This is a genomic window from Burkholderia sp. 567, assembly GCF_040545115.1.
GTDB lineage: Bacteria > Pseudomonadota > Gammaproteobacteria > Burkholderiales > Burkholderiaceae > Burkholderia > Burkholderia ambifaria.
Genome location: NZ_JBEPLG010000005.1, coordinates 459,042 through 516,539 on the forward strand (window position 1 = coordinate 459,042; position 57,498 = coordinate 516,539).

Below are 57,498 nucleotides of genomic sequence, written 5' to 3' on the forward strand. Positions count from 1 at the left end.
ACGGCGTCGCGCTGCGCGTCGATGATCCGCGACAGCTCCGCGAGCTGCGCCGGCGTGATCTTCTGCGCGAGCTCGACGTGGTTCGCGCATTCGAGCGTGCTGCGCGCGAAGCGCCCTTCCTCGAGGATCGACACCGGAATCGGCGCGACCAGCGTGCCGACCTTGCGGATGATCTGCACGAGCCGCTCGTCGGCGAGCTGCGCGAACGCTTCACGCACCGGCGTGCGGCTGACCTTGATCGTCGTGGAGATCACCGCCTCCGACAGCGCGGTGCGCGGCGGCAGCGCGCCGCGCACGATCGCGTGGCGCAGGAGCGCATGCACCTGCTCCGTATATGACCGGCTCTCGTCCAGCGAGAACCCCTGCAACGCCGTGACGACGACGTCACCTTCTTCCAGTACTGCCGTTTCGCTCATGGTGCGATTGATCCGCCTCGATATCGATAACTACCATGGTACAGACCCAGCCGAATTCCGGCGATCTAGCGTTTACACCGATAACTTCACAAGGAAACTCGAAATAACCTGCACGCATTCGACCATCTACCATGGTACGCGCCACACCTGATCCCCATGTCATCCACCCCCGATTTCCTGCGCACCGCGCCGCCCGGCACCCGCCGCCCCCGTTATGACCGCCGGGCGGTCCGCACCGGCATCGTCCATCTCGGCCTCGGCGCATTCCATCGCGCGCACCAGGCGCTGCATACGGAAACGGTGCTGGAACAGGGCGATCTGCGCTGGGGGATCGTCGGCGTCGAGCTGCGCCGGCGCCATACCGTCGACCTGCTCGCCGCGCAGGATCATCTGTACACGGTGACCGAACGCGACGGCCACGGCGCACGCACGCGCATCGTCGGCGCGGTGCACGGCGCGCTCTTCGCGCCCGAATCGCTGCCCGCGCTGCTGGCGCTGATCGCCGACCCGGCGGTGGCGATCGTCAGCCTGACCGTGACCGAGAAAGGCTATTGCCGCCGCCCCGGCGGCGGTCTCGATGCCGACGATCCCGCGATTCGCCAGGATCTCGCGACGCCCGACGCGCCGCGCACCGCGCTCGGCGTGATCGCGGCCGGCCTGCGCCGGCGGCCGGCGCATGCGCCGCTGACCGTCGTGTGCTGCGACAACATGACGTCGAACGGCGACACGCTGCGCGCGCTGCTGATCGACTATGCGGAACGCATCGACGGCGCGCTCGCGCGGCGCATCCGCGACGACGTCGCGTTCCCGAACAGCATGGTCGACCGGATCGTGCCGGCCGCGACGCCCGAATCGCTCGACTGGGCGCACGCGCATCTCGGCGCGCGTGACGTAGCCGCGATCGTCTGCGAGCCGTTCTCGCAATGGGTAATCGAGGATCGCTTCGCCGGCCCGCGCCCGCGCTGGGAAGACGCGGGCGCGCACCTCGTCGGCGACGTGCGGCCCTACGAAACGATGAAGCTGCGGTTGCTGAACGGCTCGCATTCGGCGATCGCGTATGCGGGGCAGTTGCGCGGCCGCGCGACCGTGTCCGACGCGATGGCCGATCCGGCGATCGCGGCGCTCGTCGACGGCGTGATGACGCGCGACCTGCTCGCAACCGTCGACGTGCCGTCCGGTTACGACGCGCATGGCTATTGCGCGACGCTCGTGCAGCGCTTTCGCAATCCGACGCTCGCGCATCGCACCGAACAGATCGCGATGGACGGCACGCAGAAGGTGCCGCTGCGCTGGCTGCCGGCGCTCGCCGAAAGCGCGGCGGCCGGGGTCGAGCGTCCGTATCTGGAACGCGCGCTCGCGCTGTGGCTGCACTACGTCGCCACCGCGCGCGACGAGTCGGGGCAGCCGCTCGCGATCAACGATCCGGGCGCGGCAGCGCTCGGCGCGACGCTCGCGGCGGCCGGCGATGCAACCGGCGCGATTCGCGCAGCGCTCGGCAGCAGCGCGCTCACCGCTTCGACTGTGTGGCCCGATGCGTTGATCGCGCGTGTCGGCGCGCATCTGTCGACGCTGCGCACGCACGGCACCGACGCGCTGCTCGCGCCGTTGCACGCACGCTGAACGAACGCTCATCACGGTTCGCCGCAACCGCAGCGAACCTCGCAACACCCGTGCCCGCTGACGGCGATACCGGCGCGGCGAACGATCGACACGACATGACGGCCGGCCCACCGGCACGAAGGAGACAGACAATGAAGCAGAAGTCGCAGGCGTGGTTCACGGTGTTCCTGCTGTTCCTGGTGTACGGGATCAACTATCTCGACCGCGTCGCGCTATCGATCGTCGCGCCGATCGTGCAGACCGATCTCGGCATCGATGCCGCGCAGATGGGCCTCGTGTTCAGCACGTTCTTCATCGGCTACGCGCTGTTCAATTTCATCGGCGGGCTCGCGTCCGACCGGCTCGGGCCGAAGCTCGTGTACGTGCTGTCGGTCGGACTGTGGTCGGTGTTCTGCGGGATGACCGCGCTCACCGTCGGCTTCGTGAGCCTGCTGATCGTGCGGCTGCTGTTCGGCATGGCCGAAGGGCCGCTGTGCTCGGCCGCGAACAAGATGGTCAACAACTGGCTGCCGCGCGACGGCGCCGCGACCGCGATGGGCCTGCTCAGCGCCGGCTCGCCGCTCGGCGGCGCGATCGCCGGGCCGATCGTCGGCCTGCTGGCCGCGCAGTTCGGCTGGCGTCCGGCCTTCTGGATCGTGTGCGCGATCGGGCTCGCGTGGGTCGTCGTGTGGATGATGTCGACGTCGGACCGTCCGGCCACGCCGGTCGGCGACGCATCGGACGCGCGTGCTGCGACGCGTGCGGCATCGCCCGCCCATGCGCCCGCGGCGGCCGCCGCAACGCCGACGCACACGCTGTCGCACTACGTGCGCCAGCCGCGCATCATCGCGACGGCCGCCGCATTCTTCAGCTACAACTACGTGCTGTTCTTCTTCCTGAGCTGGTTCCCGAGCTACCTCATGCGTGCGCACCATCTGAACATCAAGGAGATGAGCGTCGCCACCGTCGTGCCCTGGCTCGTCGGCACGGTCGGCCTCGCGTGCGGCGGCGCGATCTCGGATGCGCTGTACCGGCTCACCGGCAACCTGCTGCTGTCGGGCCGGATCGTGCTCGTCACCTGCCTGCTCGGCGCGGGCGCGTGCGTGGCCGTCGCGGGCGCCGTGCAGTCGACGCAGGGCGCGGTCGCGCTGATGTCGGTGTCGCTGTTCTTCCTGTATGTGACGGGCGCGATCTACTGGGCGATCGTGCAGGACGTCGTGCATCCGGCTCGCGTGGGCGGCGTCAGCGGCTTCCTGCATTGCATGGGCAGCCTGTCGGGCGTGATCGGGCCGGCCGTGACCGGCTTCATCGTCGAGCGCAGCGGCTCGTTCGCGTCCGCGTTCGTGCTGGCCGGCGCGATCGCCCTCGCGGGCGCGGTGCTGGCCGGCGTATTCGTGCGCAACGCGCGACCGTCGAACGTGCTGCGCGAACGCACCGTGCACTGACTTTCCACGGCTGACGAAGGCCGCGCGGCGCCGCATGAACCGGCGCCGCGCGGCCTTGTCGTTTGCGTCAATCATCGCCCCCTCGAATATCTCCCATCCGATATCGCGATTTCCGGTATCGATCGCGCGCCCCTAGACTGGCTACGCGATGGCGACGCATCGCCGGCAGCACGGCGATGCGGCACGCCCCCCACAACAACGATATGGGAGAGTTCGATGTCCGACCGGCATGCGCGCCGCGGCGCGCTCAAGACACTCGGCCTCGCGGCCGGCACCGCGCTGCTCGGCGCAGCGCGCGTCGCCCAGGCGGCCACACCCGAAACCGGCGCGCTGCTGGCCAGCGGCGCGACGCACCTCGCCGAGCTCAGCCGCCGCCTCGCAGCCACGCCGAGACGGCGCGACTTCAAGACGGTGCCGATGATCGTCGAGCGCCCCGATCAATGGGATCACGCGGCGCTCATGGAAGTGATCGGCTATCGCGGCGGCCCGAAGCAGGTGTGGGACAACACCGAGCTCGGCGGCCCGTGGCTGAACCTGATGCGCAATGCGCTGAACGCGCAGATCTGGGGCTTCGGTCATCCGGACTTCCTCGTCGTGTCGGCCACGCACGGCGCCGCGCATCTCGCACTGTTCGACCAGTTCGCGTGGGACAAATACGGCCTCGCTAAATTCGCGGGCGCCGCGTTTGCGACCAACACGCTGCTCGCCGCGAAACCCGCGCAGTCGAAAGACGCGCACGACCACGAACTGGCCGACGGCGCATTCTCGTCGCACGACAACAGCATCGCCGCACTCGAGCAGCGCGGTGTCGTGTTCCTGTCGTGCCACAACGCGATCTGGGAACTCGCCGAACGGCTCGACCGCGCGAGCGCGAATCCGGACAAGCTACCGCTCGACGCACTCGCGGCCGACCTGACCAACCATGTGATTCCGTCGGCGATCGTCACGCCGGGCGCGGTCGGCACGCTGCCCGAACTGCAGCACGCCGGTTTCACCTACGCGAAATGAGGCGCGCCATGACATCGATCCGTACGCGCGCTCCGTTGCAACGCCGGTGGCGCACGGCGCTGCCTGCGGCGCTGGCCGCGCTCTGCTGCACGTCGGCGCTGTCGCTCGCCGCACCGGCCGCCCCTTCCACCAGCATCTTTCCGCCGTGGCAGGACGGCCGCAACAACGACGCGACGAACCGCGGCCTCGAATTCACGGTGCCGCAGGTCGACGTGCTCGCCGATTTCCATGGCGACCTCACCGCACCGAAGCTCGTCCTGTACGTCGGCGGCAATTACTTCTTCGCGATGGCGCCGCTCGTCGCGAAGTTCGAGGCCGATCATCCCGAATACCGCGGCCGCATCTACTGGGAAACGATCCCGCCCGGCTTGCTCGTGAAGCAGATTCACGCGGGCGGCACGATCACCGTGGGCAACATGACGTGGACGGTCAAGCCCGACGCGTATTTCGCGGGGCTCGGCAAGATCGACGAGCTGATCGCGGACGGCACGCTCGAAGGCCCGGCCGTGCCGTACGTGACGAACCAGCTGACGATCATGGTGCGCGCCGGCAATCCGAAGCACATCGCGTCGCTGAACGACCTCGCGCGGCCCGACGTGCAGCTCGCGATGCCGAACCCGGCATTCGAAGGCGTCGCGCGGCAGATTCGCGCGTCGCTCGTGAAGGCCGGCGGCGATGCGCTCGCGCGCACCGTCTACGACGACAAGGTGCGCACCGGCACGACCGAACTCACGCACATCCATCATCGGGAAACCGCGCTGTTCCTGATGCAGGGCCGCGCGGACGCCGGCGTGCTGTGGCAGTCGGAAGCGGCGTTCCAGGAACAGGCCGGGCATCCGCTGATGCACATCGACATTCCGCCCGCGCACAATACGACGGCGATCTATGCGGGCGCGATGGTGAAGCACGCGCCGCATCCGGAAGCCGCGCGTGCATGGCTGGCGTTCATCCGGTCGCCGGACGCATTCCGGATTTTCGCGCGCTACGGCTTCGGGCAATACGACGCGACGGCGCCGACGCCACATCTCGCGCCGCCTCTCGCGCCACGGCAAGACCGGCCCGACGCGGGCTAAGTACGCGAACGCACGCGCAACAAGACAGACAACAAGGAGGGGACACGTGAACGATTCGGTCGACCTACCGCGACGCCGGTTCGCGCCGCTGCTGCTCGCCGCGGCCGCGCTGCTGGCCGGCCACGCCCGCGCGGACGACATCGCGCTCGGCAAGACGATCGCCACCCAGGGCACGACGACGGGCGTGACCGCCTGCATCGGCTGCCACGGTGCACACGGCGAAGGCAACGCGGCCGCCGGCTTCCCGCGTCTCGCCGGCACGAACGCCGGCTACCTGTCCGTGCAACTCGCCGCGTTCGCGGACGGCAGCCGTCAGAACCCGGTCATGCAGCCGCTCGCGAAACAGCTGTCGCCGCACGATCGCGATGCGGTGTCCGCGTATTTCGCGAGCCTGCCCGCGCCGCCGGCCATCATGGCGTCCGACGCCACGTCGATCGATCCGGCCAACACCGGCGCATGGCTCGCGACGCGTGGACGCTGGTCGCAGGGCCTGCCGGCGTGCGCGCAATGCCACGGCGCGGGCGGCCTCGGCGTGGGCGCCGCGTTTCCGCCGCTCGCCGGCCAGCCGGCCGCGTATCTCGCGGGCCAGCTGAACGGCTGGAAGCACGGCGCGCGGGCGCCCGGCCCGATGGCGCTGATGCCGATGATCGCCGGCAAGCTGTCCGATGCCGACATCGACGCGGTGGCCGCCTACTATGCGCGCGGCGGCGCCGCCAACGGAGAAAAACAATGATCGACCGCACGAAGCTGATTCGCGCCGCGCTGCTCGGCGCGGCCTGGCTGCCCGCGCTCGCCTGCGCGGCCGCGCCGCAGGACGCACCGGCCGCCGCTTCCGCCACCGCGGTGGCGCCGCTTCCCGTCGCGGCGGCGAAGCCGTTCACGCCACCGCCCGAATCCGCGATCCCTGCCGACGACTTCGGCAAGACCGTGAAGCTCGGCGAGCAGATCTTCCTGCACACGCCCGAGTACGCGGGCAAGTACGTCGGCAACAAGCTGACCTGCGCGAGCTGCCACCTCGACGCGGGCCGCCGGCCCGATGCGGGCCCGATGTGGGCCGCGTACCTGCTGTACCCGGCCTACCGCAGCAAGAACGGCCACGTGAACACGTTCGCCGAACGTCTGCAGGGATGCTTTCGCTACAGCATGAACGGCAAGGCGCCGCCGCCTGGCGACCCGATACTCGTTGCGCTCGAAACCTATTCGTACTGGCTCGCGAAAGGCGCGCCGATCGGCACCCGGCTGCCCGGCCAGGGTTTTCCGAAGCTGCCGCCGCCCGCGCAAAAGCCCGACTACGCGCGCGGTGCCGCCGTCTACACGCAGCACTGCGCGCTGTGTCACGGCGCGGACGGCCAGGGACGATCGAGCGGCGACCGGCCGGTCTTTCCGGCGCTGTGGGGCGCGCGCTCGTTCAACTGGGGGGCGGGGATGGGCGACATCCGCAACGCGGCCGGCTTCGTGAAGGCCAATATGCCGCTCGGGCTCGGCGGCACGCTGACCGATCAGCAAGCGTGGGACGTCGCGACTTTCATGGACAGCCACGAGCGCCCGCAGGACCCGCGCTTCACCGGCTCGGTGCGGGACACGCGCGCGAAATTCCACGACACGCCCGACTCGATGTACGGGCGCGACGTGAACGGCCACGTGCTCGGCGCGCCATGACGTGCGCGCGCCGCGGCCTGCGTGATCACGGACGCCAGCGATACACGACGACGCTCGACCCGTTGTAGTTGTCCTTCGTGATCACGTATTCGCCGGTCGAGCGCCGGTACGCGCGGATGCCGTACATCGAGTCGACGTCGTTGCCGACGTCCATCGCGGACGTGTTCGAGTTCGTCAGCGTCGTGACGAGGCTGCCGGTGTTCAGGTCGAACACGTCGACGTTCGGCACCGTGTGCACGTAGCCGACGAACAGGTAGTGGCCGGCCGCTGCCATCGATTTCGGGTTCGCGCTCGTCAGGTCGATCGCCACGTTCGGCGTGGTCGTGTTGCCGGCCTTCCAGCCGCGATAGACCTCGATGTGCCCGTTCATCGCGGTCCAGTCCCAGCTGCCCGAGAGGCCCTGCGCGAGGATCATCGTGTCGCTGTCGGCCTGGTAGATGATCCGCGTGAGCGGCAGCACGGTGCGCGGAATCTGGATCTGCACCGGCGTGCCCCAGGTCGGCTTGCCGGTGGCGTCGAAGCCCGTCATCGGATAGTGCGAGATGTTGTTGGTGCGATCGAGCCCGGCCCATACGTCGCCGTTGTCGTCGAGCGAGAAACCGGCCGTCACCTGCAGGGTCGTGTTGAACGGCTTGCCGGGGATCGAGCCGTCCGGAATCGCGATATAGCCGCTCGCGCTGTTGAAGTGATAAATGTTGTAGTTGCCCGGGTTCTGCCCGGTCGCGACGAGCATCCGGGTGCCCTTCACCAGCGCGAGCTGGCCGAAATGCTGGCCGCGCTGGTAGTCCTTCATGTCGAGGCGCGGGTCCTTCGGATAGGTGAACGGATCGATCGTGTTCGCGACGAACGTGCCGCCCGCCGTACCGGTATAGACGTTGTTGCCGCTGTAGAAGAACGCGCCGTCGGTCGCCGGGTCGGGCGCGGCGGCGCCCTCGAAGTTCAGCGCCTGCAGCTTCCATTGCAGCATGCCCGTCGGGCTGTACGAATGGAGGTCGGTGCTGCCGTTGCGCCCGAGATCCCAGCCGCCGCCCCATGCGTTGTTCAGCACGTACAGGTTGCCGGCCGCGTCCTTGCCGATGCCCGCGACGCGCGTGAAGCGCTTGTCGCCGACCTGCCCCTTGATGCCCGACGTCGTGTCGAGATAGCCGCCCAGCACGCCGAACGTACCGATCTGCAAGGGCAGGCCCGCGAGCGTGTAGACCTTGATGTTCATGTCGGGCCCTTCGTCGCCCACCAGCATCTGCCCGCTCGGCGCATCGAAATACAGCGACGCGGGCCGCGCGCGCGCCGCCATCTGGATCGTGTTCATCGCCGTGCCGGTCGGGCTGAACTGCGCGACGATGCCCGCGCTCTTGCGCGCGACCCACAGGTTGCCGCCCGCGTCGAGCGCCAGCGCGCCGGGCCCCGATACGCTGATGTCGCGCTGCCACACGCCGTCCGTCGTATACACACGCACGCGGTTGCCGTAGAAGTCGCTCACGTACAGCAGGTTGCCGGTTGTCGCGAGGCCGGTGATCACGTCCGCGTACTGGATGCCCGTCCACGTGCTGACCGGGATGCGCAGGTCGCGCTGGTTCGTGCTGCGGTTGTAGCGGCCGACCGAGCCGCTGCCGAAGGTGCGGTTGTAGCCGAGCGCGACGAACAGCGAGTTCGCGTTGCCGGTGATCGCGCCGCCCTGGAATTCGTCGTGGATGCCGATCGTGCCGAGCGTCTGCCCGTTCTGGTAGATCGCGACGCCGCCGGCATTCTCGTCCCAGCGCGACGCCGTATAAATCACGCCTTCGGGGGCGACCCACAGCGAGCGAGCGCCGTTGCCGACGTGCGCGGCCAGCGTGCCGAACGTGTTTGCGAGCCAGTCCGTCGTATATTGCGCCTGTGCGTGACCGACCGGTGCCAGCACGGCCATGCACAATCCCAGCAATGCCGCGCGAATTTGTTTCGATAACATGAACGATGCTCCCGGACGATCACTACTCGATACTCTAGTTCGGCGCGTATGAAATATTGGTGATTTCTGCAAAAATCCGGTCATTTCCACCACGAATTGCTGATTACGTTTTTTTACCCGGGATCGCCCGCGATTCCCCGCCCGATAGCGCTGTGGCGACTCATCATCACCGGCATTTTGTTCCGAATTTCACGCAACATATGCGTCATTTTTTCTGATACACGCGCATTGAATTTCCATTGCCGGCAAATCGACTCGATGATTACAAATCGAAATTAAAATGAAAGAGAAAAAATATTATTCGGCTGCATGCTGCATTGCCGGGAAAATCGTGAAGAAGTGAAATAAGGCGGGACTCGGCGGACTGCGGTTGCCGATGAAGATGGAGAGAGGGAGACGAAGATGTGCCGCCCGCGCGTGCGAAGCGTGATGCGGGTCGCGGGTCGCGTTGAAGGAGACAGGCCGTACACGGGTTAGGCGCGCAACCGGCGGCCCGCATTGCGCGCGGGCCGCCGGTCCCGCGCGTGGCGTCAGAACTTCTGGCGCAGGCCGAGGCTGACGATCGCCTGCGATCGCGAATCGGACGAGTGGCCGTTCGCCTTGTCCGACGCCGCCGCGGTCGCGGCCACCGGCCGGCCGAGTGCGTCGAGCGTCGTGCCGGACGCACGCTGGTACGCGCCGAGCAGGTACACGCTGGTGCGCTTCGACAGGTCGTAGACCGCGCCGAGCGTGACGTTGTGATACTGCGCGCGGTTGTCGATGCCGTCGACGTCGCTGCCGCGCGTGTAGCTGTAGCCGGCGAACAGTTGCGTCTGCGGCTGCACGTTCCAGCGCGTGAACACGCCCGCGACGTTGAACGTCGCATGACCGCTGAACAGCGACTGCGCGCCGCTGCGATACTGAATGTTGCTGTAGTTCACACCGACGACGGCCGGGCCGAAGTTGTACGTCGCGCCGGTTGCGATCACCTGCTGCGACTGAGCGCTCGCATAGCCTTCGTTGATCGACGAGTTGAACAGCCCGTCGTCGGTGCTCTGCCATTTGCCGGCCGTCGGATCGGTCGCACCCGTCTTGCTGTTGTCCGAGCGCTCGTAGCCGACGCCCACGCGCAGCGGCCCGGCCGCGTATGCGGCGCCGACGCTCCACGTGTTGCGCTGCTTCATGCTGCCCGGCTGGCTGCCGAAGCCGTACAGCGCGCCGAACGTGAAGCCCGCGTAGTTCGCGCTCGTGTACTTGATCGAGCTATCCACGCGCGCGGTCTGGTCGAGATCGTCGATGTCGCCCGGGTGCGCGCCGAACCCGCCGATGAACGACGACGGGGCGACCGGGCTCACGAAGTCGTTGAGCGACGTGTACTGGCGGCCGAGCGTGACCGTGCCGTAGCGGGTGCTGCCGACGCCGACGAACGCCTGGCGGCCGAACTGGCGGCCGCCCTGGCCCGACGTGCCATTGGTCACGTCGAAACCGTTCTCGAGCACGAACAGCGCGCGCATTCCGCCGCCGAGATCCTCGGAACCCTTGATGCCCCAGCGGCTGCCGGACAAATTGCCGGTGGTCAGGCCGACTTCCGAATGCCCGGTGTAGGCGCCCGGCGAGCCGACCCGTTCGTTGCTGCGATAGGTCACGCCCGCGTCGACGATGCCGTACAGCGTGACGGAGCTTTGCGCGGATGCGACGCCCGCGAGCGAGAGCAGCAGCGGTGCTGCGATCAGTTGCTTGTTCATGGTTTTTAGCGTCTCCGGGTGGTCTACCCGTTGTTCTATGCGAGTAACGCGTGCGGCCGGCGAGATACGCCTGCATGCGAGGCCGACGGCGGTCGCACGCGGGAACGCGCGCGTGCGATACGCGCGCGGCACGTCGCGGCGAGCATGCCCGCCGTGGCCGCCATGGTAGTTGGAACCGGTTTCGTTCGATAGCGCAATAATGAAAACAGCTTCTTGCCGAGATCGAGATAATTGGTTGCGCGGGCAACGTCGCTGTACGGCGCGGGGGCGCGCGCCGGATAATCGAGCGCACCGCTGCGATCGGGAGTCTCTGTCATGCGCGCCTACCGGATGGTGCGCGGCGTGCCGGGCGACTTCGCGATGTACGCGCGCATCGCGACCGACTGACGCGCCGGCCGACCGATGGCCGACGCTCGACGCGCGGGTCCGCTCGCGGTCGGCGCGATTGGACGCGCCACGCCGAATTGGCGACAATCGCTGCTCCCCGCATCGACTTCTTCGCCATGAAAATCGCCGCGCTGTCCGACATCCACGGCAACCTCGCCGCGCTCGACGCGGTGCTCGACGACGTGCGCCGCCGCGGCGCCGACCTGATCGTCAACCTCGGCGACATCGTGTCGGGCGCGCTCCATCCGGCCGAAACGGCCGATCGCCTGATCGCGCTCGACCTGCCGACCATCAAGGGCAATCACGAACGGCAACTGCTGAGCGGCGATCGCGAAACGATGGGGCTGTCCGATCGCTGGGCGCACGACACACTGCGCGACGACCATCGCGCGTGGATCGCCGCATTGCCCGCACGCCTGACGCTCGACAACGACGTGCTGATGGTGCACGGCACGCCCGCCAGCGACCTCGTCTATTTCCTCGAAACGGTGACGCCCGACGGCTGCCGCGCGGCGACGCCCGATGAAATCGCGCGGCGCGCGGGCGACGCGCCGGCGTCGCTGATCCTGTGCGGCCACACGCATGTCCCGCGCATCGCGAAGCTCGACGACGGCCGGCTGATCGTCAACCCGGGCAGCGTCGGGCTCCAGGCGTACACGGACAATCACCCGCATCCGCACCGGATCGAAACGGGCTCGCCGCATGCGCGCTACGCGATGGTGTCGCGCACACCGGCCGGCTGGCAGGCCGAATTCCACGCGGTCGCATACGACTGGCACACGGCCGCCGACACCGCGGCAGCGCGCGGCCGCGACGACTGGACCGTCGCGCTGCGCACCGGTCGGTGCTGACGCGTCGTCGCCGTTCCATCCCGCTTCGTTCGCCGGAAAACCGATCCGCCACGCGCGCTGCGTCAGGCAGCACCGCGTTCTGGCCACCGCTCGCGAGCCGTCCCGCGCATCCGGTGGCACGACGGATCGTCGGCTGTCCGGGCTTCGGCGACACGCCGCGCGATCCGGCCGTCGACACGCATTTGCAGCGCGTGTGACGCCGCCCGCCTCAACACGACGCCCGCGACGCTCCAGACGGGCATCGCATCACGCATCACGCAGCATTCGCCAGCGTCAGCCGCGCTTCGAGCCCGCCGCCATCCGTCCGGTTGCGCAACGTGAGCGTGCCGCCCATCGCGAGCGCAAGCTGCCGCGCGATCGCGAGACCAAGCCCCGTGCCGCCCGTCTCGCGATTGCGCGACGTCTCCACGCGCCGGAACGGCTCGAACACCGCGTCGAGCTGATCGTCCGGAATGCCGGGCCCGCGATCGCGCACCGCGATGACCGCGCCGCCGCCTGACGCCGCCTGCACGTCGATCTCGGCCGCGCCCGCGAACTTCAGCGCATTGTCGACGAGGTTGCCGACGATCCGGCGCAGCGCCTTCGGCCGCGTGACGAGCGCGAGCGGGCCGCCGCTGTGCAGCGCGACGTCCTGCCCGGCATCCGTGTAGTCGCACACGATGCTGTCGAGCAGCGCATCGAGATCGATGCGGCGCGCGGCTTCATCCGTGCCGTGCAGCGTGCGCGCATACGCGACGCCCTCCTTCACCAGATGCTCCATCTCGATCAGGTCCTGGCGCAGCTTCGCGCCCTGCGCGTCGTCGTCCATCACGTCGACGCGCAATCGCATGCGCGTGATCGGCGTCTGCAGGTCGTGCGAGATCGACGCGAGGATCTGCATGCGTTCGGCCATGTACTGCGCGATGCGGTCCTGCATCGCGTTGAACGCCCGCGCGGCACGCGCGACCTCGGACGGCCCGCTCTCGTTCAGGCGTTCGCCCTTCAGGTCGGGGCCGAGCGCGTCGGCCGCCCGCGCGAGCTGGTTCAGCGGCCGTGTCGCGAGCCGCACCGCGAGCCAGCAGCACGCGGCCAGCACCGCGAGCTGCAGCGCGAGCACCGCCGGCAGCCAGCCCGACAGCGGCACGGTCGACATCGGGTGGATGTCGATGGTCAGCGGCGAACCGTCGGTCAGGCGCAGATGCACCTGGAGGTGCTCGCGATCGCCGGGAATCGCATTCGCCGTCAGCGGGTAGTCGCCGCCGATGCCGTCCGAGATCGACCGCTCGACGCGCGCCGACAGCCGCGCCTCCGACGGCGTGCCCGTCTCGCCGGGCCCGAGGATGAACGCGTAGCTGCGCCGCGCGAGACGCGGCAGCCACGCGGCGCGCTCGGCGGCCGGCAGGTGGTCGAGCAGCGCGACCGAGCTCGCGACCTCGCGCTCGATGTAGCCCATCATCAGGTTGGTGGTCGCCTGATCGCGCTCCGTCATCGTGAGCCAGAACGACAGCGTCTGCGCGAGCGCGAGGCCCACGCACAGGATCAGCGCGAGCCGCGCGAACAGCGAGCGCGGCCAGTGCCGCAGGGTGCGCGCGCTCATGCGTCGCCTTCGACCGTGGTCACCGCCGACGAGAACACGTAGCCCTCGTTGCGCAGCGTCTTGATGTAGCGCGGCTCGCGCGCGCCGTCGCGCAGCCGCTGGCGCAGCCGGCTCACGAGCAGGTCGATCGACCGGTCGAACGGATCGGACTGGCGGCCCTGCGTGAGGTTGAGCAACTGATCGCGCGTCAGCACGCGCTGCGGATTGTCGAGGAACACGCGCAGCAGCCGGTATTCGGCGCCGCTCAGCGCGACCAGCGTGCCTTCGGCGTCGAGCAGGTGACGCCCCGTCGTGTCGAGCCGCCATTCGCCGAACGCGAGCATCTCGGCCGTCTCAGTCACCTGCATGCCGGGCGGCAGCATGCGCGCGCGGCGCAGCACCGAGCGGATCCGCGCCAGCAGCTCGCGCACCGCGAACGGCTTCGCGAGATAGTCGTCGGCGCCCATCTCGAGGCCGATGATGCGGTCGGTTTCCTCGCCGCGCGCGGTCAGCATCAGCACCGGCACCGTCCGGAACTTGCCGGCGCGCAGATCGCGGCACAGCGTGAGGCCGTCCTCCCCGGGCAGCATCAGATCGAGCACGATCAGGTCGGGCGCGCCGTCTTCGAGCACGTTGCGCATCTCGCGGCCGTTCGCGGCGAGCGACACGCGCATGCCGTTCTTCTCGAGGTAGTCGGCGATCAGTTCGCGGATCGCGCGATCGTCGTCGACGATCAGTACGTGGTCGATCTTGTCCATGAGTCAGGGTCGGGGTCGTGAGGTTGCGGCTGGCGATGTCCGCCTTTATACCGCACCGCGGGCACGCATTTGTATCCCAATGTATCGCGCCGCCGCGACGACACACAACATTGCACGCACGCGGCTCGCCGGACACATCGCAGATACGTCGGCGCGGCCCAATGAGGGCTGTCGAAACCAGTCCGGCCGACGCGATCGCGCGGCGGCCGGCCGAACCGGAGAACCGCCATGCTGCCCAGACTCAAGACTGCCGCCCTCGTGATCGCGCTCGCTGCCACGGCCGGGATCGCCGCGTTCGCCGGCACCCGCGACGACGCGGGCATGACGGCCTCGCTCGCCGGCACGCCGGCGCCCGACTTCACCGGCATCGAGCGCTGGCAGAACAGCGCGCCGCTCAAGCTCGCGCAGCTGCGCGGCAAGGTCGTGCTCGTCGATTTCTGGACCTACTCGTGCATCAACTGCATTCATACGATTCCGTACGTGAACGACTGGTACCGGAAGTATCGCGACCAGGGGCTGGTCGTGGTCGGCGTGCATACGCCCGAGTATCCGTTCGAACGCGATCCGAAGAACGTCGCCGATGCGCTCAAGCGCTTCGACATCCAGTATCCGGTCGCGCAGGACAACCGCTACGACACGTGGCGCGCGTACGGCAACCAGTACTGGCCGGCGCTGTACCTGATCGACGCGAACGGGAAGATCGTCTATACGCGCTATGGCGAGGGCGGGTACGACAAGACCGAGGCGGCGATTCGCGAGGCGCTGGTGCAGGCGCAGGCCCAGGCGGGCGAAGGCACGAAGGGCGCGATGCGTACGCAGTAACGGGCGCGGGCCGGGGCGGCAGGCGCCCCGGGCGATTCGCCGCCGCTCACTTGAGCTTCGCGTCCGCCTCCGCCAGCATCGCCTCCCCGATCGCGAGCTGCCCGTCCGCGATCAGCGCGTCGCCCGCGCCGCGGATATCGTCGACCGCCTTGTTCTGCCCGAGCTTGCGCTTGCCGACGAGCCGCGTGATCTCGATCTGCAGCCCGACGATCGACTGCAGCATCGTGTCGAGATAGTCCTTCGGCGCGTCGGCCATCTTCCACGGCGCCGGCTGCGACGCCTCGTGCGTGCGGGTCAGCCGCGCGACCACGCCGCGCACGAACTTCTCGTCGTCGCGCACCGTGATGCGGCCGTGCGCGTGCACGACCACGTAGTTCCACGTCGGCACCTGCCGGTGCGCGACGTGCTTGCTCGGGTACCAGTTCGGCGAGATGTACGCATCGCCGGCACGGAAGATCACGAGCACCTCGTCGCCGTTCGCGACCGCCTGCCAGACCGGATTCGCGCGCGCGACGTGCGCCTGCAGCTCGCCGAGGCCGCCGTCGCCCGGCAGCAGTTCGAACGGAATGTGGTTCGCGTCGAGCCCGCGCTTGCCATGCGTGACCAGGCTGCCGAACGGATGCTGGACGATCAGCTCGCGCAACGCGTCGGGACGGGATTCGGCGAAATCGGCGGGGACATACATGGCGGCTCCACGGTCGGACGGGGTTCAGGAAGAAACGCACCCGAAACAGGCGCGTCATGCCCCGATTGTGAGCGCTAACTGGTTTATGCTGTAGAGCCGGTTTCGAACAATTTCAGCAGACCAGAATCATGGCCAGAACCGCCCGGATCGTCGAAATCCCGTCGCTCGGCGCGCTCGACCGCGCGGCCGGCGACCTGAGCCGTCAGCTCGCGCAGGCGTTGCGGGACGCGGTGCGCCGCGGCGACGTGCGGCCCGGCGACACGCTGCCTTCGACGCGGCTGCTCGCGGCATCGCTCGAGGTTGCACGCGGCACCGTCGTCGACGCGTATGCGCAGCTCGTCGCCGAAGGCTTCCTGGAGTCGCGCGGCGGCGCCGGCACGCGGGTCGCGAACGCGCTGGCCGAGCCGCCGCCGGCCGGCGAACCAGCGGCCGCGCACCCGCGCGCCGCGCACACCGGCCTGCCCGAGCCGGCCGCGACGTTCGCGCGGATCGCCCGCGAATTCCGGCCGCTGCCGGCCGCACCATTCGCGATCTCGGTGCCGGCCGGGCTCACCGCGCCCGACGACATCTGGCGGCGGCTCGGCAACCGGCTGCGCGCACGCGGTGCCGGTGCGCCGTCCGGCTATGCGGATCCGCAAGGCGCGTTGCCGCTGCGTGAAGCGATCGCCGATTACGTGCGCCGCTCGCGCTCGGTGCGCTGCAGCGCCGATCAGGTCGTGATCACGAGCGGCACGCAACAGGGACTGCACCTCGCGAGCCAGGTGCTGCTCGGCGCGCACGATCGCGCGTGGGTCGAGAATCCCGCCTATCGCGGCATCACCGCGCTGCTCGAGAGCACCGGGCGACGCGATGCGATGGTGCGCGTGCCGGTCGACGCGGACGGCATCGACGTCGAGGCCGGCATCCGCGTCGCACCGGACGCACGCGCGGCCTTCGTCACGCCGTCGCACCAGTACCCGTTGGGGATGCCGATGAGCATGGCGCGGCGCAACGCGCTGCTCGGCTGGGCGCGCACGCATCAAGCCTGGGTGGTCGAGGACGATTACGACAGCGAGCTGCGCTACGAAGGCTATCCGTTTCCGTCGCTGCAGGGGCTCGACCCCGAGCGCGTGGTTTATCTCGGCACCTTCAGCAAGATCCTGTTTCCGTCACTGCGGCTCGGCTACGTAATCGCGCCCGACGATCTCGTGCCGGCCTTCTGCGGTGCACGCGTACTGATGGATCGCCATGCGCCGACCGCCGATCAGCACGTGCTCGCCGCGTTCATCGCGGAAGGCCATCTCGACCGCCACATTCGCCGCGTGCGCGGCGTCTACGCGGAACAGCGCGCGCTGCTGATCGACACGCTCGGCGCGCGGCTGCCGCGCGAGCGCGCGTGGGTGCAGCCGGGCGATCAGGGCATGCACGTCGTGCTGTGGCTCGCGCAAGGGATCGACGATCGCGACGTGGTGGCGCGCGCCGCGCAGGCGGGCGTCGCAGTGCGTGCGGTGTCGCCGATGTTCGCGCCGGGCACCGAGCGTCCGGGCCTCGTGCTCGGTTTCGGCGGGTTCGATCGCGCGCGGATGGAGGCGGCCGCCCAGCGGCTCGCGGATGTGGTGGGCGACGCGGCCGGCGCCGATTCATCGGACGAATCACGACGCCGCACGCGATCAAAGGTTGTGCGCGGGCAACAAACGTAATCGTCTGTAAATCCTGGGAGAAAACCGGCATTTTGGCCACAGCCAACGTTGCGCGGTTTGCTAGGATCGCGCCTTTCCCGACCGCGCTCCTGCCGCCGTGAATCGCTTCGTGCCGTTTCTCCGCAACCTTTGGCTTCGCTGCCGTGACGGCGCCCGCGCGCTGGGCGCCGGCGCGTGGCAACGCCTGCGCCATCCGACGCGCCGCGGCGTCGCGCTGACGCTCGCCGCAATACCTGTGCTCGGCCTGCTGGTCCTGCTCGCGTTCGTGCCGTTCACGCCGAGCATCGGCGACATCCGCAAGGCGCGCATCGACCGCCCCGCGCGCGTGCTGTCGGCCGATGGCCAGCTGATCGCCGAATTCCGGCCCGTCAACCGCGAATGGGTGCCGCTCAAGCAGATCTCGCCGCACATGGTCGACGCGCTGATCGCGACCGAGGACCACCGCTTCTACGCGCATCACGGCATCGACTGGCGCCGCACGCTCGCGGCCGGCCTGCATACGTTCTCGGGCAGCCGCCAGGGCGGCTCGACGATCACCCAACAGCTCGCGCGCAACCTGTACCCGGATGAAGTCGGCCGCGCGCCGACGCTCACGCGCAAGATGAAGGAGCTGATCACCGCGTTCAAGATCGAGACGGTGTATAGCAAGGACGAGATTCTCGAGACCTACCTGAACACCGTGCCGTTCCTGTACAACGCGTTCGGCGTCGAAATGGCCGCGCGCACCTATTTCGGCAAATCGGCGAACCAGCTCGACGTCGTCGAAAGCGCGACGCTCGTCGGGATGCTGAAGGGCAACAGCTACTACAACCCGGTGCTGAACCCGGAGCGGGCCGTCCAGCGCCGCAACATCGTGCTTGCACGGATGGCGGCGATGGGCATGCTGTCGCCGCAGCAGCTCGCGCGATTGCAGCGCCGGCCGCTGCGCGTCGACTTCGAGCCGCAGACGGCACAGCCCGGCCCGGCTCCGCACTTCGCGGTGCAGCTGCGCAAATGGCTGATCGCATGGGCCGACCGGAACAACTACGACCTCTACTCGGACGGCCTCGTCGTGCGCACGACGCTCGATGCACGGCTGCAGGACATGGCGACGCAAGCGCTGACCCGGCAGACCGAACGGCTGCAGGCGGTCGCCGACGGCGCATGGCGCGGCCCGTCCGGCTGCGGGCTGCGCAACGACCTGTTCCGCGGCTTCATCCGGCAGACATCGGACTACCGCGACGCGCGCGATGCAGGGCTCGCCGATGCGGCGGCACTGAAGCAGCTCGCCTCGAATCGCGCGTTCATGCAGGCGTTGTGCGAACGCAAGACGCAGGTGCAGGCCGGCTTCGTCGCGATAGATCCACGCAACGGCGCGATCCGAGCGTGGGTCGGCAGCCCCGATTTCGGCAGCGAGCCGTTCGATCACGTCACGCAGGCGCGGCGCCAGCCGGGCTCGACCTTCAAGCCGTTCGTCTATGGCGCCGCGTTCGCGGACGGGATGCGTCCGGGCGATACGTTCGTCGACCGCCCCGTCGCGATCCCGATCGACGCGCACACGGTGTGGCATCCGACCGATGCAGAGCCGCCGACCGACGCGCCGATGACGCTGCGCGACGCGCTCGCGCTGTCGCGCAATCGCATCACCGCGCAGGTGATGCAGCGCGAAGGCGCGGCCAGGGTCGCGCAGCTCGCGCGCGCGATGGGCGTGCGCGACAGCCCGCTCGACGCGGTGCCGTCGCTCGCGCTCGGCACGAGCCCCGTCACGCTGAAGGAGATGGTGTCCGCGTACGGGACGATCGCGAACCGCGGCGTGTACGTCGCGCCGCAGATGATCACGCGCATCGAGGATCGCGACGGCAAGGTGCTCGCCGCATTCGGCAGCGCGCCGCCCGAACGCGCGCTGCCGGTGGCCGCCGCGCAGACGCTGGTCGACGTGATGCGCGGCGTCGTCGATTACGGGACCGGTGCCGACATTCGCTCGCGCTACGGGATTCGCATCGACGTCGCGGGCAAGACCGGCACGACGCAGGACAACACGGACGGCTGGTTCATCCTGATGCATCCGCAACTGGTGGCCGGCGCATGGGTCGGCTTCGACGACGGCAGCGTGACGCTGCGCAGCGACTACTGGGGTGCGGGCGCGCACAGCGCGTTGCCGATCGTCGGTTCGTTCTACGATGCAGCGCTGCGGGCGCGGGCGATCGACCCGCATGAGCAGTTCTCGCCGGACTTCCGGCCGCGCAGCGCACCGGCGCCGAAGCGGCGCGCGCCGCAGCATTCGGGCCTGTTCGATTGGTTGAGGTTCTTTCGCTGATCGGGATAGCTGCGCGCCGGGCTACCGAGGCGTCGTCGTCGCGTGCCCGTCTGCGTACAGCCACACGGGCACGCCGTCGTCGCGCAATGCGGCGACCGGTTCGTCCATGCTCCAGCGCCGCGCGATCTCAACACGGCGAACGAACCACGGCATCAGCGTCACATGCCCTGCATTGTCGTCGCGATCGTCGTCGAACAGCGCATCGTCGCCGATCCGCGTGTAACGTGCCGGATGCAGCACGGTGCCGTCCGCGCGCAGCACCGTCGCCCGCACGTCGTTGCCGCCCTCGTCCTGCACGCAGGCCAGCCAGCCGTGATCGGCTCCCCAGAACAGGCCGGCCACGTCGTCGTAGCGCCCCTGCGCGACCGTCCCGCCTGTCTCGAGATCGCAGATCGCGAGTTGCCCCGGCTCGCCCGGCAGAACGCCGATCGCGTAACGCGTGAACAGCTCGCCCGGCACGGGTTCGTCGTCGGGCAACCACGTCAGCGCCCCCATGTTGACGAAGTCGAACGGCGTCAGCACGCGGCCCTGCCCGTCGACGATCGCGCAACGCCCGTCGTCGCGCCGCACGATATGGCGGATCGCGCCGAGCGCGTCGAGCATCTCCGCCCGCTCACCGTCGGTCAGCGGAGCGACTTCCGCGTAATGCGGTTCGACAATCACCCGACCTTTCGCATCGACGAGACCGACGCGACCGTCGCGCCGTGCGACGAACGCGCCGCACGCTGACGACCATTCGAGCGCCGTCCACTCGGGCCGTGCGTGCCATTGCCCGTCGCGCCCGATCAGCCCCCACTGCTCGCCTTCGGCTACCGCCGCGACGGCGCCGTTCACGAATTCGTGCGCGTCGTCGAAGCGCGGCGGAATCGCCCACGCGCCACGCGCATCGACGAAGCCCCAGCGGCCATTCAGGCTCGCCGACGCGACGCCGCCGGTGAACTCGCCGAAATCGTCGAGCGACGGCTCGAGCGCCCACGCACCGTCCGTGCGCACGAGCCCGAACCGCTCGCCGACGCGCACGCAGGCGACGTCGCCGCTGAAATCCCACACCGCATCGAACGCCGGTTCGCGCACGATCCTGGCACCGTCGCCCTCACCGTCCCCATCGGCAAGCAGCAGGCCGACCTTGCCGTCGCGTGCGGCCCACAACAACCGGTCGTCACGCGCGCCACTGGCCCACAGGTTCGTCCATTCGGGCGGCACGATCACGTCCCACGCGTCGTCGGTTTCGCGCCGCACGCCCCAGAGGCCGTTGCGTCCGCGAAAGCTGAACGTGTCGTGATCGAGCCAGTTGCCGTGCAGTTCGCCGGCGTCGAACATCTCGGCGAACGTCACGCGGCGCGGCGGATTCTGGCGCCGGAAATAATGATGCGACACGCCGCCGAACCCAAAGCCCCACGCCCAGTCGCGCCAGTCGGCAGGCGTGTCGATCTCGAGTACGTCGCGCACACCGCGCACGTCGCGGAAGTCCATGCAGTTCGCGACGCGCCACCACAGGCGCGTGCAGGCATCGCGTTCCTCGTCGATGTAGTCGTTCGGATCGCCGTCGTCGAACCATGACAGTTCGTCGAGGTTCGCGGATAGTCGCGGCGCGCCGTGCGCATCGCCGAGCGCATCGATCGATTCGCCGAGATGGCGCACGACCGCATCGAACTGGCGCGCAAGCGCCGGATCGTCGCCCGGCAGCGGATACGCGGTGACGAACGCCGCGAGCCGGCTGATGCGTGCAAGCGCGGCGCGTGCATCGCTCACGAGATTCGGCGTGCCCGCGTCGCCGAACACACGCTGATCGGCAATCGCGTCGCCCGCGCCGCCGTCGGCGAGCAGCACGCGCCACAGCAGCGGGAAGTGGTTATTGGATTCCGCGAACTCGATCGTTCGCGCGACGTCGCCGTCACCGGCCTGCAGATACAGCCATGCTCGATTGCCCATCGGAAGGAGTCGCCTCGTTGTTATGTCGTCGTGTGCAGCAACCTGCCGGTCCGTCTCGCCATCAGCGCGCGGCAACCGTCTTCACGGCGCCGGGGGCGAATCGCCGCTGCGCGCGACCGGATGGAGCTCGATGCCGTCGACCTGAAAACCTTGCACCATCAGCAGCAGGACACCCGTGGTCGAATGCTTCGTCGTGAAGTTGCTGCCCGTGATCGACGTGACCTGATAGGGCGAGCCGATCGGCATCTTGATCAGTTCGCCGCCCGGCACGTCGAGCACGCACGCGTCGGCAGGCGGCTTCTCCGGACCGTCCATATCGAGCTCCGCCACGCGCGCCGGGGCCGTTTCGGCGCTCCAGCGGCCGGCATCACGCGCACGCAGCACGAAGCCGTCGCCCGCCTTCTCCACCCGCAGGGTCGCGGGCTTGCCGGCGGCCGGCGCGTAATCGCCCAGCAGCCCATCGCAAGCACTACCGGCTCGCGCGGACAGCGAGACGAACAACATCAGACAGAAGACGGGGATACGCACGGGGAGCCTCTCGGAATCGAATTATTGTCGGAATGCCGGCGCGGGCGCGCGCGGCGGCAGCGACACGCTCGGGCGCTGCCGGACGCCAATATAGCGAATACGATCGAGGTATGCCAGCCTGACACGCATAGCGCGGCGCGGAGAGACGACAGGACGCGTGCGCGGCATCCTGCTCCGCCCGTGCACGGCCCGGGGCCGTCTGGAAGAAGTGCCGACCGGTCGAGCGACCGGCCGGAAAGCATGCCTGGGCGCTCAGTGCGCCGCGAGCGTATCAGCCAGCATGTCGAATTCCGGCGCCCACGCCGCGCGCCATGCGGCCTTCGTGTCATCGTCGACCCACGCGCCGTCGATCCCGTTCAGCATGAACTGCTTCAGGTCGGCGATCGTGAAGCCGAAATGGCTGAACATCAGCTCCCACGCCTCGGACGGATTCACCTTGTGCAGCGTCGGATCGTCGGTGTTCGGATGGATCTTCAGCCCGAGGCCCGGCATCTTGCGCATCGGATGCCGCTCCGCCCATTGGTCCGGCGGCAGCGTGCGCAGGTAGTACGAATTGGTCGGCACGACCGTGAAGACGATCCCGCGTTCCGCATAGCGCGCGCAGAGCTCGGGGTTGTCGACGATCGTATAGCCGTGATCGACGCGATCGACGTGCAGCAGATCGACCGCCGTCTCGACGTTGCGCCACGGCATCCCGAACTCGCCCGCATGCGCGGTCGTGCGAAAGCCCGCCGCACGCGCGTCGCGATACGCCTTCCAGAACAATTCCGGCGGCCGGTCGTTCTCGCGATAGTCGATCCCGAGCCCCGCGACTTCGTCCGCGCGATTCGCCTTCATCCAGTCGACGATCGCGACTGCTTCGTCCGGGTCCTGCTCGCGGTCGATGCTCGGAATCAGGCGCGCGCCGATTCCGAAATCGCGCGCGGCATCGCGCATCCCCGTCACGATCGCGGCCTGTGCATCCGCATACGGAATGCCCGACACGCGCACCGTACCCGTAGGATTCCAGAAGAATTCCGCATGTCGGACGTTGTGCGCGGCCGCATCCTCGAGATACTCGTATGCGATCCGCCGCAGGTCGTCGGGCCGCGTGAGCAGGTATCGGTCGAGCGCGCGCAGCACGTGCAGCACGCCGACCGGCTTCTCGCCCCGCGCATAGAACGCGTCGATCTCCGCGCGCTCGATCGGTGCGCCGCTGCGCTGCGCGAGCGCGACGAACGTGTCGTGCCGCACCGCGCCGAGCAGGTGGCAATGCAGCTCGACCTTCGGCAGCGCGTGGAAGAAGGCCCGATGAGCGGCCGTGATCTCGATGCCCGTGCGCGCGGCCGGGACGTTGCCTGGTGTTCCCTTCATGTGTGTCTCTTTTGCGGTAGTGCCGATGCGTCGTGAAAAGCGTCTCTCAGTGCGGCTTCACGACGGTCCAGAAGTAGTAGCCGAGCGGCAGCGCGAGCACGACGAGCCCCCACGACACGTCGCGCCAGCGGCCGGCCAGCAGCTTGACGAGCACGTAGCACAGCAGCCCGCCCGCGATGCCGGTGCCGAAGCTGTTCGACATCAGCGTGAGCAGCACCATCGACATCACGGGCAGTGCATCGGTGAAGTCGTCGAAGTGGGTATGGCGGATCGTCGCGAACATCGACAGCCCGATCAGGATCAGCGCCGGCGCGGTCGCCTCCTTCGGGATCGCGAGCGCGACCGGCACGAACAGCAGCATCGCGGCGAACAGCACGGCCGCCGCCAGCGACGACAGCCCGCTGCGGCCGCCGGCCTCGACGCCCGCCGCCGATTCGATCAGCGCGGTCAGCGCGGGAATGCCGAACACGGGGCCGAACGTCGCGGCGAGCGAGTCGACCAGGAACGGCCGGTTGATGTTCGGCAGGTTCCCTTGCCCGTCGAGCAGGTTCGCCTTCGCGCCGACCGCGAGCGCGGTGCCGAGCGTCGAGAAGAATTCCGCCGCGAAGAACGCGAACAGGTACGGCGCGGCCGCAAGCGTCAACGCGCCGCGCAGGTCGAGCTTGAACGCGATCGGCGCGATGCTGTGCGGCAGCGACACGAACGACGCGGGCAGATGCGTGACGCCGAGCGGCACGCCGGCCGCGGCCGCGACGAGAATCGCGATCAGGATCGCGCCGGGCACCTTGCGCGCCTGCAGCACGATCGCGACCGCGAGACCGATCAGCGCGACGAGCGCACCCGGCCGCGAGAAGTCGCCGAGCGCGAACGCGTTGGTCTTCGCGTTCGCGACGACCATCCCTGCATTGCGCAGCCCGAGCATCGTCACGAACAGGCCGATCGATGCGCCGAGCCCGAGCTTGATCTGCACCGGAATCAGCCGCATCACGACGCCGCGCGCGCCGAAGATCGTCAGCAGGAAGAACAGCACGCCCGACACGCACGCGATGCCGAGGCCCGTCTGCCAGCCGACGTGTTCCGTCGTCGCGAGCGTCACGCCGATGATCACCGAGCCGCCGATGCCGGGGCCGACGAGGAACGGCAGGTTCGCGTAGAGGCCCATCAGCGTCGTAAACAGCACGAACACGATGATCGTCGCGGTCGTCGCCGCGCCGCGCTCCATCCCGCCCGTCGCGAGCAGCGACGGGATCACGACGAGCAGGTAAGCGGCCGCGAGAAACGACGTGATGCCGGCGAGCGTCTCGGTGCGCACGCTCGTGCCGCGCGCCGCGAGCGCGAAGCGCCGTTCGAGCCAGTTGGCCGGCGTACGCGCCGGCATCGTGTCAGTCGCTGACATGGTGGTTCTCCTGTGATTCCGATTATTGTCCTGTGTCGGTTCGCGCGGCGCGGCCCTATACTGCCGCGTACCGCATCCGACCGTTATTGCCCGATGTCGTCCGACCGCTCGTCGCTGTTACCCGCACTCACGCTGCGGCAGGTCCAGCACTTCGTCGTCCTTGCGCACGCGCGCAGCTTCACGCAGGCCGCGCAGGCGCTGTCGCTCACGCAGCCCGCGCTCACCGCGTCGATCCGCCAGATCGAGTTCCTGCTCGGCGGGCGCCTGTTCGCGCGCACCGCACATCGACTCACGCTCACCTCCGCCGGCGAGGCCGTGCTGCCGCTCGCCGAGCGGCTGCTGAACCAGGCGCGCGGCACCTTCGACGACATGACGCGGCTCATCGGCGAACGCATCCAGACGGTGCGCATCGCATTCATCCCGTCGGTCGCCGGCCGCCTGCTGCCCGCGCTCAACGCACTGCGCGGCACGCATCCGGCGCTGCGCTTCACGCTCACCGATCTGCCGAACAGCGCGCTCGTCGAAGCCGTGCGCGACGGCGTCGCGGATCTCGGCATCGGCGTGCGCGAACCCGACAGCGACGACGGCACGCTGCACTATCGGCAGCTCTTCGAGGACGAGATCGTGATCGTCGTGCGGCACGACGATCCGCTCGCGGGCGCGAAGAGCGTCACGTGGGCGAAGCTCGTCGACCGCGAGCTGGCCGTGTTCGTGCGCGGCAGCGTCAGCGAGTCGCTGCATCGCACCGGCGGCGCCGCGAAGCTGCGCCTGAACGTCGCGTACCGGATGGAATACACGGAGCCGCTGTACGCGCTCGCGCGCAACGGCCTCGCGACCGCGGTGCTGCCGAGCCTCTACACGATGCATCTGCACGATCCCGAGCTCGTCGCGCTGCGTGTGGAAAAACCGCGCGTCACGCGTGCGATCTCGCTGATCTCGCTCGCCGCCGACGATCGCGGCCCGCACGTGCGCACCTGCCGTGAGTGGATTGCGAAGCACATCTGATCCGGTTCGGCGCGGGGCACGTCGCGTTGCGTCACGTCGCCTTCAGGGCAGCTTCGCGATGCGCTCGGCGAGCGTCGCGTAGAAGCGGTCCGCGTCGACCTCGTTGATCCACGTCGCGTTCGGCGCGCGACCGCTGCGCCCGTTCCAGTCGATCACCGTCTCGCCGAGCGTCCACTGCCCGGTCGTCTCGACGACGACGTTCACCTTGCGTCCATTGAACAGCGTCGGATCGACGAGATAGCCGACCGCCGTCGGGTCGTACATCGGCCCGTCGTCGACGCCGCGCCGCTTCTTGTTGTACGCGAGCTCGGCGTCCATGATGTCCGCGACGATCGCGCCGCAGCGATTGCCGAGCGCTCGGAACGGCGCGACGCGCGCCGGCGTGATCGGCGCCTTCACCGCGACGTCGCGCGGCAGCACGACGATCGGCACCCCGCTGCCGAATACGATTTCGGCCGCCTGCGGATCGACGTAGATGTTGAACTCCGCGGCCGGCGTGATGTTGCCGCGCTCGAAAAACGCGCCGCCCATCAGCACGATCTCGCGCAACGCGCCGCGAATCTGCGGCGCTTCGACCAGCGCGGTCGCGATGTTCGTCAGCGGGCCGAGCGCACACAGCGTCACGCTGTTCGGCGCCGCGCGGCTCAGCGTATCGACGAGGTACGACACCGCATGCCCGGCCGCGAGCGGCGCGCGCGGTTCGTGCAGCGCGACACCTTCGAGGCCGGTCTTGCCGTGCACGTTCGCAGCCGTCACAAGTTCGCGCACGAGCGGGCGCGGGCAACCCGCGAAGACCGGCAGCGTCTGCGTGCGGCCGGCCCAGTCGCGGATGATCCGCGCATTGCGTTCGGTCAGCTCGAGCGGCACGTTGCCGGCCACGGCGGTCAGCGCGCGCACGTCGAGGCGGTCCTGCGCGCCCAGCGCGAACAGGATCGCGATGGCATCGTCCTGCCCCGGGTCGGTATCGATGATCACCGTGCGGCGCGCGGCGTCGCCGCCGGCCGCGAACGCGCCCGTTTCGGGCAGCAGCGCGGTGCCGGCCAGCGCGGCGGACAGTTTCAGGAAGGTGCGGCGGGATGCGATCGGATGGGTCATGGTCGGGCTCTCAGAATACGTGCCGCACGCCGAGCGTCGCCATCATCTGGCGCGTGCCGGTCGAGCGTGCGTACGCGAAGATTTGCGCGTGCTGCGCGTCGCCGGCCGCCTGCTGCGCGATCACCGTCAGCGCGACGTCAGTGCGTTTCGACAGGAAGTAGTCGGCCTGCAGGTTCACCTGATGCCATTTCGGCCGCTTGTCGATCACGTCGTACTTGCCGTTCGTGAACGCATACGCGGCACCGAGAAAGAGCTGCGGCGTCATCGTATAGACGACGTTCACGCCGACGTTCTGCAGGTGCAGATGCGAATTGTCGAGGTAATCGTAGCGCACGTCGGTAAACAGCGCCGCGAACTGCGCGCGGCCGATCGTGTAGAAGCCGCCCGTGCCCGCGATGCGCTGCCGGCTCGCGAACACCGCCGGCGACATCGCGCTCTTCGCGAAGATCAGGAGCGGCGAACCATAGTCGTTCGCGATCGCGCCGTCCTGATTCGTGCTGCTGTAGGGATGGTTGTACTGCGCATAGACCACGCTCCAGCGCAGCGGGCCGCGCTCGTAGCCGAGACCGAAGCTGTACGCGCTGTTGTTCGCGAAGCCGGTCGCGTTGCTGAAGCCGTACAGCGCGGTGAATTTCAGGCCGTAGTAGACGGGGCTCACGTACTTCACCGAGTTCTGCACGCGGATGTCGTTGTAGCCGTTGTCGTTGTCGCCGATGTTCACGCCGTTGCTCGCGATGATCACGGGCCCGATGTAGTCGTGGATCGCGTCGTACTGGCGGCCGAACGTCAGCGACCCGTAGGTGCGGTCGGCGAGGCCCACGTAGGCCATGCGCCCGAACTCGCGGCCGTTCTGCGCGGCCGTGCCCGTCATCACGTTGAAGCCGTTCTCGAGCTGGAAGATCGCCGACAGCCCCTGCCCGAGATCCTCCTTGCCCTTCAGCCCCCAGCGCGGGTTCTGGTTCGTGCCGGACAGCGCCTGCCACGCGTTCTTGCCGCCCTGGTTGGTCGCGTACCCGACGCCAGCCGAGATGAGACCGTACAGCGTGATGCTGCTTTGCGCACCGGCATGGGTCGCGAAGGCGCCGAGCATCGCGAGCGGAGCGAGCTTGTAGAGAGTTTTCATGCGGGTCGTATGGTCGGTGAGAGTCCGGGCGCGGCAGGTTTTCCGCGAAACCGGACTCGACTATACGAATCGCGATCGGATAATAAAAGTTTGCTTTTCTTATGTATCCATAAAACGGATTTATTCTTATCCGACCACCTCCCGCAGCGGACCGGCTGCCGTCAGTCCGCCGTGTCGCCGTTCTTCGGCAACTTCGACCACGCGTTGCGCCCCGGCGCCGGCGACCATGCCGGACGCGTCTTGCGCGCGCTGTCGATCACGACCAAGTAGCGGCCGGCGATCGGCGTGATGTCGCGATCATGACGCAGCACCCACAGCGACTTGCCGGCTTCGACGCGCGCCTGATAGTCGTCGTCGAGAATGCCGTGCCGGTCGAGGAACGTGTTCAGCGACGCGGGAATCCGCACACAGCCTTTCGAGTGGCGGATGCCCAGCAGCGCCTCGAGGCGGTCGGGGTCGGTCGCGTGCATCTGGAAACGCATCGGCGACTTGCCGCCCTTGCCCCAGCCGCGCTCGCCGTCCACCCAGCCGAAGTCGTAGATGCGCATGTCGCGATGGCCGTAGCCGCGAATGCCGTTGTCGTTCGTCGTGCCTTCCGCGCGGAAGTCCATGTTGTCGGGTGAGTGATGGAACACGCCGAGCGGCGTCAGGAAGTGATCGTACTTGCCGGGCCAGCCGGTGCCGACCGGCGACGCGCCGATCATCAGCCACGCATTGGTCGGCGTCGCGCGGAAGTAGATGAACAGCGCCTGCACGTTCGGCGCGCGGTCGACCATCACGATGTACTCGCCGGCGAGGTCGCCGAGGTTCGCATCGGCGAGGGCTTTCTGAAGGCGCACGCCGTACGCGCGCTGCTCGCTCGCGGGCACGTTCAGGCGCCGCGTGACTTCCTGCGTGAAGTCCTTGTGCATGTCGACCGCTCGCGCGGTGGCGTTCTTTGCTTCGTCGGCCGACAGCGGCGGGTGCCGGCGCGGCGGCGTGGGCGCGGGAGCCTCGGCTTCGCTCGCCGGCGTGCCGGAAGCGGCCGATGCGGGCGATGCGGTGGACGCGGAGGATGCTGCTGATGCCGCGCTGGCCGGTGCAGCATGATTCACAGTGGATGCCGCTGATGCCGCGCTAGCCGGCGCAGCATGATGCACGGCGGATGCCGCCGATGCCCCGCTCGCCGGCGCAGCATGATTCACGGCGGACGCCGCCGATGCTCCGTTGGTCGGCGCAGCATGATTCACGGCCGATGCCGCCGATGCCCCGCTGGCCGGCGCAGCACGATGCACGGCCGATGCCGCAGACGCCCCGTTGGCCGACGAAGCACGATGCACGGCGGATGCACCAGACGACGGCATTGCCGCCGACGGCGCAGACGCCGCCGAAGCCGGATGCGCGGGCGACGCAGTTGATGAGGATGACGTAGCACCAGACGACGGCACGTCGGACGCGGCAAAGGCTGACCGCTCGACAAGCACGGAGATCGGGAGCGCGGCCGCGAGCCACATGGACGCGGCGACGGCGAGGGTACGGCAACGCGGCTTGGGCAGCAACCGCGTCAGGTCGGAAAGCATCATACGATCGAGGCCATCGGCCGATCCGGCCGCCGCATAGGGCGAACGGCGCGTCTTCCGCACGAGCCATCGACACGCCGCAGGCATCGCATGCCTCGGCGCCGACGCCTCTTCGCGGTGGGCCGTTCGCAGTACAGCGCGTTCGGCACGATGGCGGCTAATGAGTCGTCAGGTCTTTCATTCTACCCGCGCGAATGACGATCCGCAGGGCCGAACCCCCGGTTTGACGGCGGTTTTGCGCTTCGTCACGCTTTGTTTCAACTCGTTGCCGATTGCTTCTTCGCCGCATGGCAGGCTGTTACGTTGCGCGTTTTCAGCAACGCCGCGCTCGCGTGCCGTACCCAACACACGAGCGCCCCACCCGCCTCCCTACTTCGAAATCGCTTCAAGCGCGATGCCTTTGGTGCGCGGCCCCATCAGCCCGATCGCGGCCATCACGATCACCATCGCGCCGGCGATGAACGCGAACACGCCGAACGTGCCGAAGCCTTTCAGCACGGCCGCGATCACGAACGACGAGAAGATCGCCGAGAAGCGGCTCCACGAGTAGACGAAGCCCACCGCGCGTGCGCGGATCGACGTCGGGAACAGTTCGGCCTGATACGCATGGAAGCTGTACGACATGATGTTGCTCGCGAGCGTGAGGCCGATGCCGAGCACGATCAGGAACGCGCCCACCGTCGTCTGGCTGAACATCAGCCCGCAGACGACGATCGCCGCCGCCATCGCGACGATCACCGACTTGCGCTCGAAACGGTCGGCGATCACGAGGCCGATCAGCGGACCGAGCGGCGCCGCGAGCGCGATCACGCTCGAATACATGAGGCTCGACGTGATCGTGATGCCCTGCTTGATCAGCAGCGTCGGCACCCAGTTCGCGAAGCCGTAGAAACCGACCGTCTGAAACACGTTGAAGATCGTCATCATGATCGTGCGGCTGCGATACGGCGGCACCCACATGTCGCGGAAGCTACCGCGCGGCGGCACCGGCTCGGCCGGCGCGGGCGGCGGCAGCGGCCGGCCGTATTCGGCTTCGACCTTCGCCTCGAGCGCGCGCATGATGCGGTCGGCTTCCTCGATGCGCCCCTGCTGCGCGAGCCAGCGCGGGCTTTCCGGCAACGCGCGGCGAATCCACCACACGAACAGCGCGCCGTGCGCGCCGATCAGCACGACCCAGCGCCAGCCGTCGAGACCGAACGGCGCATGCGGCACGAGCAGGTACGCGAGGAACGCGACCACCGGCACCGCGACGAACCCGACCGCCTGTTCGCATGCGAATGCGCGGCCGCGGATCTGCTTTGGCACGAGTTCGGAGATATACGTGCCGATCGTGACCATCTCGACGCCCAGGCCGAGACCGACGACGAAGCGCCAGAAGTTCAATCCGCCTGCGGTGTCCTGGAACGCCATCACGACGTTGGCGGCCGTGTACCACAGCAGCGACCACGTGAAGATCGCCCGGCGGCCGAAGCGGTCCGCGAGGAAGCCGCATGCGATCGTGCCGATGAAGAGCCCGGAGAACAGCGCGGCGATGAAGCTCGCGACGCCCGTGGTGCCGAACAGGCCGTGCGTCGTCGCGGACAGGATCCCGCTTTTCACGAGGCCCGGCGCGATGTAGCCGCTGTACAGCAGGTCGTAGAGTTCGAAGAAGAAGCCGAGGCTCAGCAGCACGACGAGCTTCCAGACGCTGCGGGTCGGTGGCAGGCGGTCGAGGCGGGCTGAAATCGAGCCGGCGTCGATGGGGGCAGTTCGAAAGGTGTCCGCTACGGAAGCGGGATCAGGCACGGTCGATGCCATGGGGGCGAGTCTCCGGATTATTGATTGTCTTGGCGCTAGCAGAGGGCATTGGCAAGCGGCTTTGCGCATTTTAGCGAGGCGAGCGACCGAACACATCAATCGTTGAAGCACGGTCGCCGGCTACAACGCGCCGGAATCGACAATCGCCCCACGCACTCGATCCCCGTTTATGCACGCCATTACGCGCGCTGCAGTATGTAACTTTCGTAACCATCGATCCGGCTGATCGAGCGCGCGGCATCGTCGAAACACCGCTTCCCGGCTTCGGCAAAATCGGCATTCGCCCTGCTGGCACGGGCGCGAGCGGCTGTTTCGAGCGCTGCCACTGACGCCCCGCCGGCGGAATTCGCGCATATCTGTTCGAATTTCGTTCGAGCCGCAGCCCGGTAACATGCTACCGGGCCAAACTCCCGGCTTCCGGGCGCCTTTCGGCGTTCGGCATTGTCGGCAAAACGTAAGTATTCCATGTCCATACCACGACTCTCCACCTACGCACGCCGGATCGCGCTGTTCGCGTTGCTGCAGTTCGCTGCGCTCGCGCCCGCGTCGGCGTTTCCGGGCGCCGCATCCGCGCCGAGCGCGAGCGGCGTCGGCGTCCCCGTGCCGACCATCTCGCTGAGCGATGCGGTGGCACAGCTCAAGCAGATGCAGGTGCAACAGGACCGCATCAAGCAGCAGACGTCGAACGCGACCAACAGCAAGGAGCTCGACGGGCTCGGCGAAGCGACGCAGGAACTGAGCGCCGATGTCGAGAAGCTGCAGAGCGAGCTCGCGCCGCAGCGCACGCAGATCCAGGCTCAGCTCGACGTGCTCGGCCCGCCGCCGGCGCCGGGCGCGTCGCCCGAAACACCCGCGGTCGCGCAGCAGCGGGCGACGCTGAACGCGCGCAAGACGCAGATCGAAGCAGCGCTGAAGCAGGCGGCCGACCAGAAGGCCAACCTGGCGAACCTGAACGACCAGTTCGCGAAACTGCACCGTAGCCTGCTGAGGAATCAGCTCGCGTTCCGTTCGGGCAGCATCTTCGGCGCGCAATTCTGGCTGCCGCTGTTCCATCTGTCGCCGGACGATGTCCAGCGCCTCGACGACTTCAACGACGAACTGCGCGACATGCTGCGCTCGTCGTGGACACCCGGCCAGCGCGCCATCACCACGCTCCTGCTGATCGCCGCGCTCGCGGTGTGGCTCGGCGGCCGCCGCCTCGTCGAGCGCGGGCTCGCGTGGTTCTGCCTGAACCGTCTGCCGCCCACCCGGCTGCGCCGCAGCGCACTGGCGCTGGCGACCGCATTCTCGACGCTGCTGGCGACCGCGGTCGCCGTCCAGGTGCTCTATCTCGCGCTCGCGCGCCACTACGAGCTCACGCCGTCGATGAACGATCTGTGGGACCAGTTCGCAAAGCTCGCCGTGACCTGCGCGCTGATCGCCGGCCTCGGCCGCGCGCTGCTCTGCACCAAGCATCCGTCGTGGCGGCTGCCGGCGCTCGCCGATCCCGTCGCGCTCGCGATGCGGCCGTTCCCCGGCGTGCTGGCCGCGCTGCTGTTGATGTCGGGCACGCTCGAATCGATCAACCGGATCGTCGATACCAGCCTGTCCGTCACGCTGCTCGGCCGCGGCATCGTATCGCTCGTCGTCGCGCTGACCGTCGGCGCGTCGATCCTGCGCGCGAACCGCGTACGCACCGCGCTCGCGGCATCCGGCGAGGCGCCCGAGGAGCGTTCGACGCTCGCGGGGCTGATCCACGCGGGCGTCACGCTGGCGATCGTCGTGTCGCTCGTTGCGCTGCTGATCGGCTACATCACGGTCGCACGGTTCATCACGTATGAGCTCGTGTGGTTCGAGATCGTGCTGTGCAGCGTCTACATCCTGACGCAGCTCACGCGCGACGCCAGCGAAAGCCTGTTCTCCGCGAACCTGTCGAGCGGCAAGCAGATCAAGCACCTGTTCGCGCTCGACGACCGGCATCTCGAGCAGGCGCACACCGTCGTGTCCGGGCTCGGCACGAGCCTGCTGATGCTGGTCGCGGCCATCGCGCTGGTGACGGGCGGCTTCGGCACGACGCCGAGCGACCTGCTCGACAGCGCGATCGCGATGATCGGCGGCCAGCGGCTGCAGAGCCTGAACATCATGCCCGACCGGATCCTGAACGCCGTCATTGGGTTCGCGATCGGCTTCTACCTGCTGCGCTCGGTGCGCCGCTGGCTCGACAACGAATTCATGCCGGCGCTCGGCATGGACGCGGGGATGCGCGTGTCGCTGGTCACGCTGTTCACCAACGTCGGCTACGTGCTGCTCGTGCTGATGACGCTGGGGCTGCTCGGTGTCCGGTGGAGCAACCTCGCGTGGATCGTCAGCGCACTGTCGGTCGGTATCGGTTTCGGCCTGCAGGAAATCGTGAAGAACTTCGTGTCGGGGCTGATCCTGCTGACCGAGCGGCCGGTGAAGGTCGGCGACATGGTCAGCATCGCGGGCGTCGAAGGCGACATCCGCCGCATCAACGTGCGCGCGACCGAGATCCAGCTCAGCGATCGCTCGACCGTGATCGTGCCGAACTCGCAGCTGATCTCGCAGAACGTGCGCAACGTGACGATGGGCAACAGCACGCAAGGCGTCGCGACGCTCACGCTGACGTTCCCGCTGAACACCGATCCCGTGCAGGTGCGCGACCTGCTGCTCGATGCGTATCGCGAACACCCGGCGATTCTCGACAAGCCGGCGCCGTCGGTCACGTTCAGCCAACTGGCGCCGGACGGGATCACGCTGAGCGTGACGGGCTACGTGGCGAGCCCGCGGATCGCGGCCTCGACCAAAAGCGACCTGCTGTTCGAGATCCTGAAGCAGTTGCGCGCGGCGCAGATCACGCTGTCGACGCCGCAGATGCTGGTCGTGCAGAACATGCCGGCGCTCGAGAGTGCCACGCAGCACGAGCCGGAAGCGAACCCGCGGCTGCACGCTGGTCGATCCTCGTAGCACACGCATTACCGGAAACGACAAGGGCCGGTTACCGCTTCCGCGGCAACCGGCCCTGTTCATTCGACGGTTAAGGCGTCCTGCCGGGCGCCGCGCCTCACACGTCGAACTTCACGCCCTGCGCGAGCGGCAGCTGACGGCTGTAGTTGATCGTGTTCGTCGCACGGCGCATATACGCCTTCCACGCATCCGAACCCGACTCGCGCCCGCCGCCCGTTTCCTTCTCGCCGCCGAACGCGCCGCCGATCTCCGCGCCGCTCGTGCCGATGTTCACGTTGACGATCCCGCAATCGCTGCCCGCGGCCGACATGAACTGCTCGGCCTCGCGCATGTCGTTCGTGAAGATCGCCGACGACAGGCCTTGCGGCACCGCGTTGTGCAGCTCGATTGCATCGTCGAAGTTGTCGTAGATCATCACGTACAGGATCGGCGCGAACGTTTCGCGCTCGACCACCGCCGATTGCTTCGGCATCCGCACGATCGCCGGACGCACGTAGTACGCATCCGCGTGACCGATGTCGACGCGCTCGCCGCCCTTCACTTCGCCGCCCTGCTCGCGTGCATCGGCCAGCGCCTTCTGCATCGCGTCGAACGATGCGCGGTCGACCAGCGGGCCGACTAGCGTGCCTTCCTCGAGCGGGTTGCCGACCTTCACCGACGCATAGGCCTTCTCGATGCGCGGCAGCAGTTGCTCGACCAGGCTGCGATGCACGATCAGGCGGCGCAGCGTCGTGCAGCGCTGGCCGGCCGTGCCGACCGCCGCGAACGTGACCGCGCGCACCACGAGGTCGAGATCGGCGCTCGGCGCGACGATCATCCCGTTGTTGCCGCCGAGCTCGAGGATGCCGCGCGCGAGACGCTGGCTCAGCACCTTCGCGACTTCCTGGCCCATCCGCACGCTGCCCGTCGCGCTGACGACCGGCACCTTCTTCGACGACGTCAGCACCTCGCCGACATCGCGCATGCCGAGCACCAGCTGGCTCAGGCCCTGCGGCGCGACGCCCGGATGCGTCTTCTCGAATTCGCGGATCGCCTTCTCGAGCAGCACGTGGCACGCAATCGCGGTGAGCGGCGTCTTCTCCGACGGTTTCCACACGACCGAATCGCCGCACACGAACGCGAGCGCCGCATTCCACGCCCACACCGCGACCGGGAAGTTGAACGCCGAGATCACGCCGCACACGCCGATCGGGTGCCACGTTTCCATCATCCGGTGGCCCGGGCGCTCCGACGCGATCGTCAGGCCGTACAACTGGCGCGACAGGCCGACCGCGAAATCGCAGATGTCGATCATTTCCTGCACTTCGCCGAGGCCTTCCGACGTGATCTTGCCGGCTTCGAGCGTGACGAGGCGGCCCAGCTCGGCCTTGTGCTCGCGCAGCACGTTGCCGAACACGCGCACGAACTCGCCGCGCACCGGCGCCGGCACCGTGCGCCACTTGAGGAATGCGTCGTGCGCGGCGTCGATCTTGCGCTCGGCGTCGGCGGGCGAGTCGACCGCCAGCGTCGCGAGCGTCGCGCCGTCGAGCGGCGAACGCGCGGTCAGCGCGGTGCCTTTCCACCGGGCGAGATCGATGTCGAGCGCAGCAAGAATGTCGTTGAATTGCATCACTTCCTCTTCAGGGACAGATTGATCGGTGCGGCGGCGACGCCGCCCGCGTGATTCGATTGGAGCGCGTTCGCGCGCCTTGTGCAAGCGGATGCGCGCCCCGGCCGGCCCGACGCGCCGCCCGGCGCATCGCCCGCGCGCCGTCGCCGCAACCCCGGCCGACCGGCACGCCGTCGCCTCGCGACGCACGATCCATGAGACACATTGTCGGTGGCCACAAGTCGGCCCGCTATTGATATTAACTCACGACTTCATTCCGAAAGCGCAACACCCCGGCGGGACGAATCCCCCGCTTTCCTACACCGAATGAGACTTGTCCGAGGCCCGTGACCGGGCCGCCCCGCCGCGTTGCCGGCCGCCCCGACTTGATGACTATCCGGCATTACCCTGTGCGGAAATATCGTTTGCCGCGCGTGCTCCGGCCCCACACAATCGGGTCGCGTCGAAGTGCTCCGCACCCGGCGCGACGACGGCCGCCCGACATGCGGCCGGACGACAGACGAACGCGACGCGCATCGCGCCCCGCGGTTCGCCCGAACCGGGCCGCGCGGAACCGCCGCTGTCCGGCCGGCGGCCGGCGACGGGTGGCGCTTCGCGGCCAAAAACAATTCCGGAGACAGCGCCCAGCACCGCCCATGCATTCAGATGCCCGCCCCGATTCCCCCTCCCCGTCCGGCTCGCGTCCCGCGAAACCGTCCCTCCACCGCAGCCTGCAGGCGCGCCATCTGCGGATGATCGCGATCGGCGGCTCGATCGGCACGGGCCTGTTCGTCGCGTCCGGCGCATCGATTTCGCAGGCCGGCCCCGGCGGCGCGATCGTCGCGTACATGCTGATCGGCCTGATGGTCTACTTCCTGATGACGAGCCTCGGCGAAATGGCCGCGTTCATGCCGGTGTCGGGCTCGTTCGCGACCTACGGCTCGAAGTTCGTCGACGAAGGCTTCGGCTTCGCGATCGGCTGGAACTACTGGTATAGCTGGGCCGTCACGCTCGCGGTCGAACTCGTCGCCGCTCAGCTCGTGATGCATTACTGGTTTCCGCATGTGCCGGGCGTCTGGTGGAGCGCGCTGTTTCTCACGCTGATCTTCGCGCTCAACGCGCTGTCGGTGCGCGGCTTCGGCGAAGCCGAATACTGGTTCGCGCTGATCAAGGTGCTGACGGTCGTCGCGTTCCTCGGTGTCGGCGTGATGATGATCTTCGGCATTCTGCAGGGCGGCCCGAGCGCGGGCTGGGCCAACTTCACGATCGGCGACGCGCCGTTCGCCGGCGGCCTGCCAGCATTGATGGGCGTCGCGATGATCGCGGGCTTCTCGTTCCAGGGCACCGAAATGATCGGCGTCGCGGCCGGCGAATCGGAGAACCCGCGCACGACGATCCCCCGCGCGGTGAGCCAGATCTTCTGGCGCATCCTGCTGTTCTACGTGCTCGCGATCATCGTGATCGGCGTGCTGATTCCGTACACCGACCCGAGCCTGCTGAAGAGCGACGTGACCGACATCGGCGTGAGCCCGTTCACGCTGGTGTTCCGCCACGCGGGCCTCGCGGTGGCGGCCGGCGTGATGAACGCGGTGATCCTGACGGCCGTGCTGTCGGCAGGCAACTCGGGCATGTACGCGTCGACGCGGATGCTCTACAACCTCGCGGTCGAAGGCCGCGCGCCGAGGCTGTTCGCGAAGCTGTCGCCGGGCGGCGTGCCGCGCAATGCGCTGTATGCGACCACCGCCGTCGGCGCGCTCTGCTTCCTCACGTCGCTGTACGGCGACAAGACGGTGTACCTGTGGCTGCTGAACACGTCGGGCATGGCCGGCTTCATCACGTGGCTCGGCATCGCGATCAGCCACTACCGCTTCCGCAAGGGCCTGCTGAAGCAGGGCTACCGCCTCGACCAGTTGCCGTATCGCTCGAAGTGGTTCCCGTTCGGCCCGATCTTCGCGTTCGTGCTGTGCGCGGTCGTCGCGCTGGGCCAGGACTACCAGGCGTTCATGGGCAGCAAGATCGACTGGGCGAGCGTGGCCGCGACCTATATCGGCGTGCCGTTCTTCCTTGCGATATGGCTCGGTTACGCGCTGGTGCGCAAATGCCGCCTCGTGCGCTACGAGGACATGGAGATCGCGCCGTGGATCGAGCGCAACGCGACGCCCGACACCCCGGAGAAGGTCGACGCCGGCTATCCGGCCTTCGTCGCCAGCCCGGCCAACCCGACGCCGGGCGCCTGACACCCCGGCGAGCCCGGTAACGCAGCGGCCGCCGCCCGCGCGCGACGGCCGCTGCGCTGAAAACCCCATTCGACGCGGCGCGCGCGTTCAGGCAAGATCGACGCGCGCCGCCTGTTTTTCCGCCGTTACGAGTCACCGAAACCGCATGCAGAACTTCTACGAAGCCACCGTTACCCGCCAGCCCTACCCGCAACTGACCGGCCCGATCGATACGCAGGTCTGCATCGTCGGCGGCGGCCTCGCCGGGCTGTGCACCGCGCTCGGTCTCGTCGAGCGCGGCGTGCAGGATGTCGTCGTGCTCGACGGCGAACGGGTCGGCTTCGGCGCGTCGGGCCGCAACGGCGGCTTCGTGTTCGGCGGCTACAGCCTCGACAACGCGGACCTGCTGCGCGCGCTCGGCCGCGACGAAGGCCGTCGCCTGTACCGGCTCACCGTCGATGCGGTCGAGCTGATCCGCGCGCGGATTGCCCGCTACGGCATCGACTGCGACATCGTCGACGAGGGCGTGATGCTCGCGAACTGGTTCGACGATCCGTCGCGGCTCGACAGCGTGCGCACGCTGATGAAGCAGGAATTCAACGTCGACTGGGAACCCGTCGCGACGGACGCGCTGCGCGCGCGGCTGAAGACGCAGCGCTATCACGGCGGCCTGTTCGAGCCGAACGCGTTCCACTTCCATCCGCTCAAGTACGTGCTCGGCGTCGCGGCGGCCGCGTCGCGCGGCGGCGCCCGCGTGTACGAACGCTCGGCCGCGCTCGGCATCGCGCGCGAAGGCGCCGGCTACGTCGTGCGCACGGCGCAGGGCACGGTGCGTGCGAAGGACGTCGTGTTCGCCGGCGGCGGTTATGCGCGCGGCGTGTCGCCGCGCATCGAGCGCGCGGTACTGCCGATCGCGACCTACGTGATCGCGACCGAACCGCTCGGCACGCGGCTGCCGGACGCCATCGATGCGCCGTACGCGATCTACGACACGCGTTTCGCGTTCGACTACTACCGTCCGCTGAAGGACACGCGGATTCTGTGGGGCGGCCGGATCTCGGTGCTAGACCGCGGCCCCGACGCGATCGCGCGGCTGCTGCGGCGCGACCTGCTGCGCGTGTATCCGCAGCTCGACGGCGTGAAGGTCGAATACGCGTGGGGCGGGCTGATGAGCTACGCGCGGCACAAGATGCCGCAGATCGGGCGCGACGCGGACGGCGTGTGGCACGCGATCGCGTTCGGCGGCCATGGGATGGCGCCCACCACCGTCGCCGGCGAAGCGCTCGCCGCCGCGCTGGCCGGCGAGCGGCCGGTGCCGGAAGGCTTCGCCGCGTTCGGGCTCACGCGCACGTTCGGGCTCGCGGGCCTCGCCGCCGCGCAGCTCACGTACACCGCGTACCAGGCCCGCGACGCACTCGCGTCGTGCCGCCGCTGAACCGCCGCGGCGGCGGCCGAAACCGCGCCGCCGATTAGAGCGGCGAGTCGGCAGGATGGCGATTTCCTGCATGCTAGAATGATTTTTTCATGCCGCCGCGAACGCACAACAAAGTCACATGAAAGCTGCAAGCAAGGCCGCCACGTCCGAAAGCCGCGCGCTTGCGACCGATGCGCGGCGCAAATACGATCCCGAGCAAACCAAGCGCAACATCCTCGACGTCGCCACGCAGGAGTTCTCCGCGATGGGCCTCGCCGGTGCGCGCGTCGACGCGATCGCCGAGCGTACGAACACGACGAAGCGCATGCTCTACTACTACTTCGAAAGCAAGGAAGGCCTGTACGAGGCCGTGCTGGAGAAGGTGTACGGCGACATCCGCGCGCTCGAGCAGGAACTGCACGTCGGCGACATGGAGCCGCGCGAAGGCATGCGCCGGCTCGTCGAATTCACGTTCGACTATCACGACAAGCATCGCGATTTCGTGCGCCTCGTGTCGATCGAGAACATCCACGGCGCGAAGTATCTCGAACAGCTGAAGTCGTTCAAGAACCGCAACGTCAGCATCATCAAGACGCTCGAGGAACTGCTCGAGCGCGGCGCGGCGAGCGGCGCGTTCCGCAAGGACATCGACGCGTTCGACCTGCACCTGCTGATCAGCTCGTTCTGCTTCCACCGCGTGTCGAACCGCTATACGTTCGGCGCCGCGTTCGGCCGCGATCCGTCGGCGCCGCGGCTGCGCGCGCGGCATCGCGAGACGATCGCCGACTCGGTGCTGCGCTACGTCGCCGCGTAGTTCGCACCGCGCGAATCTTCTGCGCGATTCCACCCGAAAGCAGAACGACATCACGACGCGTGCAACCGGCATGAGCCGGAAGCACGTCGCGCCTCGGGCCGAGCGTAGGCGTCATGCACCATGCGCCGCGCGTCAGTCCGTCGGCGCGGTCGACGCCAGCGCGATCCGCGCCTTCTCTTCCGGGCTCCCCGCCACGTAATACTTCTTCGCCCAGCTCGAATCCGGCGCGAGCGCGAGTTGCCGATGCGAACCGGCGCCGTGCTGTTTCGTCTCGATCGCCAGCGCCCGCGCGCGATAGTGCTCGTAGAGCCGCAGGAATTCCGCGAGATAGATCGCGGCGATCCGCGTGTCGCGAATCTCGAGCAGGTTCTCGTCGTTGTACTGCTCGGAATTGCGGCTCATGTTCGCCGAGCCCGTATAGACGATCGGGTTCGTGCCTTCGGCATCGATCACGATGAATTTGTGGTGGATCACGACCGGCGGATAGCCGGGCGCCGGTTCGCCCGGAAAGAGGCGCAGCTCCGGCTCGAAATCGTGCGGCACCGTCGCCGGTGAGAAATACGCGGCATCGATCACGTCGCGACGATCGCGCTGGCGATGGTAAAGCTCGAGATTCGCGAGCGTCGCCGCATCGAGCGTCTGGCCGTCGTGCTGCGCGGCATCGGCCTTCGTCGCGCTGCCGGCACTGATGCGGTTCACCAGGCCGAACATCATCAGGCCGCGGTCGCCGGCCGCGAAGCATGCGTCGCGCAGCGCCGCGTCGGTCGGCATGAACAGGCAGAACGACACCGAATGCTTCGCGGCCGCGATCGCGGCGACGATCGTATCGATCTCGGTGCGCTGCCCCGCCGGCTCCGGCGAAAACGCGACGCGCACCTGCGCGCTGCCCACCGTCAACGGCGCGGACCAGCCCGACGACAGCCGCGCCGTCTCCGCGATCGACGGATTCGCGGCCAGCGCATGCGCGCGCTCGTTGTACAGCGCGGCGAGCGCCGGCGAATCGAACGCGTGCAGCACGTTGGCCTGTTCCGTCAGCCCTTCGGTCGTGAAGTTCGCGGAGCCGGTCAGCACGCGCGCGGGCATCGCATTCCCCGGCGCGTCGGTCACGATGAACTTGTCGTGCATGATGTGCGTGCGGTCGCGCGGCGCCAGCGTCGCGAGGCCCTGCAGTGCGTCGACGGCCGGCTGGTTCGGCGACGGCAGCGCCGGCTTGCCCTTGCGCGCGGTCGTGTGCGCGTCGTAGACGATCGCGAGCGACGCTTCGCCGTGCCGGCGTCCGAACGCCTCGAATGCCGGCAGCGCCCACAGCGGGTCCGTCAGGTGATAGACGGCCGACACCGCGCGCGACGCGGGATCGAGCATCTCCGCGAACACCTGCTCCATGTCGTTCGCGAGCCACGTGCGCAACTTCAGCGCCTGCGCATCACTCGGCGCGGCGCCCGGCGCGAGACCCAGCGCCGCGACCTGCTTCGCGAACGCCTGCGAGCTCACCACCGCGCGGTTGAACCAGGTGCCGATCCCGTCGACGCTATGCGCGGGCAGCACGACATCGCACACGCCGGCTTCCGCATCGAGCACCTGCAGGTTCGCCGGCGTGCCGACGACGGGAAAGACGTCATAGCGGAACGACGCATCGCGATCCGGCGGATCGATGCGCGCATCCCACCACATGAATTTCTGGATCGGCGCCTGGTCGGTCGGCGCGTCGCCCTGCGTGTCGGCGGCCGGGCCGTCGAACGTCAGCCGGTTCGGCAGCCAGCTGTTCGGCGCCCGCGTCTTGCCGTCGGCCGACCAGAAGCCCGGCGTGCGCCGGATCGCGAAGCCGAGGAAATCGGGCCGCGACGCCGCGTCGGGCCAGTCGAAGGCCAGCAGGACGAGGGTGGGGGAAAGATAGCTGCGGACGCTGACGGTCATTCGTGCTCCTGGCGTTTCGGCCGAAAGAGATGAATGGGTCAGTGTTGACGGCGGTTCTTCCCGGGCGATGACCGTTCGATGAACCTTGTATGTCGGACCCGCGTCAGTCGCACACGAGCAGCTCGATGCCGCGTGCGGCCAGCGCGCGGCGCACGGCCTTGTCGGGCATGCGCTCGGTGACGAGGTAGCGCGCGGCCGCCGTGCCGTTGATCCGCACCGGCGTCACGCGGCCGAACTTCGAATGATCGGCGACGATGATCGCCGTGCCGGCCGCCGCGATCATCCGGCTGCGCACTTCGGCGGCGAGCCGCGAGTAGTCGGTGCAATCGCCGTCGGCCGTGATGCCGCCCGCGCCGACGAACGCGAAATCGACGTGGTATTGCGCGAGCTGCTGGATCGTGTCGAGCCCGAACGTCGCGTCCTCGTCGTCGGACAGCTCGCCGCCGAGCAGCGTCACGCGATTGCCGTTGCGGCGCGCGAGCACGAACGCGGTGCGCCAGTCGTTCGTGTAGATCGACAGCCGGTGCCGGTCGGCGAGCGCCAGCGCCACCGCATGCGGCGTGCTGCCCGAGTCGATCAGCACCGATGCATCGTCGGGCACGAATTCGGCCGCGCGTCGGCCGATCGTGCGCTTCGCTTCGGCGTTCGCCGCTTCGCGCTCGGACAGGCTCGGCTCGCGGCGGTCCGCCGCCAGCGCGCCGCCGTGCGTCATCACGAGCAGGCCGCGCGCCGCGAGCGCGTTCAGGTCGCGCCGCACGGTCTCGCGCGACACGTCGAGCGAGCGCACGAGTTCGGCAACCGACAGCGCGCCCGATCGTCCGAGCTCCGACAGAATGTATTGATGACGTTGTTCCGCCAGCATCGCAATGCGCCCGAGGCGACTCGTAATGGGTAAGCCAGCCATTGTATTACGGCCGTTTGACTGTCATTTGACGGCGCTGCGTCCGGCGGCGGCCGCGTTTCACGTCAGCGAAATTCTGTATTGCCGGATGCGCGCGAATCGGCACGGCAAGCGGTTGCTACACTTTGCGCTTCGCCTAACGACAGATCATCAAGGGGCTTGCGCAATGTATCGCAAAGGCAGTGTGCTCGAAATCCAGTTTTCGCCGGAACGACTCAACGACGGGGCCGGCGATCCGTACTGGATCGACCTGACGCTCGACGAAGCGCGCCGGCTGTACGAACAACTCGCCGCGCGCTTCGCGACCGACGCGCGCGCCAACCAGCCGCTCGACACGTTCTCGCTCGATTGATCTTCGTTTCTTCGCCCGCTCGATGGCACGCCTTCGTGGCGCGGCCCTTTCGCCCGGCCGGGTAATAACCGGACGGCTGGCTCGACGGATCTCTGTTCCTTTGCCCGCGCCACGGCACGCTTTCATGCGGCTGGCCCTTTCGCCCAGCCGGGTAATAACCGGACGGCTGGGTCGACCGATCTCCGTTCCTTCTCCCGCGCCACGGTGCGCCTTCATGCGGCGGGCCCTTTCTCCCAGCCGGGTAATAACCGAACGGCTGGCTCGACGGATCTCCGTTTCTTTGCCCGCGCCACGGCGCGCTTTCATGCGGCGGGCCCTTTCGCCCGGCCGGGTAATAACCGAACGGCTGGCTCGACGGCTCTCCGTTTCTTTGCCCGCGCCACGGCACGCTTTCACGGCTCGGCCCTTTCATCCGGCCGTGCGATAACCGAACGGCCGGCACGCTGGCGCGCGACGCGCCGGCGACGCATCGCGTCCGCCTCTGCGGCCGCAGCTTGCACCGAAGCAGCAGCGCGGCGCATGGCCGCCGCACGCATCCCGCACGCGCGACGCCCGAGTGCAGAATCCGACAAGACGGCGGCACCGCTTCATCCGATACTGACCGACTTCACGATTCGTCCGGCCGTATCGCGGCCCGCCACGCATGTTTACCTCGCTCGTCGCCGCGGCTTTCGTCGCGCTGTGGTCCACCGGCTTCATCGTCGCCCGGGCAATCAAGCCCTACGCCGATCCGAACCTGTTCCTGCTCGCGCGTTTCGCCGGCACGGCCGCGCTGTTCGGCGCGGTCGCCCTCGTCGCGCGCGCGCCGTGGCCGGCCCGCCGCGAATGGCCGCGCCACCTGATCGCCGGCGCGCTGCTGCAGGGCGTCTATCTCGGCGCCAGCTACTGGGCCGTCGCGCAAGGGCTGAATGCGGGCGTGATGGCGCTGCTCGGCGCGCTGCAGCCGCTCGCCACCGCCGTGCTCGCCGTGCCGCTGTTCAACGAGCGACTGCCCGCGCGCGGCTGGCTCGGGATGGCGCTCGGGCTTGCCGGCGTCGCGCTCGTGCTCGCGCCGAAGGTCGCGGGCGGCGTCGCGCCGCCGCCAGGCGCCGCGCCCGCGTGGTTCGTCGTGACCGTATCGATCCTGGCGGTCGGCTCGATCACCGCCGGCTCGCTGTACCAGAAGGGCAAGCTCGCGCAGAACGACCTGCGCACGGCCGTCGCCGTGCAGAACCTCGGCGCGGCGATCGTCGCGGCCGTCTTCGTCGTGCTGCTGCACGAAACGCGCTGGATCGGCGCGCCGGCGCTGTGGATCTCGCTCGTGTGGGGCGTCGTGTTCCTGTCCGGCGGCGCGGTCACGATGCTGATGTGGATGCTGCGGCGGGGCAACGCGGCGCGCGCGACGTCGTTGCTGTTCCTCGCGCCGCCGCTCGCCGCGCTGCAGGGCTACCTGCTGTTCGGCGAAACCCTCGCGACCGTCCAGCTCGCCGGCTTCGCGCTTGCGCTCGTGGGTGTCGTGCTCGCGCGGCGCTAACGCAGGCGGTCAGGCGACAGGAAACGCCGTCCCACCCCGCATCGAAACGAAGCATCCGCCCGCGCGCCTGGGAGCACCGCCGCGCACTCTGCACCATGACGATGCACCGCGTCTCGCCGATGCAACGCGAAGCGGCCGGATCGCATGCCCGGCGCGGCGCCGCGCCCCGATTGCGCTTATGATGGGCGCCTCGCATTTCGTTCCGGAACCACCTTCATGACATCCGCCGATTACGCCAGCCGCCAACGCGCGATCATTGCCGAACTGAACGTCGCCCCGCACTTCGACGTCGACGCCGAGATCGCCCGGCGCGTCGATTTCCTTGCGCAGTACCTTCGTTCGAGCGGCCTGCGGACCTACGTGCTCGGCATCAGCGGCGGCGTCGATTCGTCGACGGCCGGGCGGCTCGCGCAGCTGGCGGTCGAACAGTTGCGCGCCGGCGGCTACGATGCCCGCTTCATCGCGATGCGCTTGCCGAACGGCGTGCAGAACGACGAAGCCGATGCGCAGCGCGCGCTCGCGTTCGTGCGCGCGGACGAGACGTTCACGGTCGACGTGAAACCCGCCGCCGACGCGATGCTCGCGTCGCTGGTCGCGTCCGGCCACGCGTTCGAAACCCCGGCGCAGCAGGACTTCGTGCACGGCAACATCAAGGCGCGCGAGCGCATGATCGCGCAGTACGCGGTCGCCGGCGCGCGGCGCGGCATCGTGATCGGCACCGACCACGCGGCCGAATCGCTGATGGGCTTCTTCACGAAATTCGGCGATGGCGGCGCGGACGTGCTTCCGCTTGCCGGCCTGAGCAAGCGCCGCGTGCGTGCGGTCGCCCGCGCGCTCGGCGGCGACGAACTGATCGTGATGAAGGTGCCCACGGCCGACCTCGAGGAACTGCGTCCGCTGCGCCCCGACGAGCACGCATACGGCGTCACCTACGACGAGATCGACGATTTCCTCGAAGGCAAGACCGTCTCCGACACGGTGTACGAAACGGTGCTGCGCTTCTACGACGGTTCGCGCCACAAGCGCGCGCTGCCGTATACGCCGTTCGACTGGCCGACCGCGTAAGTCGACCACGTAAGTCGACCACGTAAGTCGACCACGTAAGCCAAACCGCGCCGCGCGAACCGTAACGGTCACGCGCGGCACGTGCACGACGGGCGACGCTACGCGTGCCCGCCCGTCTTCTTCGCCTGCAGCGCGCGAATCCGCAGCCGCGCACCCGTATCGCTGACCGTCGCGTCGTACATCGTCGCGAGATCGCGCTTGAGCGCGGTGCGCGAACCACCATCGAGATACACCATGTGCCCCGACGGATAGAAGCGTGCAGACAAGTTCTGCCGCACTTTCTGATCCTCGAGCGGCATCTGCTGCAGGTCGATCACGGTCTGGTAGAACGGCGTGACGAAATCGTACAAGCCGTTCGCGGACAGCACCTTCAGGTCGACGTTCAGCGCCATCACCGCCGCGAGGTCGCCCGCCGTGTAGAGGATCACGTTCCCCTTCGCGTCGATGCCCTGCTGCTCGCCGGTCGGGTCGATATGGCTGAAGTCCCAGTTCTGGAACGCCTGGTCGTTCAGGTCCGTGAACGCGGAGTTCGACGTGAACTTCAGCTGCTCGTTCAGGTAGCTGTTCCACATCGCCGTGTAGACGCCCGTCACGGCCGTCATCGTCGGATCGTTGCCGCCCGAGTTCGGATCGATCTTGCCGGCGATACCGGTCGAGATCGCCGTCACGCGGCCGTCGTACGAACCGAGCGCCAATCCCTGCGGGTGCAGCAGCGTCGTCAGGAACAGCGAATTGCCGCGCGCGTTGTAACCGTCGATGTCGAGCCCCCAGGTCTGCAGCGTCGCCGTGTCGATGCCCGTGTAATCCGCCAGCTTCTGCACGGCGGCCGGCTCGGCATGCGGCACGTTGCGCAATGCCTTCAGGTAATCGGTGCGCGCGAACTGCGCGACTTCCTCGATGAACGCGCCAAGATCGGCCGGGGCCGGCTTGACGCCGAGTTTCTTGTGATACCACGCGTCGGCCGCCGCGGTCGGCAGCGCGCCGACCGGGTTGCCGGCCTGCCGGTAGTCGAGGATCGACGACTGCAGCGTGACGCCGTTCAGGTCGACGCCGTCCTCGTGCAGCTTGTACGCGAGCACGCAGCTGCGCGCGGTGCCATACGACTCGCCGAACAGGTATTTCGGCGAATTCCAGCGATTGTTCTTCGTCAGGTAGCGCTTGATGAACTGCTTCAGCGAATCCGCATCCTGGTCGACGCCCCAGAAATTACGGTTCTTGTTCGGCGCGACGGCCGCCGAATAGCCGGTGCCGACCGGATTGATGAACACCAGGTCGCTGTGGTCGATCATGCTGTCCGGGTTGTCTTCGATCTGGTACGGCGCGGGCGGCGTGAACCCCGGCATCGACGTCTTGATGCGCTTCGGCGCGAACGAGCCGAGCAGCACGAACACCGACGACGAACCGGGCCCGCCGTTGTAGAAGAACGTGACGGGCCGCGTTTCCTCCTTCGCGCCGTCGGCGGTGAAGGCGACGTAGAAGATCTTCGCGGCCGGCTGCGAACTGCTCGGGTCGACCGTCACGAGATGGCCGACCGTCGCCGTGTACGCGATCCGCTTGCCGCCGATCAGGATCGTGTGGTGCGTGATCGCGGCCGCTTCGGTCGTGTCGGTCACCGAGTCGTCGGGGCCGTTGCCGTACGCGACCGGATCGAAGAACGGCTGGTCGCGGCCGTGGCTCAGCGCGACGGGATTGATGGTCGGCGGCACGCTATGCGAATTGTGGTCGCCGTGATGCAGCGGATACACGCCGCCGGAAGATGCGGAATCGATGCCCATCGTGCTGCTCCTGGAGGTGAAAAAAGACGCGGGCAGGAAACCCGCGTCACATGGAAACGCCTGTGCCGACGCGTCAGCGCGATGGCTTGCGCGCGAGGATCGCCGCGAGTTTCGCGCCGTCGGGGCTGCCGAGGCCCGTGCACGCGTCCCAGCCGGACGCGGCCGCATACGTGCCGTTCGAGCCTTTCGTGATGTCGCGCAGCGCGCCCGGATGCTTGTACAGCACGGGATTGATCCAGCCGGCCGATGCGCCGGCCGCCGCGTTGATCCGCGCGATCAGCGCGGCCCACAGCGGCGCGACCGCGCTCGTGCCGCCCATCACCGCGGGCGTTCCGGCGATCGACACTTCGTAGCCCGTTTGCGGCGACGCATCGCCGGCGACGTCCGGCACGCCGCGCTTCGCGAGCGGCCTGCTGCTGCCGTCGGCGAGCGCGACGTTCAGCCCCTTCTGCCAGGCCGGCACGTCGAACATCGTGCTGACGCCGCCGCCACCCGCGCCGCCCCCGGCCGCCTCGTCGTTCCACGTGACCTCGCTGCGAATGCCCTGCCCCGGCAGCGCATCGAGCTGCGTGCCGCCGCAGCCGAGCACGTACGGGCTCGACGCCGGGAAGTCGACGTGATCGGCGCCGTCCTGCAGCCCGTCGCCCGAGCCGCTGTCGCCCGACGCCGCGCACACCGTGATCCCCTGCGCGGCCGCCGCCTGCAGCACGCGGTTGAACGCATGGGCCGACTGCGCCTGCCAGATCGCTTCCGGGCCGCCCCAGCTGATCGAGATCACGGACGGCCGGTTGGTCTTGTCGGTGACCGCCGCGTTGACGGCCTGAATGAAGCCCGCGTCGCTGTTCGGCGCGAAGTAGACGGCGATCTTCGCGGCGGGCGCGATCGCCCCGGCGATCTCGATGTCGAGCGCGACTTCGCCGTCCGGGCCGTTCGCGTCGCCGGTCGGCGTGTTGCGGCCGGTGCCGACGTTCACGTCGACGACCGTCGGCGGCTTGTCGATCCCGAGCCCGCGGAAATACTGCTGGATATCGGTCGCGCGATAGCCGCCGCCGAGTTCGACGATCGCGATGCATTGCCCGGCGCCATCGCCGGCCGGAAAGCCGTACAGCGACGCGAGCTGGGGCGGCGTGAACGTGACCGAGGTGGCGCCACGCGCGGGCTTGAACGGCGGACGCAGCCGAAAGTGCGGCCGCGCCTGCGGCCGGCTGTCGAGGCCGAGGACGGCCGTGACGACGTCGCCGAGCTCGTCCGGCAGCGCGATCGGGCCCGAGCGGCCGCGGTACTGGCCGATCGAGCGATGCTCGAAACGCTCGAGCTTCACGCTGAATGCCGCCTCGAACTGCTGGATCGTGCCGGACAGCACGACGACGCTTTCCACCGGATCGACGCGATCGACCGTCAGCTGGTGACGGTGCGCGAAGTCCTCGGTCTTGCGAATGTCGTCGGGATTGGCGGAGAAACGCTGCGCGAAGGCGTCGCGCGACAGCGGTGTTGCGTCGGTGTCGCCAGCGGCGAGCTGATTGACCAATGCGTCGAGTTGCCCTTCTTCCGGCCGCCGCAACATCATCGTGACGTGGATGCGTTCCGCCGGATCGCACTGACCGAGACACTTGGACTCGGCGACGATACGGGGTTCACGGTCGGCTTGAAGATGCCTTGCCATGTTCAGACCCTCCTTGGTACCGCGTTACACAGGCGTTGCACACGCGTTGCACGGAACAGCCAGGAAATCGGACAGGGCCGGCGGCAGACGGTTCCGTCTGGTCGTCGGTTCGCGGCAGCGCGAAGTCAAAGCAAGTTTAGAACAGTCAGATGATTTGCGCGCGCCCCTGGGCATGTCGGGCACGTGCGCGAAGGCCGGCATTGCGCGCGGCGTTCGTTGCTGCACTGCACCGCGTGGCTGTCGACCCGCGCAGTGCAGTGCGATGTTGCAGATCAGTCCATCGACAGGCGCAGCGCGAAGCCGATCAGCGCCGCCGAGAAGGTCCAGCGCTGCACCGTCTGCGCGAGCGGATGCGCGCGCATCCACGCCGCGATGCGCGACGCGCCGAACACGCATGCGAGGTCGAAACACACGCCGGCCGCGACGAGCATCGCGCCAAGCTCGAACATCTGCCACACGACAGGCCCGGCCTCGGGCCGCACGAATTGCGGCAGCAATACCGAGCAGAACAGCAGCGCCTTCGGGTTCAGCAGGTTGGTCAGCAGCCCCTTGAAGAACGACTGACGCAGCTCGCCCGCGGCGGCCGCGTCGCCGTCGCCGAGCGCGAACACCGGCGAGCGGAACACCTGGATCGCGACGTACGCGAGATACAGCGCGCCGCCGTAGCGGATCGCTTCATACAGCCACGGCGCGCTGCGGATCAACGCCGCGACGCCGCAGGCGGACAGCGTCACGTGCGCGGTGCGCGACAGCGACAGGCCGGCCGCCGCCGCCATGCCCGGCCGTACGCCGCGACCGATGCTGGTCTGCAGCACGAGCGCCATGTCGGGGCCCGGCACCGCGTAGATGGCCGCCAGCGCGGCGAGATAAATCAACAGCAAATGCGTGGAAATCATGGTCTGCCCCGTCCTTCAATGACGATATGTTGCCGCTGAAGGTGGAGGGATTATTGGCCTTGTAAGGCTCGGAATTGGCGATTCGTAGCGGAATCCGCCACAATTATGGGATCATCAACACGGATTCCGCCAACATGACCGAACTCGACAAAACCGATCGCGCGATTCTTGCCGCGGTGCAGCGCGACGGCCGCCTGCCGATCGCGCGCCTCGCCGATTCCGTCGGCCTGTCCGAGACGCCGTGCGCGCGGCGCCTGAAACGTCTCGAAAACGACGGCTACATCGAGCGCTACCGCGCGCAGCTGTCGCGCCAGGCGCTCGGCTACGGCGTCGTCGCGTTCGTGCTCGTGCGGTTCGCGACGCACGACCGCAAGGTCGCCGACCGGTTCGAACGGGAAGTGCTCGCCATCGAGCGGATCCTCGCGTGCCACAACGTCGCGGGCACGGCCGACTACCTGCTGCAGGTGGTCGCGCGCGATCTCGACGACTACGGCACGTTCATCCGTGATTCGCTGCGGATGCTGCCCGGCGTGACGTCGATCGAATCCGCGCTGTCGTTGCGGGAAGTGAAGCACGACGCGGGGTTACCGGTGCCGTGATGCGACGGGCCAACGGCGGAAAGCGGCACGTTACCGCACGCGCCCCGTCACTTCGACGCCCATCGATGTGGGCGGTTGGCCGCCCGCCGCGTAACAGTTGTTCACCTGTTTGACGGCCGCGGCCCTCACACGGCGTCGGGCGCCTGGTGCGCGTGCTCGAGATCCTCGAGAAACGCCTCCACGAGCGGATTGCCGCGCCCGTCGCGCGCGACGACCATGTGGAACGTGACGTCGTAGCGCAGCTGCTCCGGATTGAGCGGCGCGAGCAGCCCCTGCGCGACGTACGGCGCTGCGAAGTGCTGCGGCAGGTAACCGAGGTGATGGCCCGACAGGATCAGCAGCGCGACGGCCTCCATGTTGTCGGCGGTCGCGGTCACGCGGTCGGGCGTCGTCGACATCTGCGCCTCCGGCAGCGGATACGAGCGCCACGCCCACTCGAATCCCGCGACGTCGGCCGGCGTCAGCGCGCCGGCCGCGTCGAACAGCGGATGGCCGCGCCCGCAATACGCGATCTGCCGCTCGATGAACAGCGGCGTGTAATGCAGCGACGGCACGCGATGCCAGAAATAGCCGACGGCAATCTGGATCTCGTCGCTCAGCAGCTTCTCCTCGAGATCGCCCGGCGCGCGCACCGAGATCGAGAAGCGCACGGCCTGGTCGCGCGCGCGGAACGCGGCGATCGCCTCGGCGATCCGCGCGTTCTGGCTGATCGGCGTATGGCCGATCAGGCCGATGTTCAGCGTGCCGACCAGCTGGCGGTCCATGTGCCGCGCCGCCATCCCGAATTCGTCGAGCGCCGCGAGCAGCTTGCGGCTCATCGCGTGGAACCGCTCGCCCTTCGGCGTGAGCCGGAAGCCGCTGCGGCCGCGCTCGCAGAGCCGGTAGCCAAGCCGTGTCTCGAGCGACGACAGCTGCGCGCTGATCGTCGACTGGCCGACGTTCAGCATCGCCTGCGCGGCCGACACGCCGCCCGCGTCCGTGACCGCGAGAAACACGCGGATCAACCGCAGATCGAGGGTCGACAGATTCCCCAGCACGCTATTCCCCTTCCATACATCGATGAAGATCGATGTTTACGTCGATATCTTCGCATTCTTCTTTGCGGTCGGACGCGTAAGACTATGCGCCAAGCCGCGTCGCATGATACGGCAACCCCACATCGGAAGAGACACCATGAACGACCACACCCATTTCCAGCCGCTCGGCGGCAATGAAATGCCGCGCTGCGGCGGCATCGCGACGATGATGCGCCTGCCGCACGTGGCGAGCGCCGCGGGCCTCGACGCATGCTTCGTCGGCGTGCCGTTCGATCTCGGCACCTCCAACCGCACCGGCGCACGCTTCGGCCCGCGCCAGATCCGCACCGAATCCGTGCTGCTGCGCCCGTACAACATGGCCACCCGTGCCGCGCCGTTCGATTCGCTGCAGATCGCCGACATCGGCGACGTCGCGATCAACCCGTACAACCTGCACGATTCCATCGCGCGCATCGAGGCTGCATACGACGCGATCCTCGAGCACGACTGCAAGCCGATCACGCTCGGCGGCGACCATACGATCGCGCTGCCGATCCTGCGCGCGATCCACCGCAAGCACGGCAAGGTTGCATTGATCCACGTCGATGCGCACGCCGACGTGAACGATACGATGATGGGCGAAAAGATCGCGCACGGCACGCCGTTCCGCCGCGCGGTCGAGGAAGGCCTGCTGCACGGCGACAAGGTCACGCAGATCGGCCTGCGCGGCACCGGCTACGCGGCGGAGGATTTCGACTGGTGCCGCGAGCAAGGTTTCCGCGTCGTCCAGGCCGAGGAATGCTGGAACAAGTCGCTCGCGCCGCTGATGGAAGAAGTGCGCGCGCGCGTCGGCGACACGCCCGTCTACATCAGCTTCGACATCGACGGCATCGATCCGGCCTACGCGCCCGGCACCGGCACGCCGGAAATCGCCGGCCTCACGGTGCCGCAGGCGCTCGAGATCATCCGCGGCGCGAAGGGGCTGAACATCGTCGGCTGCGATCTCGTCGAAGTCGCGCCGCCGTACGACCCGTTCGGCACCACGGCGCTGCTCGGCGCGAACCTCGCCTACGAGCTGCTGTGCGTGCTGCCCGGCGTCGCATACCGCGACTGACCCGGCCGCACGACCTATTCCAAATCAGAGGATTCCAGAGGAGCACAAAAACAGATGGGGACTTCCGTCAAACAACCGAAGCGGGCGGCGCTCGCGTCGTTCGTCGGCACCACGATCGAGTGGTACGACTTCTACAGCTACGCGACCGCCGCCGCCATCGTGTTCGGGCCGCTGTTCTTTCCCGGTGAAAACCGCTTCGTCAGCCTGCTCGCGTCATTCGGCTCGTTCGCGGTCGGCTTCTTCGCGCGGCCGCTCGGCGGCGTGATGTTCGGCTATCTCGGCGACCGTTTCGGCCGCAAGCGTTCGCTGCTCGCGACGCTGATGCTGATGGCCGTGTCGACGGTCGCGATCGGCCTGCTGCCGACCCATGCGCAGGCCGGCGTGATTGCGCCGATCCTGCTCGTGCTGATGCGCGTGCTGCAAGGCATCGCGGTCGGCGGCGAATGGGGCGGCGCGGTGCTGCTCGCCGGCGAGCATGCGCCCGAAGGCAAGCGCACGTTCTTCGCGTCGTTCGCGCAGCTCGGCAGCGCGAGCGGCCTGATCCTGTCGATGCTCGCGTTCGGCGCGATCAGCACGCTGTCGAAAGACGACATGATGAGCTGGGGCTGGCGCGTGCCGTTCCTCGCGAGTTCCGTGCTGCTGGTGGTCGGCTTCGTGATCCGCGCGAGCGTGTCGGAGTCGCCCGAGTTCGAGGAAGTCAGGAAGAGCGGCAACACCGCGCAAAACCCGGTGCGCGAAGCGCTCAAGTACTGGCCGCTGCTGCTGCTCGCGATCGGCGCGAACGTGTACGGGATCGCCGGCGTGTATTTCAGCAACATCTTCATGATCAGCTACGCGACGCAGTTCCTGGCGCTCGACCGGTCGATGGTGCTGCATTGCATGACCATCGTCGCCGTGCTGCAGTTCGTCGTGCAGCTCGCCGCCGCGTTCCTCGCGCAGCGCTTCGGCACGACACGCGTGCTGCTGATCACCGGCGCCTGGGCCGCGATCGTGCCGTTCGTGATGCTGCCGCTCGTACACATGGGCACGCCGCTGTCGATCACCGTCGGCGTCGGCCTCGCGACGCTCGCGGAATCGGGCTACTACTCGGTGGTCGCCGGGTTCGTCAGCGGCATCTTCATCGCACGCATCCGCTATACGGCGATCTCGATCGCGTACCAGGTGTGCGGGGCGCTCGCCGGCGGCCTGACGCCGCTCGTCGCGACGCTGATCGCGCAGAACGTCGCGCCGCAATGGTGGCCGCTCGCGATCCAGTACACGAGTGCCGCCGTGCTGTCGTCGCTGTGCGTGTGGCTGATCTCGCGCCGTGTCAGCATCGACGATGCGGGCGCGCCGCGTGAAGCGCTGCCGCGCGGCGCTCGCACCGCCTGACGCACCACCCGACGGGCGGCCTCCCGGGCCGTCCTCCCCCCTACACGATCATTCAGGGCCTGCTGCGACGCTGTCGCGGCAGGCTTGCGCGCGCCCCGACCTCGCGGCCGCGCGCCAGGAGACACCCGTCATGAACCGCCCCGACACCCTCGCGCTCGACCGCGCCGAACCGGCCGGTCTCAAGATCGAGCATCGCTCGATCGACTACATCCCCGACACCGAACGCCACGCGAAACTCGCGAGCCAGGGCCCGTTCTGGTTCCTCGGCAACTTCCATTTCTTCACGATCTCGATCGGCTTCGTCGGGCCCGGCATGGGGCTGTCGGCCGGCTGGACCACGCTCGCCGGCGCGCTCGGCATCATGTTCGGCACGCTCTTCATGGCGTTCCACGGTTCGCAGGGCCCGGAGATGGGCCTGCCGCAGATGATCCAGTCGCGCGCGCAGTTCGGTTATCGCGGCGTGATCGTCGCGCTGCTCGCGACGTTGTTCGTGTTCGTCGGCTTCAATGTCGTGAACGTGTCGCTGATTGTCGACGGCGTGCATAACGTGTTCGGAATCGACAGTGGATTCGTCGCCGTCGCGGCCGTGTCGATCGGCGCGCTGCTCGCGATCTACGGCCACGACCTGATGCACCGCGCCTTCAAGTGGGCGCTGGTCGCGACGCTGCCGCTCTATGCACTCGTCACGCTCGCGCTCGCGTTCGGCCACGCGGCGCCCGCACAGGCGGGCACCGCCGCCGCGCCGGGCTTCAGCTGGATCGCGTTCGCGACGCAGTTCGCGATCGCCGCGAGCTACAACATCTCGTATGCGCCCTACGTGTCCGATTATTCGCGCTACCTGCCGAAACACACGAGCCGCGCGAAGTTGATCGCGGTGATCTTCGCCGGCGCGTCGCTGTCGGGCGCGTGGATGATCGGGCTCGGCGCATGGCTCGCGCAGACGCTGCACGCGGCCGATGCGCTGGTCGCGATGAACGACGTCGGCACGTCGCTCGCACCCGGCCTCGGCAAGCTGATCGCGATCGTGTCGATCGCCGGCTTCCTGCCGATCATCGCGCTCAATGCGTACAGCGCGATGCTGACCGTGCTCACCGGCGTCGATTCGCTCGTGCCGATCAGGCCGACCCGGCGCGCGCGCGTCGTGTCGATCGTCGCGATCAGCGCATTTGTGCTCGGCTGCGTGTTCGCGATCCGCGGCAACGGCATCGCGCTGCTGCAGACGTTCCTCACGCTGATGCTCTACTTCCTCGTGCCGTGGACCGCGGTGAACCTCGTCGACTATTTCTTCGTGCGCCGCGGCCGCTACGCGATCGCGCACTTCTTCACGCCGCGCGGCCTGTACGGTGCATGGCAACCGCGCGGCATCCTGTCGTACCTGATCGGCTTCGCGGCGATGGTGCCGTTCTTCTACGTGTTCGACGCCGAAGCGAACCGCGAGGTGTTCGTCGGCCCGTTCGCGCGGATGCTCGGCGGCGTCGATCTCGCGTGGCTCGTCGGGTTGGTCGTCGCCGGCGGCGTCTACGGGCTGCTGTCGCGCTCGCTCGACCTCGACCACGAGCGGCGCGTGATCGCCCGAACACCCGCGCCCGACGCGCCGGCCGCCACCGCGGCGCACGGAGACGCACGATGAACGGTCCGCGCATTCGCATCGTCCAGTCGGCACTGCGCGACGGCGACGTTACCGGCAATCTCGCCAAAGCGCTCGCAATCATCGCCGCCGCGCGCGGCGCAACCGACCTCGTCGTGTTCTCCGAAACTTACGCCAGCGGCTTTCCGACGCCCGACGACGTCGCCCGGCTGGCCGAGCCGCTCGACGGGCCGTCCGTCACCGCGGTACGCGATGCCGCACGCGATGCGGCGGTCGCCGTTGCGTTCGGCTTCCCGGAACGAGACGGCTCGCGCTTCTTCAACACCGCGCTGCTGATCGATGCGAACGGCGACGTGCTGTTGCGCTACCGGAAGACGCATCTGTACGAATCCGACCTCGGCGTGTTCGAGGCCGGCGACGCGTTTCCGGTCTGCACGTGGCATGGGATGCAGGTCGGCCTGCTGATCTGCTTCGATCTCGAGTTTCCGGAAACGGCGCGCGCGCTCGCGCATGCCGGGGCCGAACTGATCGTGATACTCGACGGCATGATGAACCCGTACGGCGACGTGCATCGCCGGATGATTCCGGTGCGCGCACTGGAAAACCAGCTCTACGTCGCGATGGCGAACCGCGTCGGCGCCGGCGACCGCTACACGTTCAGCGGCACGAGTCTCGTCGCAGCCCCCGACGGCACGTGCGTCGCGGTCGCGCCCGGCGACCGGGAAGCGATCGTCGACGTCACGCTCGATCCCGCGGCGATTCGCGATGCACGCGCGGCGTTCCGCTACGTCGACCTCGCCGCGGTGCCGCTCGGCGCGGCGACGCGGCGCAATTGACGCGAACGGCCCGGCGGATGGGGAATGGCCCGCGACGATCCGGCATCGTGGCGACGGCGCGCGCGCAGCGTCCTGCGCGTCATTGCACCTGATTGCGCAGCACCTTCGCGGCGGCGACCATGTTCGTCAGCGCCGGAATCACTTCCGCCCACTGGCGCGTCTTCAGCCCGCAGTCCGGGTTCACCCACAGGCGTTCCGCCGGAATC

At 68.3% G+C, this 57,498-nt stretch carries 46 protein-coding genes and 1 pseudogene (2 of these 47 running past the window's edge); 24 read left to right on the forward strand and 23 right to left on the reverse strand.

The annotated features are described in order from the left end of the window. A protein-coding gene (locus ABIC50_RS17825; RefSeq protein WP_165753781.1) for a GntR family transcriptional regulator crosses the window boundary here: on the reverse strand, positions 1 to 416 show its 5' portion. Its footprint begins 316 nt before the window's first position; 416 of the gene's 732 nt are visible here — the first part of the coding sequence; its start codon is at positions 414 to 416; the stop codon falls past the left edge of the window. Between the two features lie 156 nt (positions 417 to 572). Here ABIC50_RS17825 and ABIC50_RS17830 point away from each other — a divergent pair, with 156 nt between their 5' ends. From ABIC50_RS17830 to ABIC50_RS17855, 6 genes are all read left to right on the forward strand, one after another. Beyond that, positions 573 to 2,036: a mannitol dehydrogenase family protein gene (locus ABIC50_RS17830; protein WP_502913474.1), complete on the forward strand. Its 1,464-nt coding sequence runs from the start codon at positions 573 to 575 to the stop codon at positions 2,034 to 2,036. A gap of 131 nt (positions 2,037 to 2,167) precedes the next feature. Then, entirely contained in the window at positions 2,168 to 3,460 is a 1,293-nt protein-coding gene (locus ABIC50_RS17835; protein WP_354165833.1) for an MFS transporter, read from the forward strand. A gap of 216 nt (positions 3,461 to 3,676) precedes the next feature. After that, positions 3,677 to 4,468: a thiosulfate dehydrogenase gene (tetH, locus tag ABIC50_RS17840; RefSeq protein ID WP_354165835.1), complete on the forward strand. Its 792-nt coding sequence runs from the start codon at positions 3,677 to 3,679 to the stop codon at positions 4,466 to 4,468. 8 nt (positions 4,469 to 4,476) lie between these two features. Beyond that, on the forward strand, positions 4,477 to 5,541 hold the full coding sequence (locus ABIC50_RS17845) for a substrate-binding domain-containing protein (RefSeq protein ID WP_354165838.1): 1,065 nt from the start codon (positions 4,477 to 4,479) through the stop codon (positions 5,539 to 5,541). 46 nt (positions 5,542 to 5,587) lie between these two features. After that, the gene (locus ABIC50_RS17850; protein WP_354165840.1) at positions 5,588 to 6,274 is read left to right on the forward strand and encodes a c-type cytochrome; all 687 of its coding nucleotides are present in this window, start codon (positions 5,588 to 5,590) and stop codon (positions 6,272 to 6,274) included. Then, positions 6,271 to 7,200, forward strand: a complete 930-nt coding sequence (locus ABIC50_RS17855; protein WP_471685690.1) for a c-type cytochrome — start codon at positions 6,271 to 6,273, stop codon at positions 7,198 to 7,200. Before ABIC50_RS17850 ends, ABIC50_RS17855 begins: the two co-directional genes overlap by 4 nt. A gap of 25 nt (positions 7,201 to 7,225) precedes the next feature. Here the strand turns inward: ABIC50_RS17855 and ABIC50_RS17860 are convergent, their stop codons facing one another. Further along, positions 7,226 to 9,148 (reverse strand): SMP-30/gluconolactonase/LRE family protein, encoded by a 1,923-nt coding sequence (locus tag ABIC50_RS17860; protein WP_354165841.1) that lies wholly within the window; start codon positions 9,146 to 9,148, stop codon positions 7,226 to 7,228. A gap of 530 nt (positions 9,149 to 9,678) precedes the next feature. After that, complete coding sequence (locus ABIC50_RS17865) at positions 9,679 to 10,872, reverse strand: porin (RefSeq protein WP_354165844.1); 1,194 nt, start codon at positions 10,870 to 10,872, stop codon at positions 9,679 to 9,681. A gap of 312 nt (positions 10,873 to 11,184) precedes the next feature. Between ABIC50_RS17865 and ABIC50_RS17870 the strand changes: the two are divergent. Both ABIC50_RS17870 and ABIC50_RS17875 read left to right on the forward strand, forming a co-directional pair. Next, positions 11,185 to 11,259, forward strand: a pseudogene (locus tag ABIC50_RS17870) (GNAT family N-acetyltransferase); the annotation flags it as partial. Between the two features lie 116 nt (positions 11,260 to 11,375). Further along, on the forward strand, positions 11,376 to 12,110 hold the full coding sequence (locus tag ABIC50_RS17875; protein ID WP_354165846.1) for a metallophosphoesterase family protein: 735 nt from the start codon (positions 11,376 to 11,378) through the stop codon (positions 12,108 to 12,110). Positions 12,111 to 12,363: 253 nt separating this feature from the next. Here ABIC50_RS17875 and ABIC50_RS17880 read toward each other — a convergent pair whose 3' ends face one another. Continuing rightward, on the reverse strand, positions 12,364 to 13,686 hold the full coding sequence (locus ABIC50_RS17880; RefSeq protein ID WP_354165848.1) for an ATP-binding protein: 1,323 nt from the start codon (positions 13,684 to 13,686) through the stop codon (positions 12,364 to 12,366). After that, positions 13,683 to 14,423 (reverse strand): response regulator, encoded by a 741-nt coding sequence (locus ABIC50_RS17885; RefSeq protein ID WP_006750896.1) that lies wholly within the window; start codon positions 14,421 to 14,423, stop codon positions 13,683 to 13,685. The genes ABIC50_RS17880 and ABIC50_RS17885 overlap by 4 nt, the downstream gene beginning before the upstream one ends. Positions 14,424 to 14,651: 228 nt before the next feature. Here ABIC50_RS17885 and ABIC50_RS17890 point away from each other — a divergent pair, with 228 nt between their 5' ends. After that, a complete protein-coding gene (locus ABIC50_RS17890) occupies positions 14,652 to 15,245 on the forward strand; it encodes a thioredoxin family protein (protein WP_175667114.1) in 594 nt (197 codons plus the stop codon). A gap of 46 nt (positions 15,246 to 15,291) precedes the next feature. Here ABIC50_RS17890 and ABIC50_RS17895 read toward each other — a convergent pair whose 3' ends face one another. Further along, a complete protein-coding gene (locus ABIC50_RS17895) occupies positions 15,292 to 15,930 on the reverse strand; it encodes an FMN-binding negative transcriptional regulator (RefSeq protein ID WP_354165851.1) in 639 nt (212 codons plus the stop codon). Between the two features lie 128 nt (positions 15,931 to 16,058). Between ABIC50_RS17895 and pdxR the strand changes: the two genes are divergently transcribed. Together pdxR and ABIC50_RS17905 are read left to right on the forward strand one after the other, a co-directional pair. Next, positions 16,059 to 17,609, forward strand: coding sequence for a MocR-like pyridoxine biosynthesis transcription factor PdxR (gene pdxR / locus ABIC50_RS17900; RefSeq protein ID WP_354165853.1), 1,551 nt, complete (start codon positions 16,059 to 16,061; stop codon positions 17,607 to 17,609). Between the two features lie 97 nt (positions 17,610 to 17,706). Beyond that, the gene (locus ABIC50_RS17905) at positions 17,707 to 19,905 is read left to right on the forward strand and encodes a penicillin-binding protein 1A (RefSeq protein ID WP_354165855.1); all 2,199 of its coding nucleotides are present in this window, start codon (positions 17,707 to 17,709) and stop codon (positions 19,903 to 19,905) included. Between the two features lie 21 nt (positions 19,906 to 19,926). Here ABIC50_RS17905 and ABIC50_RS17910 read toward each other — a convergent pair whose 3' ends face one another. From ABIC50_RS17910 to ABIC50_RS17925, 4 genes are all read right to left on the reverse strand, one after another. After that, on the reverse strand, positions 19,927 to 21,837 hold the full coding sequence (locus tag ABIC50_RS17910; protein WP_354165857.1) for a WG repeat-containing protein: 1,911 nt from the start codon (positions 21,835 to 21,837) through the stop codon (positions 19,927 to 19,929). 81 nt (positions 21,838 to 21,918) lie between these two features. After that, positions 21,919 to 22,365 (reverse strand): hypothetical protein, encoded by a 447-nt coding sequence (locus ABIC50_RS17915; protein ID WP_354165859.1) that lies wholly within the window; start codon positions 22,363 to 22,365, stop codon positions 21,919 to 21,921. Between the two features lie 252 nt (positions 22,366 to 22,617). Then, positions 22,618 to 23,718, reverse strand: a complete 1,101-nt coding sequence (gene add, locus ABIC50_RS17920; protein WP_354165861.1) for an adenosine deaminase — start codon at positions 23,716 to 23,718, stop codon at positions 22,618 to 22,620. A gap of 46 nt (positions 23,719 to 23,764) precedes the next feature. Continuing rightward, a complete protein-coding gene (locus tag ABIC50_RS17925; RefSeq protein ID WP_165753796.1) occupies positions 23,765 to 25,114 on the reverse strand; it encodes an NCS2 family permease in 1,350 nt (449 codons plus the stop codon). A 93-nt stretch (positions 25,115 to 25,207) separates the two neighbouring features. Here ABIC50_RS17925 and ABIC50_RS17930 point away from each other — a divergent pair, with 93 nt between their 5' ends. After that, the gene (locus ABIC50_RS17930; protein ID WP_011659585.1) at positions 25,208 to 26,119 is read left to right on the forward strand and encodes a LysR family transcriptional regulator; all 912 of its coding nucleotides are present in this window, start codon (positions 25,208 to 25,210) and stop codon (positions 26,117 to 26,119) included. 42 nt (positions 26,120 to 26,161) lie between these two features. Here ABIC50_RS17930 and ABIC50_RS17935 read toward each other — a convergent pair whose 3' ends face one another. The 5 genes from ABIC50_RS17935 to ABIC50_RS17955 form a co-directional block, all read right to left on the reverse strand. Next, positions 26,162 to 27,214: a nucleoside hydrolase gene (locus ABIC50_RS17935; RefSeq protein ID WP_354165864.1), complete on the reverse strand. Its 1,053-nt coding sequence runs from the start codon at positions 27,212 to 27,214 to the stop codon at positions 26,162 to 26,164. A gap of 10 nt (positions 27,215 to 27,224) precedes the next feature. Next, positions 27,225 to 28,337 carry a porin gene (locus ABIC50_RS17940; RefSeq protein WP_175704811.1) on the reverse strand — a complete coding sequence of 371 codons (1,113 nt, stop codon included), beginning with the start codon at positions 28,335 to 28,337 and terminating at the stop codon, positions 27,225 to 27,227. Between the two features lie 161 nt (positions 28,338 to 28,498). Then, positions 28,499 to 29,983: a hypothetical protein gene (locus ABIC50_RS17945; protein WP_354165866.1), complete on the reverse strand. Its 1,485-nt coding sequence runs from the start codon at positions 29,981 to 29,983 to the stop codon at positions 28,499 to 28,501. 282 nt (positions 29,984 to 30,265) lie between these two features. After that, positions 30,266 to 31,693, reverse strand: coding sequence for an MFS transporter (locus ABIC50_RS17950; RefSeq protein ID WP_175680535.1), 1,428 nt, complete (start codon positions 31,691 to 31,693; stop codon positions 30,266 to 30,268). 179 nt (positions 31,694 to 31,872) lie between these two features. Further along, a complete protein-coding gene (locus ABIC50_RS17955) occupies positions 31,873 to 32,166 on the reverse strand; it encodes a hypothetical protein (RefSeq protein ID WP_354165868.1) in 294 nt (97 codons plus the stop codon). Between ABIC50_RS17955 and ABIC50_RS17960 the strand changes: the two genes are divergently transcribed. Continuing rightward, positions 32,159 to 34,657 (forward strand): DUF3772 domain-containing protein, encoded by a 2,499-nt coding sequence (locus ABIC50_RS17960; RefSeq protein ID WP_354165871.1) that lies wholly within the window; start codon positions 32,159 to 32,161, stop codon positions 34,655 to 34,657. The two genes, ABIC50_RS17955 and ABIC50_RS17960, sit on opposite strands and share 8 nt — an antisense overlap. A gap of 97 nt (positions 34,658 to 34,754) precedes the next feature. Here the strand turns inward: ABIC50_RS17960 and amaB are convergent, their stop codons facing one another. After that, complete coding sequence (gene amaB / locus ABIC50_RS17965) at positions 34,755 to 36,266, reverse strand: L-piperidine-6-carboxylate dehydrogenase (RefSeq protein ID WP_126226063.1); 1,512 nt, start codon at positions 36,264 to 36,266, stop codon at positions 34,755 to 34,757. Between the two features lie 635 nt (positions 36,267 to 36,901). On the opposite strand from amaB, the gene ABIC50_RS17970 reads away from it, so the two are divergent. From ABIC50_RS17970 to ABIC50_RS17980, 3 genes are all read left to right on the forward strand, one after another. After that, positions 36,902 to 38,482: an amino acid permease gene (locus tag ABIC50_RS17970; RefSeq protein ID WP_471685687.1), complete on the forward strand. Its 1,581-nt coding sequence runs from the start codon at positions 36,902 to 36,904 to the stop codon at positions 38,480 to 38,482. 145 nt (positions 38,483 to 38,627) lie between these two features. Further along, on the forward strand, positions 38,628 to 39,896 hold the full coding sequence (locus ABIC50_RS17975; RefSeq protein ID WP_011659594.1) for an NAD(P)/FAD-dependent oxidoreductase: 1,269 nt from the start codon (positions 38,628 to 38,630) through the stop codon (positions 39,894 to 39,896). Positions 39,897 to 40,014: 118 nt separating this feature from the next. Beyond that, positions 40,015 to 40,689, forward strand: a complete 675-nt coding sequence (locus ABIC50_RS17980) for a TetR/AcrR family transcriptional regulator (protein ID WP_012366853.1) — start codon at positions 40,015 to 40,017, stop codon at positions 40,687 to 40,689. Between the two features lie 132 nt (positions 40,690 to 40,821). Here the strand turns inward: ABIC50_RS17980 and ABIC50_RS17985 are convergent, their stop codons facing one another. Beyond that, positions 40,822 to 42,603 (reverse strand): phospholipase D-like domain-containing protein, encoded by a 1,782-nt coding sequence (locus ABIC50_RS17985; RefSeq protein ID WP_354165873.1) that lies wholly within the window; start codon positions 42,601 to 42,603, stop codon positions 40,822 to 40,824. A gap of 103 nt (positions 42,604 to 42,706) precedes the next feature. After that, on the reverse strand, positions 42,707 to 43,465 hold the full coding sequence (locus tag ABIC50_RS17990; protein ID WP_012366855.1) for a DeoR/GlpR family DNA-binding transcription regulator: 759 nt from the start codon (positions 43,463 to 43,465) through the stop codon (positions 42,707 to 42,709). Positions 43,466 to 43,670: 205 nt separating this feature from the next. On the opposite strand from ABIC50_RS17990, the gene ABIC50_RS17995 reads away from it, so the two are divergent. From ABIC50_RS17995 to nadE, 3 genes are all read left to right on the forward strand, one after another. Then, complete coding sequence (locus ABIC50_RS17995; RefSeq protein WP_006752380.1) at positions 43,671 to 43,856, forward strand: hypothetical protein; 186 nt, start codon at positions 43,671 to 43,673, stop codon at positions 43,854 to 43,856. A 643-nt stretch (positions 43,857 to 44,499) separates the two neighbouring features. After that, entirely contained in the window at positions 44,500 to 45,369 is an 870-nt protein-coding gene (locus ABIC50_RS18000; protein WP_012366856.1) for a DMT family transporter, read from the forward strand. Positions 45,370 to 45,585: 216 nt separating this feature from the next. Continuing rightward, complete coding sequence (gene nadE, locus ABIC50_RS18005; protein WP_105834846.1) at positions 45,586 to 46,434, forward strand: NAD(+) synthase; 849 nt, start codon at positions 45,586 to 45,588, stop codon at positions 46,432 to 46,434. A gap of 98 nt (positions 46,435 to 46,532) precedes the next feature. Here nadE and ABIC50_RS18010 read toward each other — a convergent pair whose 3' ends face one another. The 3 genes from ABIC50_RS18010 to ABIC50_RS18020 all read right to left on the reverse strand — a co-directional run bounded on the left by ABIC50_RS18010 (position 46,533) and on the right by ABIC50_RS18020 (position 50,768). Beyond that, positions 46,533 to 48,209 (reverse strand): S10 family peptidase, encoded by a 1,677-nt coding sequence (locus ABIC50_RS18010; RefSeq protein WP_354165874.1) that lies wholly within the window; start codon positions 48,207 to 48,209, stop codon positions 46,533 to 46,535. Between the two features lie 73 nt (positions 48,210 to 48,282). Then, entirely contained in the window at positions 48,283 to 49,872 is a 1,590-nt protein-coding gene (locus ABIC50_RS18015; RefSeq protein ID WP_354165877.1) for a S53 family peptidase, read from the reverse strand. Positions 49,873 to 50,144: 272 nt separating this feature from the next. Further along, positions 50,145 to 50,768, reverse strand: a complete 624-nt coding sequence (locus tag ABIC50_RS18020; protein ID WP_006758659.1) for a LysE family translocator — start codon at positions 50,766 to 50,768, stop codon at positions 50,145 to 50,147. 134 nt (positions 50,769 to 50,902) lie between these two features. Here ABIC50_RS18020 and ABIC50_RS18025 point away from each other — a divergent pair, with 134 nt between their 5' ends. After that, positions 50,903 to 51,367 (forward strand): Lrp/AsnC family transcriptional regulator, encoded by a 465-nt coding sequence (locus tag ABIC50_RS18025; protein WP_006752374.1) that lies wholly within the window; start codon positions 50,903 to 50,905, stop codon positions 51,365 to 51,367. A 125-nt stretch (positions 51,368 to 51,492) separates the two neighbouring features. Here the strand turns inward: ABIC50_RS18025 and ABIC50_RS18030 are convergent, their stop codons facing one another. Beyond that, complete coding sequence (locus ABIC50_RS18030) at positions 51,493 to 52,404, reverse strand: LysR family transcriptional regulator (RefSeq protein WP_126226071.1); 912 nt, start codon at positions 52,402 to 52,404, stop codon at positions 51,493 to 51,495. A gap of 136 nt (positions 52,405 to 52,540) precedes the next feature. Here ABIC50_RS18030 and speB point away from each other — a divergent pair, with 136 nt between their 5' ends. From speB to ABIC50_RS18050, 4 genes are all read left to right on the forward strand, one after another. Further along, on the forward strand, positions 52,541 to 53,497 hold the full coding sequence (gene speB / locus ABIC50_RS18035; protein ID WP_006752372.1) for an agmatinase: 957 nt from the start codon (positions 52,541 to 52,543) through the stop codon (positions 53,495 to 53,497). Positions 53,498 to 53,551: 54 nt separating this feature from the next. Beyond that, complete coding sequence (locus ABIC50_RS18040; RefSeq protein ID WP_175745994.1) at positions 53,552 to 54,868, forward strand: MFS transporter; 1,317 nt, start codon at positions 53,552 to 53,554, stop codon at positions 54,866 to 54,868. A 130-nt stretch (positions 54,869 to 54,998) separates the two neighbouring features. Then, the gene (locus tag ABIC50_RS18045; protein ID WP_354165878.1) at positions 54,999 to 56,498 is read left to right on the forward strand and encodes a purine-cytosine permease family protein; all 1,500 of its coding nucleotides are present in this window, start codon (positions 54,999 to 55,001) and stop codon (positions 56,496 to 56,498) included. Continuing rightward, on the forward strand, positions 56,495 to 57,292 hold the full coding sequence (locus ABIC50_RS18050) for a carbon-nitrogen hydrolase family protein (RefSeq protein ID WP_229081345.1): 798 nt from the start codon (positions 56,495 to 56,497) through the stop codon (positions 57,290 to 57,292). Before ABIC50_RS18045 ends, ABIC50_RS18050 begins: the two co-directional genes overlap by 4 nt. 79 nt (positions 57,293 to 57,371) lie before the next feature. On the opposite strand, the gene metE is transcribed toward ABIC50_RS18050, so the two are convergent. Beyond that, on the reverse strand, positions 57,372 to 57,498 hold the end of the coding sequence (metE, locus tag ABIC50_RS18055; protein WP_354165879.1) for a 5-methyltetrahydropteroyltriglutamate--homocysteine S-methyltransferase. Its footprint extends 2,168 nt past the window's final position; only the last 127 of its 2,295 coding nucleotides appear in the window; its start codon lies beyond the right edge, outside the window; its stop codon occupies positions 57,372 to 57,374.

What these genes read in the sequence shown, in the direction of transcription:
- ABIC50_RS18020 (WP_006758659.1), bottom strand. Translation starts at nt 50,768, where the DNA reads ATGATTTCCACGCATTTGCTGTTGATTTATCTCGCCGCGCTGGCGGCC.
- tetH (WP_354165835.1), top strand. Translation starts at nt 3,677, where the DNA reads ATGTCCGACCGGCATGCGCGCCGCGGCGCGCTCAAGACACTCGGCCTC.
- ABIC50_RS17890 (WP_175667114.1), top strand. Translation starts at nt 14,652, where the DNA reads ATGCTGCCCAGACTCAAGACTGCCGCCCTCGTGATCGCGCTCGCTGCC.
- ABIC50_RS17865 (WP_354165844.1), bottom strand. Translation starts at nt 10,872, where the DNA reads ATGAACAAGCAACTGATCGCAGCACCGCTGCTGCTCTCGCTCGCGGGC.
- ABIC50_RS17860 (WP_354165841.1), bottom strand. Translation starts at nt 9,148, where the DNA reads ATGTTATCGAAACAAATTCGCGCGGCATTGCTGGGATTGTGCATGGCC.
- ABIC50_RS17835 (WP_354165833.1), top strand. Translation starts at nt 2,168, where the DNA reads ATGAAGCAGAAGTCGCAGGCGTGGTTCACGGTGTTCCTGCTGTTCCTG.
- ABIC50_RS18050 (WP_229081345.1), top strand. Translation starts at nt 56,495, where the DNA reads ATGAACGGTCCGCGCATTCGCATCGTCCAGTCGGCACTGCGCGACGGC.
- ABIC50_RS17925 (WP_165753796.1), bottom strand. Translation starts at nt 25,114, where the DNA reads ATGTCAGCGACTGACACGATGCCGGCGCGTACGCCGGCCAACTGGCTC.
- ABIC50_RS17980 (WP_012366853.1), top strand. Translation starts at nt 40,015, where the DNA reads ATGAAAGCTGCAAGCAAGGCCGCCACGTCCGAAAGCCGCGCGCTTGCG.
- ABIC50_RS18015 (WP_354165877.1), bottom strand. Translation starts at nt 49,872, where the DNA reads ATGGCAAGGCATCTTCAAGCCGACCGTGAACCCCGTATCGTCGCCGAG.
- ABIC50_RS17950 (WP_175680535.1), bottom strand. Translation starts at nt 31,693, where the DNA reads ATGGCATCGACCGTGCCTGATCCCGCTTCCGTAGCGGACACCTTTCGA.
- ABIC50_RS17970 (WP_471685687.1), top strand. Translation starts at nt 36,902, where the DNA reads ATGCATTCAGATGCCCGCCCCGATTCCCCCTCCCCGTCCGGCTCGCGT.
- ABIC50_RS17935 (WP_354165864.1), bottom strand. Translation starts at nt 27,214, where the DNA reads ATGACCCATCCGATCGCATCCCGCCGCACCTTCCTGAAACTGTCCGCC.
- ABIC50_RS17910 (WP_354165857.1), bottom strand. Translation starts at nt 21,837, where the DNA reads ATGGGCAATCGAGCATGGCTGTATCTGCAGGCCGGTGACGGCGACGTC.
- speB (WP_006752372.1), top strand. Translation starts at nt 52,541, where the DNA reads ATGAACGACCACACCCATTTCCAGCCGCTCGGCGGCAATGAAATGCCG.
- ABIC50_RS17845 (WP_354165838.1), top strand. Translation starts at nt 4,477, where the DNA reads ATGACATCGATCCGTACGCGCGCTCCGTTGCAACGCCGGTGGCGCACG.
- ABIC50_RS17830 (WP_502913474.1), top strand. Translation starts at nt 573, where the DNA reads ATGTCATCCACCCCCGATTTCCTGCGCACCGCGCCGCCCGGCACCCGC.
- nadE (WP_105834846.1), top strand. Translation starts at nt 45,586, where the DNA reads ATGACATCCGCCGATTACGCCAGCCGCCAACGCGCGATCATTGCCGAA.
- ABIC50_RS17880 (WP_354165848.1), bottom strand. Translation starts at nt 13,686, where the DNA reads ATGAGCGCGCGCACCCTGCGGCACTGGCCGCGCTCGCTGTTCGCGCGG.
- ABIC50_RS17875 (WP_354165846.1), top strand. Translation starts at nt 11,376, where the DNA reads ATGAAAATCGCCGCGCTGTCCGACATCCACGGCAACCTCGCCGCGCTC.
- ABIC50_RS18025 (WP_006752374.1), top strand. Translation starts at nt 50,903, where the DNA reads ATGACCGAACTCGACAAAACCGATCGCGCGATTCTTGCCGCGGTGCAG.
- ABIC50_RS17990 (WP_012366855.1), bottom strand. Translation starts at nt 43,465, where the DNA reads ATGCTGGCGGAACAACGTCATCAATACATTCTGTCGGAGCTCGGACGA.
- ABIC50_RS18040 (WP_175745994.1), top strand. Translation starts at nt 53,552, where the DNA reads ATGGGGACTTCCGTCAAACAACCGAAGCGGGCGGCGCTCGCGTCGTTC.
- ABIC50_RS17945 (WP_354165866.1), bottom strand. Translation starts at nt 29,983, where the DNA reads ATGCCTGCGGCGTGTCGATGGCTCGTGCGGAAGACGCGCCGTTCGCCC.
- ABIC50_RS17975 (WP_011659594.1), top strand. Translation starts at nt 38,628, where the DNA reads ATGCAGAACTTCTACGAAGCCACCGTTACCCGCCAGCCCTACCCGCAA.
- pdxR (WP_354165853.1), top strand. Translation starts at nt 16,059, where the DNA reads ATGGCCAGAACCGCCCGGATCGTCGAAATCCCGTCGCTCGGCGCGCTC.
- ABIC50_RS17895 (WP_354165851.1), bottom strand. Translation starts at nt 15,930, where the DNA reads ATGTATGTCCCCGCCGATTTCGCCGAATCCCGTCCCGACGCGTTGCGC.
- ABIC50_RS17885 (WP_006750896.1), bottom strand. Translation starts at nt 14,423, where the DNA reads ATGGACAAGATCGACCACGTACTGATCGTCGACGACGATCGCGCGATC.
- ABIC50_RS17985 (WP_354165873.1), bottom strand. Translation starts at nt 42,603, where the DNA reads ATGACCGTCAGCGTCCGCAGCTATCTTTCCCCCACCCTCGTCCTGCTG.
- ABIC50_RS17855 (WP_471685690.1), top strand. Translation starts at nt 6,271, where the DNA reads ATGATCGACCGCACGAAGCTGATTCGCGCCGCGCTGCTCGGCGCGGCC.
- ABIC50_RS18000 (WP_012366856.1), top strand. Translation starts at nt 44,500, where the DNA reads ATGTTTACCTCGCTCGTCGCCGCGGCTTTCGTCGCGCTGTGGTCCACC.
- ABIC50_RS17995 (WP_006752380.1), top strand. Translation starts at nt 43,671, where the DNA reads ATGTATCGCAAAGGCAGTGTGCTCGAAATCCAGTTTTCGCCGGAACGA.
- ABIC50_RS17960 (WP_354165871.1), top strand. Translation starts at nt 32,159, where the DNA reads ATGTCCATACCACGACTCTCCACCTACGCACGCCGGATCGCGCTGTTC.
- ABIC50_RS18045 (WP_354165878.1), top strand. Translation starts at nt 54,999, where the DNA reads ATGAACCGCCCCGACACCCTCGCGCTCGACCGCGCCGAACCGGCCGGT.
- amaB (WP_126226063.1), bottom strand. Translation starts at nt 36,266, where the DNA reads ATGCAATTCAACGACATTCTTGCTGCGCTCGACATCGATCTCGCCCGG.
- ABIC50_RS17930 (WP_011659585.1), top strand. Translation starts at nt 25,208, where the DNA reads ATGTCGTCCGACCGCTCGTCGCTGTTACCCGCACTCACGCTGCGGCAG.
- add (WP_354165861.1), bottom strand. Translation starts at nt 23,718, where the DNA reads ATGAAGGGAACACCAGGCAACGTCCCGGCCGCGCGCACGGGCATCGAG.
- ABIC50_RS17940 (WP_175704811.1), bottom strand. Translation starts at nt 28,337, where the DNA reads ATGAAAACTCTCTACAAGCTCGCTCCGCTCGCGATGCTCGGCGCCTTC.
- ABIC50_RS18010 (WP_354165874.1), bottom strand. Translation starts at nt 48,209, where the DNA reads ATGGGCATCGATTCCGCATCTTCCGGCGGCGTGTATCCGCTGCATCAC.
- ABIC50_RS17955 (WP_354165868.1), bottom strand. Translation starts at nt 32,166, where the DNA reads ATGGACATGGAATACTTACGTTTTGCCGACAATGCCGAACGCCGAAAG.